Genomic DNA, 57,671 nt, shown 5'->3' on the forward strand with positions numbered 1-57,671 from the left:
AACTCGACCTTGAGCCCGAGCGGATCGCTGAGGAAGACCTGGTGCAGCGAGGTCCCGGTCAGCGGCGTTTCGCTGAAGGGCACCTTCGCCGCGCGCAGCGCCTGCCGCGTGGCTTCGAGGCCGCGCGCCTTCAGGGCCACGTGATCGAAGGGGCCGCACTCCCGCGGCGGCGACACCGTCCGCAGCGCGTTGAGATGCACGATCGCGTGCCCGTCGGCATACAGCCAGTAGCCCGGATGACGCAGCGCGGGACGATGCCCCTCCTTCAGCCCCAGCGTGCCCACGTAGAAGTCGAGCAGCGCGGGCAGGTCCTCGACCGCGCAGCCGACCGTGAAGTGATGGATGGCGCTGACTTCCATGCTCATGCGGCGCTCCAGCGCGCCGCCGCGCTTCGGCACAGGATGGCGTTCATCACCTCCCGCAGCGCGGCCTTCGGGTCGTCGGCGCCCGATGGCGAGCGCCAGGCCACATGGCCGTCGGGCCGCACGAGGACCGCGCCGTCTTCGCGCAGGCCATAGGCCGCGAGCCAGTCGCCACCGTCCTCCTCGCGAATCTCGTCGCCGATCACGGCGTTGGCGACGCGAGGCCCTTCGAGCCGATCCGCGGCGGCCCGCCAGGCCGAGCCCGCGGGCGCGGTGAGCAGCACGAAGCCGCGGCCCAGCAGGTCGGTGGTCGAGAGCTTTTGCGAACCCTTGCGCAGCGCGACATGGGGCGCGCGGCAGCCGGGCGCGGCGCTCGGCACATAGGCCTCGATCGCGTCCGCGACCGGCGCGGGCTCTTCCTGCGACACGACCGCGCGCGATGCGTAGCGCGCGCCGAACACCAGGCCGATCTCGTTGAGGAACTCCTTGCGCGGCAGCACGGCCTCGGTCTGCCGCGCCGTGCGCCCCATCGACAGCGCGTTCAGCAGGCTGGTGTGGGTGACGGCCTCGCCGACCGGGCGGCGCTCGGCATCGTAGCTGTCGAGCAGCGCGTCGCCGGCCTCGCCGCGCAGCACGGCGGCCAGCTTCCATGCGAGGTTCTGCGCATCCTGCACGCCGGTGTTGAGGCCGAAGCCGCCGGTCGGCGGCATCTCGTGCGCGGCATCGCCGGCCAGGAACACCGGCCCCGCGCGGTAGCGCTCGGCCACCATCGCCGAGGCCTTCCAGGCGCTGACGCCGAGGACCTCGACGGCGAGGTCGGCTACACCCACCGCGCGGCGCACGATCTCGGTGCTGAACGCGGGCGTGAACTGCTCGGGCGTGAAGCCGTAGTGCGACAGCGAGGTGACCAGGAAGCCCCAGCGGTCGCTGCCGTTGATCGTCAGGAAGGTGCCGCGCAATTCCGGCTGCTCGATCAGATACAGCGCCGCCGGGCGCTCCGCGATCCACGGTGTCAGGTCGGCACGCAGGTGGATGTTGATGCTGTCGTAGACATCGGCTTCGCCGCGCCGGCCGATCCCGAGCTGCTGCCGGATGCGGCTCTGCGAGCCGTCGGCGGCGATCAGGTAGCGCGCGCGCACCTGTTCGCCGCGGCCCTCGGCATCCTCGATGGTGGCGGTCACGCCGTCGGCGTCGCAATTCAGTTCGCGCAACGCGGTGCCGAAGCGAAGCCTGCCGGCGCCTGCCGTCTCGGCCCGCTGGCGCAGCACCGGCTCGAGGATGTCCTGCGAGCAGCCGCAGTTGCCGGCGATCGACAAGGCCTGGTTGGCCGCCGATCCGCGCCCGGGATGCAGCCGCTTGATCTCGCGGCCGGCCAGGCTTTCGGACCAGAGGATGGTGCCGCCGAAGCGATCGGGCATGGCGACGGCGCGGATCGCGTCCTCCAGATCGATCTGGCGGTACATCTCCATGGTGCGGGCATTGAGGGCCCGCGCCTTGGGAAGGATCGCGGTGCCCGGATGGCGCTCGACCAGCAGCGACTCGATGCCGAACAGCGACAGATACAGGGATGCGGTGAGGCCCACGGGACCACCACCGACGACGAGGACCGGTACATCAATCATCGAACGAAGACTCCATGCGCCCAGCGACGCGGAACAGGGGAACGGAAAAGGAAACGGGGTTCACGCCAGGAACTCGCGCAGATGCAATGCGAGCGCCTCGGGTGCCTGGGCCGTGCCCAGGTGGCCCACGCCGGGCAGCAGCACCGAGCGCGTGTCGCGGATGTGCTGCGCCAGCGAGAACGTGAGCGCTGCCGGCACCACGTGATCGAGCTCGCCCGCGACGAGCAGCGTGGGCCGATCGATGTCCGACAGTGCGAGTGCGGGCCTATCGCCGACCACGGCGGCCCGGCGATCGGACCGCGCGGAGCGCGCCGGTGCCGCGGCGAAATGCGCCCTGAAGGCTGGATGCTCGGCCAGGAAGGGCGCGGGAAAGAACAGCGCCGCGAGCTGCCCGGCGCTCGCGGGCAATTGCGCGCGCAGCACGGCGATTTCGCGCGCCACCTCGGCGTTGGCCTGCGCGAGCGAGACGGGCAGGGGCCAGGTGCTGGCCAGCACGAGCCGGCGCACGGCCTTTGCATGGCGCACCGCGAAGGCCTGCGCGACCCGGCCGCCGAACGAGGTGCCGAACACGAAGGCGCTCGCGTGCCCGAGGGCCTCGAGCAGTCGCATCGCATCGTCGGCGAGATCGATCAGCGTCGGTGCCCGCTCGGGGCCGACCGTGTCGCCGCAGTCGCGCTGGTCGTAACTGATCACGGTGTAGCGGTCGCTCAGCGCCGGCAGGATGCGCGCGAACTGCCGGCGGCTGCCTTCGGCGCCATGCAGCATCAGCAGCGGCGGTCCTTCCCCCGCCACCTCGAAGGCGGTGCGGACGTCGCCGAGGTCGATGAATTCGGGCATGGCTGCTCCTAGCCGATCTGGATGTCGAGCGGCGGCAGCAACCGGCGGTAGCGCCCGATCTCGGCCGTGACGTAGGCCCTGAACGGCTCGGGCGGCATCAGGTCGGGCTCGTCGCCGTTGTCGCGCATGTAGGCGATCAGCGCGGGCGTGCGTGCCGCCTTGACGACGGTGTCGTGCAGCGCATGCACCGCGTCGGGCGCCATCTTTCCGGGACCGAAGAGGCCCGACCAGGCCGGGATGTCCTCGACCGTGAAGCCCTGCTCGGCGAAGGTCGCGACCTCGGGCAGCAGCGCCGAGCGCCGGCCGCCCGAGATCCCCAGCGCGCGCAGGCGGCCCGCGCGGATCTGCGAGCCCGCGGTCGACGGCGCGAGGAAGGCGCAGTCGACCGTGCCCGCCAGCAGGTCGTTGGTCGGCGAGCCCTTGAACGGCACGTGCAGCAGGTCCACGCCCACGCCCTTGCCGAAGAACACGCCCATCACGTGCGTGGTGTTGCCCACGCCCGAGGAGCCGAAGCTCAGCTGGCCCGGCCTGGCCTTGGCGGCCGCCACGAATTCCGCGAGCGAGCGGTATGGCGACTTCTCGCCGACCAGCAGCGCGAAGCCCGAGGACAGCGCCAGCCGCGTGATGGGCAGCAGGTCCGCGACCGGGTCGAAGGGCAGCTTCTTGATCAGCACCGCGCTGGTGGTGTAGCCGCCCGTGGTGTAGAGCACGGTGTTGCCGTCGGGGCGCGAACGCGCCACGTCGACCGAGCCGAGCACCGTGCCCGCGCCGGGCTTGTTGTCGACGATGACGGTGCGCCCGCTGCTCTTGACGATCGCGTCGCCCAGCACGCGTGCCGTCACGTCCGTGCCGCTGCCCGCCGAGAAGGGAACCACGATGCGAAGCGGCTCTTGCGCCCGCACCAGCGCCGGCGCGAAGGTGGCGGCCGCGGCCGCCCCGAGGAATGTTCTTCGATCACATGCCATCTGCTTGTCTCCGTTCTTGTGAAGTCCGGCGCGCCACCCGGTGGGCGGTGGCGGCAGCGGACGGCGCAAGATTAGGGACGCGCGCGGCGCAGGTCCAAGTGAATTTTCTGACCGCCCCCATAACGAAGCGGCATGGCCCGGCGCGGCCTGCTCAGGACAGCTGCGCGTTCGGCCAGTGGCCTTCGCGCACGTGCCGCTCGATCACCGTGCGCAGCACGCCCATCACGCCTTCGGTGGCGCGCGACGCGGGACGGTCCGAGGCGCGCGCGAGCACGCGGTGCAGGAACAGGCCGTCGATGGGCACGGCGCGCAGCCGCGACGCCGCCAGGTCTTCCTGGACCGCCGCCGCGAAATGGGCCGTGAGCCCGACGCCGTCGAGCACGAGCCGGCGCGCCACCTCGGCGGTCTCGACCTCGACCACGCGATGCAGCTCGAGCTTGGCGCGCGCGGCGGCCGCCTCGAGCTCGAGCCGCACGCCCGACTTCACGAGCCCGGTCATGATCAGCGGCACGCCGGCCAGGTCGCGCATCCGGATCTTCGGCTTGCGCAGCCGGGGGTCGTCGGGCAGGCCGATCAGGCAGATCTGTTCCTTCAGCAGCGGCAGGGTGCTCAGGTTCGATCGCTCGATGGGCTCGATCAGCAGCGCGATGTCGACCTCGCCCTGCGCCAGCATGGTCTGCAGCGACGGCGCGAAGCCCTCGATGAAGCGCAGCCTGACTTCGGGCAGGTACTGGAGCACCGCCTTGGTCAGCAGCACCGTGAGCTGCTGCGCGAGACCGGGCGAGAGCCCGATGGCGACCGGCCCGCGAGGCTCCCGCTGCCGGGCCAGCAGGTCGGACTTGATCTGGTCGACGTAGCGCAGCAGGAACAGCGCCCGCTCGAGCAGCAGCCGCGCTTCGTCGGTCGGCGCCGCGCCGCGCGCGTGGCGCTCGAACAGCTGGACGCCCAGTTCCTCCTCGAGCAGACGGATCTGCCGGCTCAGCGCCGGCTGCGTCACGTGCAGGATGCCCGCCGCCTTGCCGTAATGCTGCTGGGTCGCGAGCGCGACGAAATAGCGGAGTTGCCTGAGGTCCATCGCGCTATCGTAGCCAGCGGGGGGCGTCCTCTCACGAGCGCGCGGCGGTGCTGGCGCTGTCGAGCGCGCCGCACGGCTGGGCGGCGAAGCGCCGAGCCCGCGGCCTCGAAGCGGACTCAATCGAACGCGACCACCTGCCGGTAGTGCAGCACCGGTCCGCCATTGCGCCGCGCGCCCAGCACGATCTCGAGGCCGGAAGCCGGCGAACGTGCCTGCACCGCCGCGGGCAGCGCTCGCCAACCCTGCTCGGGCTCCCAGGCCCGCAGCTCGAACGAGACCAGCCCCTGGAGCACCGCGACGCGGTCCGCGGCCTCGGGCACGGGAAGCGGGTACGCCGCGACGGCCGCGCCCACGGCGCGGTACAGCGTTCCCGCTTGAAGCCACCACTGCACACGCTGCCAGCGTCCGGGAGCCGCCGGAGCCGCGCGCACGAACTCGATCAGCAGCGATCCCGGGTCCGGGCGGCGCGCCTCCATGCCCGGCGGCAGCAGCCGGACCGCCGCCTGCTGCCTGCCGCCCCCCGTCGACGGGGCGCCGTCCTGTGCCTGCGCCTCCATGCCGGAAGCCGGCAGCTCGATCGTGGTGCGCCACGCGAGGTCGCGCTGGAGCTGCTGCAGCGTGCGCATCAGCTGCGCGGTGTCCTCGCTGCGCTCCTGCAGCTGCACGTTGGCGCGGCTCATGCTGTCGAGGCCGCGCCAGGCGATCAGGCTCAGCACCGCCATGATCACGATCGCGATCATGACTTCGATCAGGGTGAAGCCCGAGACGGCATCCCGCGGTGCGGGGTGCTTGCTTCTTTTCATCGCCGCCGCTCCGGCAGGCTGGACTGCAGGCTGGCCAGCCGTCGATCGCTGTCGATGCCGGGATAGACCTCGACCGAGACGGCGCGCGTGCCATCGCCGAGCGGCGGCCCGATCCGCACGCGGCAGACGAAAGGCTTGCCGGCCTGCGGGCATGCCACCTGCCGCAGCCCGGCCGAAGGAAGCGAGCTGATCTGCAGCTCGGCCAGGCTGTTCTGCGCCGAGAGCATCGCGAGCGATCGCCGCTCGACCTCGCCGAGGTTGGTGGCGGTCTGGCTCGTGAGCCGCACGAAGGCCGCGAGCGCGATGCTGATGATGGCGAGCGCGATCAGCACCTCGATCAGCGTGAAGCCGGGTTCATCGCGACGCATGGCCACGCCTCATTGCACCCGGAACGCGCCCGTTGCGTCGCGGACGATGGTCGCCGTATAGGCACCGCTGCGCAGCTTGAGCAAGAGCGGGGCGCCGACCCATTCGGAGGTCAGCAGCAACGGCGATGCGGGCGTGACCTCGACCGTGCCCGCGCGCCATCTGCGAGGACGCAGTGCTTCGTCGCGCGCGAAGCGATCGAGCTCGCCAGCGGTCGAGACCATGGGAACGACGCTGCCGGGCGCGTTCGTCCAGGTGCCGCGCACGAACTGATAGCCGTCGCCGCGCGCCTCCCAGGCCACCACCCGTCCGTCGGCGCGCACCTCGTGCTGCGCCGTGCTCAGGCGCAACGCGAGTTCGCGCGCGTCGATCTTCAGCGGTTCGGCCGGATCGGGCGCCGCACTGAGCGAAATCGCGGCCGTCGCGATGCCGATGATGACCATCACGATCATCACCTCGATCAGCGAGAGGCCGCGTTGGCGGAAGGAAGTACTCATGGGGCGATCCGCCGTGGTGGAAGACGGCAACTCCTCTGCGGTGAGCGCGCCATCCTAGGCATCGAATGTGGCGTTGACATGAATCTCCAACATGCCTCTGTTATCACTGGCTCTCTTTCCGGAGACGCGCGGCACGTGGTCTTCCGGCACACGAATTCGCAAGGGAGCAGCGGGATGCACACACGATGGAAATGGCCGAGCACGGTACCGCCGGCGCGCGCGATGCACGCCGCGGGACTGGCCGCGGTCGTCGCGATCGCCGGCTTCTGGGGCAACAGGCTGCAGCAGCTGCGTCCCGCCACCGCACCGGTCGAGAAAGCCGCCGCGGTGCTTCCGGCGGATCCCGCCGCCCAGGCCGTCGCGACCTGGCTCGGCCCCGGCCAGGTGCGCGTCAATGTCAGCGTGATCGGCCTCATGTACCGGCAGGACCGCGCGGTGGCCGTGCTCGCGGTCAACGGCGCGCCGCCCAAGGCTTTCGTCGCGGGAGAGACGCTGTTGCGAAACGTGGTGCTCTCGTCGATCGCATCCGACGCGGTCACCATCAGCCATGACGGCGTCCTGTCCCGCTTCGCCGCGCCGACGCTGCCCGAGCGCGGGCCACCGGGCATCGTTCGACGACCTTGAACAGGCAAGCGCGAACTTTCGCATTGCACCGCGATGCCTTGCCCGAGGACGCGGCATCGTTGCGACGCGTGTAACCCCCCCGCGACACGCGAACGCGACGGAACGAAAGTCATTCGGGACTTCGGCTGCGGGTTTGCCGGCTGAAACTCGTCTAGAAGGTTGTGGCCTGTGCCGTGGTCGGAGCGCGCGCGGCGCGTAGCGCATCCATGGGCGAGGCGGATGGAGGACATGAATGAAGAAAGACAAACCCAGATCCAACGACGCGCTTGACTCGGTCAAGAGCGTCTCGATGCAGACACTGGACAAGGAGCTTTCCAGACACGTGGAGATCGCCAGGAGGAATCCGGTTCCCATCGACCGCTATGGCGTGCCCTGGGTCTGGATCGTGTCGCACCCCCTGTGGATGGAAGTCGACTACCTGAAGTCCTTCGTTCCCGAGGACCATCCGCTCGTCGCGCTGAAGGAAGTGATCGACAGCATCCTGGCCTACGAAGGCGTGCTGATGAACGAGATCTCGCTGCAGTGCCGAAGCGGCATGGATGCACGCATGATCACGCGCGCGTGGCTGCTGCAGATCGCCTACTCGCTGGCCGATCCGAAGGGCGTGTGCGAAGGGCTGCGCTACAACATGCTGTGGCGCTGGTTCGTGGGCTACATGCTGCGTTCGGAGCCGCTGCCCGAGCTTCACGCCTTTGCCCACGACATCAACATCGCGAGCGCGCATCCACGCGTGATCGACATCGTGCACCGCTGCCTGACCAGCGACGCCTTGCTGAGCACGGACACGGAAGAATTCAAGATCAACCGCGGGCTGCTGCACGCCCTGATGGCCCATCGGGACGATATGCCGACGCTGCCGTCGGCGAGTCCGCGCGAGCGGGCAACGCGAGAACGCGACGAGCGAACCTTGAACGGCTGAGGCGGACCGCGCGGACGATCCGCGCGGCTTTCGGCAGATGACAGATTCGTGATCGATGCTCGGGAACATTGCGTGGGCGATCCCCGGGAACGCAGCCAGGCGGCGGCCACCGATGCAAATCCTCCCGAACTTGCACCATCAAGCTGACACGCAGGCTTGCGATCATTTCCAGCCTTACCCGGCACTGATTTTGGAGAGCGCAACATGGCTTCAGGGAACCTCGCACAGAAGCACCCGAGGCCGTGGCAGCAGCAGGCGTTCACGCTGATCGAGCTCATGGTGGTGCTGGTCATCATGGGCGTGCTGGCCGCGTTGATCGTGCCCAACCTGATGGCGCGCCCCGACCAGGCGCGAGCCACGGCGGCCCGGCAGGACGTCGGCTCGATCATGCAGGCGCTCAAGCTCTATCGGCTCGACAACGGCGAGTACCCGGCCGCCAGTCAGGGGCTGCGCGCGCTGGTGGAGAAGCCCACCGCCGGCAAGATCCCGTCGAACTGGCGCAACTACCTCGAGCGGCTTCCGAACGACCCCTGGGGCAAGCCGTACCAGTACCTCAACCCCGGTACCAACGGCGAGATCGACGTGTTCTCGCTCGGGGCGGACGGGGAACCCGGCGGAGAGAAGGCCAACGCGGACATCGGCTCCTGGCAGCTCTAGGCACGGTCATGCGGGCTCCCGTGATGCGCCCTTCGGGTGCGCGAAGACCTTTGCGCGCCGAGCGGCGCCATCCCGCGCAAGGAATGGCCGTCGTCAGCGTGCTGCTGGTGGTGGCCGTGATCGCGGTGCTCGCCGCGGCCTTGCTCGGAAGGCAGAGCTCGGTCATAAGGGCCGCGCAGACGGAACAGACCCGCGCGCAGGCGGCCTGGCTGCTTCGCAGCGAGATCTCCCGCGCGCAGCAGGTGCTGCGCAGGGAGGCCCAGCGCGATCCCGCCACGCGCCCCGACGGCCTCTGGAACCGCCCGGTGAAGGGGGAGGACCTCGGGGAACTCGAAGGCGCGCCGGCCCTGGTGCTCACCGAGATCGCCGACGAGCAGGCCAAGTTCAACCTGCGCAATCTCATGGATGCCGGCCGGATCGACATCGCCGAGAACACGGCGTTTCTGCGGCTGTGCGCGCTGGCTGGCGTGTCGCCGGACCAGGCGGGCCGCGTGGCCCGGCGCGTGATCTTCAGCCTGGTCGAAGCGGCGCCGCCCACAAGTCCGGCGCCGGAGGAGGCGGCCGCGGCGGAAAGCCTCGCGCAACGGCTCGGTATCGAGAGCCTGCCCGTGCGGGAGCAGGCGCCGCGCCTGCGCGTGCTCGAGGACCTGCTCGGCACGCCGGGGTTGAACGCCGACACCGTTGCCCGCCTGAAGCCCTACGTCACGGTGCTGCCGCAACGCACCTGGATCAACATCAACACGGCCTCGGCCGAGGTGCTGGCGGCCTGGGTTCCCGGCCTGACGCTCGATCGTGCCCGTGCCCTGGTGCGCACGCGCGACGAGGGCCAGTGGTTCATCAACCGCGCGGATTTCGCGAACAGGCTTCAGATGCCGGAGTTCGCCGGCCGCCGCCTGCGCGTGGGCATTTCGAGCTATTGGTTTCGTGTGTCGAGCGCGCTGCGGGTGCCGCGCACCACGCTGCTGATGCAGGCCCTGGTGCACGACGACAAGGAGACCCTCCCACGCGTGGTGTGGCTGAGGGAAGGGGCATGAAATGAGGCGCGTCGACACCCTTCGGCTGATGCTGCCGCGCGCGCGGGACCTCGAGTCCTCGCCCTTGCGATGCGCCTGGCGATCGGGCGCGGACGCCTGGGAGGTCGAGTTGCTCGACGGCCTGCCGGCGGTGGCCCGCCGCTTCCAGCCCAGGCAAGTCGAAGCCTGCCTGCATCCGGCCGATGTCTCGATGGCGCAGGTCGAGCTGCCGCCGCTCGCGATCAGGCGCCAGCGCATCGCGGTGCTCGGGGCCGTCGAGTTGCTGGCGCTGGGCCCGGCGAGCGATCTCGCGGTGGGCTTCGGTGCGCGCAACGACGAGGGGCGGGTGCCGGTGGCCTGGATGAGCGGGCGCGCCCTCTCGGCGCTCGTGCAGGTACTGAAGTCCCATGGCGTGGACGTGGATGCGGTGCTTCCTCCTCCAGCGTTCCTGCCAGGCCCCGAGGACGGCCCCGATGGCGCAGTGGCGGCAACGGTCGTCGGCGACTGGGCGATCGCGCGCACCGGCGCGGGGGAGGGCATCGCCTGCCCGATCCCGCAGGGCCGCATCGACGCTGCGCAGATCGAGGCGAGACTGAAGCCGCATCTTCCCGAAGCGCGGCCACTGCACCTGCTGGCGGCCGATACGCCCGTGGAAGCTGCGCAGTCGATGGGCGGCAGTGGATGGAGCTGGTCATTGCCCGTGGGCCATGCGGCGCAGGCTGGTCATCGACGCCCCTGGCTGCTTCCGCTCGCCGGCTGGACCGTGGCCGCCCTCGCTGTCTGGCTCGTCGGACTCAACCTCTACGCCTCGCGGATCGCCGCGCAGGGACAGATGCTGACGCGGCAGATGGCGGCCCAGGTCAAGGCGGCCTATCCCGAAGTGCCGGTGATCCTCAACCCGCTGCAGCAGGCACGCCAGCTGCGCGATGCGCGACGCGCTGGCGCGGCCACGGGCGGTACCGAGGCGGGAAGCTTCGCCGCGCTGATGCGGGCCTCGACCGGCCTGCTGACGCAGGCGCAGGGCCAGGTGCAGCGCCTGGAGTTTCGCGACGACCGGCTCGAACTTCGATGGCGCGACGGCGCCGCACCGAGCACGGACGAGCTGAAGTCGCTGCAGGACAGGGCGCTGCAGCATGGCCTCGCGGTATCGGCCGAACCGGGTGGCCTGCGCATCGAGGCGGGTGCGGTCGAGAAAGGCGCGGGCCCCACGCCGCGTGCCGCCAGCGCGGCAGGGGCCACGAGATGAGCGCGCGTTGGACCGCGGGACGGGCGATATGGCGTTCATGGTTCGAACGACCCCGGATCCTGGCGCAGCCGCTCTTGGCGCGTGTGCAGAGCATCTGGCATGGACTTTCGCCGCGCGAGCGCCTGCAGGTCGGCGCGATGGTGGCCGTCGTGCTGGCGGCGCTCTGCTGGCTCGCGTTCACGAAGCCCGCGCTCGACACGCTCGCGCATTGGGACGAGGCATTGCCCAAGCTGCGCTCCCAGGCCGTGGCGCTGAAGGAGGTGCTGGCCGACACGAACGCGAATGCGGTGCCTGGCGACTCGTCGCTGGGTCCGGCCGAACGCGTGCGCGCCAGCCTGGAGGCGGCCGGTCTGGCCGGTGCCTACGAATTGCGGGAGGCCGATGCGACCCTGCGGCTGGCGTTCACGGGCGGCAATTCGTCGCGCGCGATCGACTGGCTGCTCGGCGCGCCGGCGCCCCTGGGACTGAAGGTGCAGCAGGTCACGCTGCAGCGATCCGACGGCAAGGGGCCGGCGGACGATGGAAACGGGTTCGGCGTCCAGGCGACGCTGATCCCCCAACAGCAATCGGGGAAGGGATCATGATGCATGCCCACGCGTGGCGGATCGGGGGGCGCTGCACGCTGGTGTGCTGCCTGGCGTGTTCGGTGGCATTGACGGGATGCGCCACGACCGCGTCCGACGAATCGTTGTTCCGCGAGGGCACCTATGTTCCGAGTGCCGCAAGCACCGCTGCCGCCAGCGCGGTGCCGGCATCGCCCGCGCCGCCGCCGGTATCGGCCAGGCCTGTTGCGCCGGTCCCCTCCGCTGGTGCCGGACGCGCCGCGCGGCCTGCAGGTTCCGACCGGCGCGCACCCGTTCCCGTCATGCCCGCGCGCGGCGTCGCCGGCGGTAGCGACGACAAGGCGACGATGAACTTCGTGGACGCGGACATCCAGTCCGTGATCTCGGCCCTGTCGAAGTTCCTGGGCCGCAATTTCCTCATGGACCCGCGCGTCAAGGGCCAGATCACCCTGGTCTCCGATGGCGAGATCCCGGCCGCCACCGCCTACGACATGCTGAGCTCGGCCTTGCGCATGCGGGGCTTCACCATCGTGGACGTGGGCAAGGTGAGCCGTGTGGTGCCGGTCGCCGACGCCAAGCTGCAGGGCGGCGCCGTCAACGCGAGCGCGCCCGGCGGCGGCATCGCGACCCGCACCTTCAGGCTGGCCTACGAGAACGCCGAGGCGCTGATCCCGGTGCTCAAGCCGATGATCGCGCCCGAGAACAGCATCACCGCCTATGCGGCGAACAACACGCTGGTCATCACCGACTACGTCGACAACCTGGAGCGCATCGCGCGCATCGTCGAGAGCATCGACACGCCGACCTCGCTCGACACCGACGTGGTCAAGGTCCGAAACGGCGTGGCCGTGGACATCGCGGCGCTGGCCAACGAACTGCTGCAGGGCGGCAGCGGCGATGGCAAGCGCGACATCGTGGTGCTGGCCGACCCGCGCTCCAACAGCGTGATCATCCGCTCGAGCAGCCCCGCGCGCACCTCGCTCGCACGCGACCTGGTCGCCAAGCTCGACAACGCGCAGGACGACCCGGGCAACCTCCACGTGGTGTACCTGCGCAATGCGCGCGCGAGCTATCTCTCGGGCGTCCTGCGCGGGCTGCTCACCGGCGATTCGGGCGGCACGGCATTGGGCAGCGGCGGCGACAACGTGCGCGCCACGCTCGGCGCGGGCGGCATGGTGGGCGGTGCCGGGGGCGGCACGGACGCGGCGAACCGCACGGGCGCCAGCGGGTCCGGGACCAATGGCGGTACCGGCGGCACCGGCGGCAGTGGGAGCCGCAGCGGCGGCAGCACCCGCTTCGGCGCGGCCGGCGGTGGCGCCGCCGGCGGGTCGCAGCAGGGTGCCGCAGGCGGCGGCACCACGGGCACCGCCTTCTCGACCAACGGCGTAACCGTGCAGGCCGATGCCACCACCAACGCACTCATCATCGCCGCGCCCGAACCCATGTACCGCAGCATCCGGCGCGTCATCGATTCGCTGGACCAGCGGCGCGCCCAGGTGCTGGTCGAGAGCCTGATCGTGGAGGTGACCGAACAGGATGCGGCGCAACTCGGCATCCAGTGGATGCGCAACAACGGCCGCTTCCTCGGCGGCACCAACCTGGGTGGCGGCGCGGCGCTGAACAACAGCGCGACCAACACCATCGACCGGCTGCCACAGGGCATCAGCCTGGGCATCGTCGACGGCACCGTGAAGCTGCCCGGCGGGGCCGAGATCCTCAACCTCAACCTGCTCGCGCGCGCCTTGCAGACCAAGGGCGGCGTCAACATCCTCTCGACGCCGAACATCATGACGCTCGACAACGAGGCGGCCTCGATCATCGTCGGCAAGACCGTGCCCTTCGTCAGCGGCCAGTACATCACGCCCGGCGGCGGCGGCTCGGACAACCCGTTCCAGACCGTGACGCGCGAGGACATCGGGCTGCAGCTCAAGATCCGGCCGCAGATCTCCGAGGGCGGCACCGTCAAGCTCGACATCTACCAGGAAGTCTCGAGCATCGACGACCAGAACTCCGGCATCGCGGGCGTGGTCACCAACAAACGGGCGTTGGACACCAGCGTGCTGCTCGACGACGGCCAGATCATGGTGCTGGGCGGCCTGCTCGAGGACAGCGTCAACACCACGGTAGAGTCGGTGCCGGGCATCGGCGGCATTCCGGTCCTGGGCAACCTGTTCCGCTACGACAAGCGGCAGCGCGCGAAGACCAACCTGATGATCTTCCTGCGGCCCTATGTGATCCGCGACGCCAACGCCGGGCGCGGCCTGACCCAGGACCGCTACAACTTCATGCGCACCCAGCAGAGCCGGGTGCAGCCCGGCAAGCACCTGGTGCTGCCCGACATGGCGGCCTCGATCCTGCCGCCGAGCGACCTGCCGGTGGCCGGGCGGTCGCCCAAGCTGGACCTTCGCCCCGAGCAGTGGGACAAGACCCGGGAGCAGCCCCCACCCGCCACGCAGAGCAGCAGCGAAGTCCGCCAGCGCCCCGCGCAAGGCGAGTCGAACGAGCCCGAGATGCGCTCCCAGTTGCCGTCGAACGTCGGCGTGACCAGCGACCCGTCCGTGCTCTACGCCAACTCCGAGAGCAACAAGAGCGTGCTGCAGATCGCCGACATGCCGAGGCAGGACGACGCGGTGCAGATCGCCCGGCGGGTGCGCATCAGCGGCCTGCCGGCCTACATCGTCGTCGGCCCCGGCGGCATCGGCTACGCGGTGCGCGTGGACCTGCCGCGCGACGCGCGCTCGGTCGATACCGCCACCGGCGTGCTGCGCGAACTCGGCTACCGGCCGGAGATCGTGGTGGCGCCATGAGGAGATGTCGATGAGCGCCGTGCCGCAACCCATGCCGCTGCTGCCGCACACCTGGGCCCGGGCGCAGCGCATCGTCGCGTGCCGCCAGGGCGACCTGGCGGAGATCGTCTTCAGCGTTCGCACGCCGGGATGGGCGCTGGCCGAGGCGCAGCGGCAGACGGCCATCGAGGCGCGGCGCGAGGTCCCGGACGAGGAGATCGACGCCCTGCTGTCCGCGGGCTATGCCGAGACGGGCAGCGCCGCGGCCGTGGTGGGCGCGGCCGAGTCGGAAGTCGATCTCGAGCGACTCATGCAGTCCATGCCCGCCGTCACCGACCTGCTCGATGCGCAGGACGATGCGCCGGTGATCCGGATGATCAACGCGCTGCTGGCGCAGGCGGCGCGCGACGGCGCGAGCGACGTGCATTTCGAGGCCTTCGAGACGCATTCCGTGGTGCGCTACCGCGTCGACGGCACCTTGCGCGACGTGGTCTCGCCGCGCAAGGAGCTGCATGCCGCGCTGATCTCGCGCATCAAGATCATGTCGCAGCTCGACATCGCGGAGAAGCGCATCCCGCAGGACGGCCGCATCACCCTGCGCGTCGGCGGCCGGCCGATCGACGTGCGGGTCTCCACCGTGCCGACCGTGCACGGCGAACGCGCGGTCCTGCGGTTGCTGGAGAAGGATGCAGGCCGCTTGCAACTGCAGCGGCTGGGCCTCGCACAGGACACGCTCGAGACGCTGACGAAGCTGATCCGCCAGCCGCATGGCATCGTGCTCGTGACCGGCCCGACCGGCAGCGGCAAGACCACCACGCTCTACGCGGCACTGGGCCAGCTCGACAAGAGCGTGAGCAACATCCTCTCGGTGGAGGACCCGGTCGAATACGACCTGCCGGGCGTCAACCAGATCCCGGTGCACAGCAAGATCGGCATGACCTTCGGGGCGGCATTGCGTGCCGCGCTGCGTCAGGACCCCGACAACATCATGATTGGCGAGATCCGCGACCTGGAGACTGCGCAGATCGCCGTGCAGTCCTCCCTCACCGGGCACGGCGTGCTGGCCTCGCTGCATACCAACGATGCGATTTCCGCGGTCACGCGCCTGACCGACATGGGCATCGAGCCCTTCCTGCTGTCCTCGTCGCTGCTGGGCGTGCTGGCGCAGCGGCTCATCCGCTGCCTGTGCCCGCAGTGCAAGCGCGCCGAGGTGCAGCCCGACGGCAGCGTGCGCTGGGTTCCCGTGGGCTGCGCCCACTGCAATCAATCGGGCTTCAAGGGACGCACGGGCATCCACGAGCTGTTCGTCATCGACGACGAGGTGCGCCGGATCATCCACGACGGTGGCAACGAGCATGCGATGCGCGAGCTCGCGCGCCGCAGCGGCATGCGCACCATGCGCGAGGACGGCCAGCGCTGGGTGGCGGCGGGCGTCAGCACCGCCGACGAGATCCTGCGCGTCACGCGCGAAGACGGCTAGGGCAGGGCGATGCCGCGCTTCCAGTTCGAGGCCGCCAACCAGGCCGGCCAGGTTCAATCGGGCGCGATGGAGGCCGAGTCCGTGCGCGCGGTCCGGCTCCAGTTGCGCGACCGCGGCCTGACCGCGCTCGAGGTCCGGGAGACGAGGTCCGGCAGCGGCCAATCCTGGTTCAGCCCGAAACTCGGCGCGGCCGATCTCTGCTGGGCCACGCGCGAACTCGCGAGCCTGCTGAGCGCGCGCCTGCCGCTGGAATCGGCCTTGATGGCCACCATCGAGCAGGCGGAACACAAGGTGGTGGCCGAGTCACTGACCGTCGTCTGCAACCACGTGCGCGGCGGCATGCGGCTGGCCGATGCGCTGGGCGAGCGGCCGCGCGACTTTCCCGCGATCTACCGCGCGCTGGTGAGTGCCGGCGAGGATTCGGGCGACCTGGCGCGCGTGATGGAGCGGCTCGCGGACTATCTCGAGAGCCGCGACAACCTGCAGAGCAAGATGCTCACGGCCTTCATCTATCCGGCGGTGGTGGCTTTCGTGTCGGTGTGCATCGTGATCTTCCTGCTTGGCTACGTGGTGCCGCAGGTGGTCAGTGCCTTCTCGCAGGCGCGGCAGGAACTGCCCATGCTCACGCAGGTGATGCTGGGCGCCAGCGCCTTCGTGCGCGAATGGGGTGTGCTCACCGGCCTCGCGGTGGGGGGCGCGGTAGGATTCTTCCGCTGGAGCCTGCGCGACGATGCGTTCCGGCTGCGCTGGCATGACCTGCTGCTGCGCACCCCCATGCTCGGCAAGTATGTGCTGGGCGTGAACACGGCCCGCTTCGCTTCCACCTTGGCCATCCTGATGGATGCGGGCGTGCCGTTGCTGCGCTCGCTCGATGCCGCGCGCCAGACGATGGGCAACGAGCGGCTCAAGGCCTGCGCGGCCGACACCACCGCGCGCGTGCGGGAAGGGGCACCGCTCGCCGCCGCGCTCAAGGTGCAGAAGGTCTTCCCTTCGAACCTGATCCACCTGGTCGCCAGCGGCGAGAAGACCGGCGCGCTGGCGCCGATGCTCGATCGCGCCGCGGCCAATCTCTCGCGCGATCTCGAGCGCCGCGCCACGCGTCTGACCGCCTTGCTCGAGCCGCTGATGATCCTCGGCATGGGCGGCGTGGTGATGCTGATCGTGCTGGCGGTGCTGCTGCCGATCATGGAGATCAATCAGATGGTGCAGTGAGCTTCGATTCGAGGATTCCTTCGAATCGATCGGCGCTGCATTGCGAGGTCGAAATTGCTTCCGGCCCCTCCATTCATGCAAGCGCGATCGCCGATATCGCACCGCATCGGACCGAACTCGGGTGCGCTTCGCGGATGTTCGGGAGCACCGCTCTCGCGGCGATGGCGATGGGCCCATCGCGAGCCGCGCGTCAAGAAGATACGAAGGTGTTGTTCGGGACGGAATCGCACGGGAAATCAACGGCTTGCGCGTGCCCCGAGCGCTCGCATCGCCGGTCGGCGCGCCGATCTTTCGCGATCCGTGTCCGGTCCGGCCATCGCGGCACCGGGGTGCTTCCTCGCCCGTGTTCCGGACTTTCTTCAATGCCGCGTCACCGTCTCTTTTCAGAATTCATTTGTCGCCAAGAGACCAATGCGCGGATCCCCTGGATCGGTTGCCCTGGTCGTTGGCGAATGACGCGAGAAGTTTTATCCGTTCGATTTGGTTTTTCAATTTTTCTGTTTGCTTAGGAGCAACGACATGAAATCCGTGAACTTCAAACTTGTGGCGCTGACTGCGGTGGCCGCAGTGGCAATGGCGGCCGGTGCCGCTTCGGCACAGACCGTGACCGGTGGTGGCGCTTCGCTGCCGGCCGTGATGTACAACTCCATCATCAGCGGTGGTCCGGTCCTGGGTACCTGGACCTATACCTCGAGCAGCAGCGGCACCGGCAAGGTGGGCTTCCTGACCTCCACCGGTGGCTTCAACTACGCCGGCAGCGACTCCGCGCTCAGCGCAGCCGACCTCGCCACCTACACGACCGGCGCCACCTGGGGCCCGATCATCCAGGTTCCGGCCGTGGCCACCCCCGTGCTGCTTCCCTACAAGGAAAACAACGGCACGCCCGCCACCACCGTTTCGACCCTGAACCTGAGCACGGCCGAAGTCTGCCGCATCTTCTCGTTCAGCCCCGCCGCGCGTACCTGGAACCAGGTCACCACCGCCGCGGACGACGGTGCTGCCGGCACCACCAATCCGATCCAGGTGGTGTATCGCAACGAAGCCGCCGGCAGCGGCACGACCGAACTGCTCTCGCGCTTCCTGAACGCGGCTTGCGGTCCGTTCCTGCCGGCTGGCAAGTCGTTCACCGTTTCGAGCGTGTTCAAGAACGTGGTGGCGACGGCCCTGCCGACGCTGACCGCCGCACAAGACGCCAACGGCGACGGCATTCCCGACGCGTGGCTCGGCGTTGCTGGCAGCTCGGCCGTGGGAACCGCGCTGGGCACCAATCACCGCCTCGGCTACCTGAGCCCCGAGCCGCTTTACACGGGCAGCAGCAACAGCGTGGTGGCGCGCATCGACGGCTTCCTGCCGACGCCTGCCTCCATCGCCGCCGCTCTGCCGGCGCCTCCGTCGGGCGCGGCTCGTCAGACGGTGAGCAACTGGGTCCCCGCCTACTCGATCCCGTCCGGTGCCTATCCGATCTGGGGCACCACCCAACTGCTGCTCGGCCAGTGCTATGCCGGCGGTTTCGGCACGGGCACCCGTGGCGCTGCTGTGAAGAACTTCCTGCAGAACTTCAACGACGGCACCTACGACAGCTACATCACGAGCCACAACTTCACGAAGCTGCCCGCCGCGTGGAACACGGCCATCGCTGAAGCCTTCCTGACCGGTTCGGACGGCAACGGCCTGGCCTTCGGCAACGCCGCCGACTGCGCCGGCATCGCTGGTCGTCCGTAAGTTGGTCTGATCGACGAGATCGGATAAGTCGCCGATCTTTGATTGCTTGACTGGCGACGAATCCTCTTTCTGGAAGCAAGGCGAGGCGAATGCTGATGCAGTCGCCTCGCCTTTGGGCTTTTTTGTCGGGCGTCCGGGACCTGGATTCGCCGATCTGTTGCGGGTCGATGCCGGGATTCGGTTCTCTTCAACCAAGCGCAATGTCTTTTCTCTTGGCTGCATCGGCCCTGGCGACGTATTCGAGTTCTGGAATCGAGGGCTCCAGTTCTGATTCTTTCGGTCGCAACTGTGGTTGCGTTGCCTGGCAATGAGACTGGCATCTCAACCTTCAATCCGACGGAAGTTGCTCTGGTGGTTGGCAAACCGCACCAGAAGTTTTGTTCGTTCGGCTTTGGCTCTCAATTTTTCTGTTTGCTTAGGAGCAACGACATGAAATCCGTGAACTTCAAACTTGTGGCGCTGACTGCGGTGGCCGCGGTGGCAATGGCGGCCGGCGCCGCTTCGGCACAGACCGTGATCGGTGGTGGTGCTTCGCTGCCGGCGGTGGTGTACAACACCATCATCGGCGGTGGTCCGATCCTGGGTGCCTGGACCTATGCCTCGAGTAGCAGCGGCACCGGCAAGGCAAACTTTCTGACCGGTAGCACCTTCAACTACGCCGGCAGCGACTCGGCCCTGACCAGTGAGGACCTTGCTACTTACACAACCGGCGCGACCTGGGGCCCGATCATCCAGGTTCCCATCATGGCCACCGCATTGCTGCTGCCCTACAAAGAAAACAACGGCACGGCCGCCACTACCGTCTCTAAGCTGAATCTGACGACGGCCGAAGTCTGCCGAATCTTCTCGTTCAGTCCCGCCGCACGGACCTGGAACCAAATCACCACCGCAGCAGACGACGGTGCCGCGGGTACCACCAACATGATCCAGTTGGTGTTCGAAGACGGTGCGGGCAGCGGCCCGACCGAGATACTGTCGCGGTTTCTGAATGCGAGCTGTGGTCCGTTCCTGCCCGCTGGCAAGTCCTTCACCATGTCGAACAAGTTCCGCACCATGGTGGCCAGCGCCATCACGACACTGACCGCCGCGCAAGATGCCAACGGCGACGGCATCCCCGACGTGTGGGTTCCCGTGGCGAACAGCTCGGGCATGACGTCCGCCGTGGCCGCTAATCACCGCCTCGGCTATTCGAGCCCCGATCCAGTGTATACGGGCAACAGCGATGCCGAAGTGGCACGCATCAACGGGCTGCGGCCTACGGTCGCCTCCATCCAATCGGCTCTGCCCGCTCCTCCGTCGGGCGCTGCCCGCCAGACCCTGAGCAACTGGGTGCCTGCGTACTCGATCCCGATCGGTGCCTATCCGATCTGGGGCACCACCAACCTGCTGGTCGGCCAGTGCTACGCCGGTGGCTTCGGCTCTGGCACGCGTGGCGCAGCCGTCAAGAACTTTCTGCAGAACCTCAACAATGGCACATATGACAGCTACATCACGAGCCACAACTTCGTGAACCTGCCCGCCGCGTGGAACTCCGCCATCGCCGAAGCCTTCCTGACCGGTGTCGACGGCAACGGCCTGGCCTTCGGCAACGCCGCCGACTGCGCCAGCATCCCCGGCCGTCCGTAAGTGACTTTGATGGGCCGACGACACGGATTGATCGCAGCTCCTTGCGGAGCCACTGGCTGATCCGTCGCGACGGAGCAGGGCGAAACGATGGCTGATGCACTCGTTTCGCCCTCATTGCTTTTCGTCGTAAATCTGTCACATGAATGCCATTTCCGAAAGGGATGATCGACCGGTTTAATGGGGTGTTCGTTGCCGTGCTGACCCAGTCCAATGTTTTCTCGCTCCTCGATGAGCGTCTTGGAGCGGCTTGGCACCATCCCCTCAACCGGGCGTCGTCGGCGCACGAGCGGTCATGCAGCACGTCGTCCGGGGCCTGATCCATGGCGCCGCCATTTGCGCCCTTGCAGCCTGGATGTCGCCGCTACCTGCACTGGCAGCGGCCGCCGTCGACGGCGAGGACACGCGGGCCCGATCGCGCCTCCTCGATTTCGACATCCCTGCCCAGCCGCTTGCCGCGGCGCTGCAGCGCTATGCCGTGACGGCAGACCAGACCGTGCTGTTCAGCGACGCCCTGGTCTCGGGCCGCGCATCGGCGGCCATCAGGGGCCGTCTTCCAGCGCGCGTGGCGCTCGAGGCCTTGCTGGCAGGAACCGGTCTTGCCGCCGACGATTCCGATCCGCAACTCCATGGCGCTTTCGTGCTTCGCCGGATCCCGGCGAGCCCGGTCGAAGACATGCCGAAGGCCCCGGCGCTGGATCGCCGCTACGACGGCCTGGTCCAGGCGCGCGTCTTCGAGGCGCTGTGCGCCGATCCACGCACCGTTCCCGGCGACTACCGGGCCCTGCTGCGGCTGCAGCTCGATCGCGAGGGGCAGCTGTTTCCGCATCTGGTCCGTTCGACTGGCAATGTCGTGCGCGATGCGGCCTTGCTCGGCGCGCTGGGCGGACTGCGGATGGAGCACGCGCCGCCCGCGGACCTTCGCCAGCCGCTGGTGCTGGTGATCCTGCCCAGGGACCGCGTGGCTGGCATGCCCTGCGAAACGGAGGGCGCGCGTGACTGACAGCGTTCTTCCGATGCTCCGTGGCGCGCTGGTGCAGTGCTACAACCAGATCAAGAACAGCCTCTCCATCCACCTGGGCAGCCCCGAGCTGGCGGGCGACACGCTGCACGAGGTGTGGCTGCGGCTGCATCGCGACAGCGAGATCGCGGGACCGATCGCCAATCCGCAAGCCTACCTGGTGCGCATGGGCGTCAACCTCGCGATCGATATCCGGCGCAGCCAGAGCCGCATGCTGTCGGCCGAGGACGTGCAGGAACTCATGCTAGCGATTCCGGACCCTGCGCCGGGTCCGGCGCGCATCGCGGAAGGGCGCTCCGAGCTGGAACGCCTGAAGGCCGCGGTGGATGAAATGCCCGCGCGCCGGCGCGAGATCCTGATCCTGGTGCGCTGGGAACATTGGCCGCAGCGCGACGTGGCCAAGCGCCTCGGCATCTCGCTGCGGACCGTCGAAAGCGAGCTCAAGGCCGCCCAGGAGTACTGCGCCGAGCGTCTTCGGCGCGACCCATAACAGAGTTTCTTGACAGGGATGCGAGATTTTTTCGCGGGTTTGGTCTTCGCCAATCGTCTATAGGTTGGGAGCGAACATCGATGCCGCGTTCGACCGTCCCGGTGCCTCGAAAAGGCCGCGAGAACGAAACAATGACCACCACCGACGATTGCAGCAACCTGCCCGATGTGCTCAAGGACGCGCAGGCCTGGGTGCGCAAGCTCACGTCCGGGCGCGTCAGCGAATGGGAGGCCGAGGCGTTCAAGCGCTGGCGCGATGCCGATCCGCTGCACCAGTCGGCTTTTCAGGAGGCGGCGCACCAATGGCGCCTGCTGGAGTCGGCCGTCGGCGGTGTCCTGAACAGCAATCCCGCGGTGGCCCAATACCATCGCAAGGCGCTGCACCGGCCGCGCGTCGGCCGGCGCGCATTCCTCGGCACGGCGATCGGCGGTGCCACCGCCGCGGGGATCGCGGCCTACTCGCCGTTCGGCCTGTGGCCAGCGGCCCCGCAATGGGATGCCGACTACCGCACGGCGGTGGGCGAGCAACGCGAGGTCCGGATCGACGAGCGCGTGGCCGTCGCGATGAACACGCGCACGAGCCTGCGCCGCACCGGCGATTCGCAGCAGGCTGCGGGACTGGAGCTGCTGGAGGGCGAGGCACAGGTCGATGTCTCCAGCGCGCAGCAGTTCTTCCGCATGACCGCCGGGGTGGGGCGCGTGAGCGCGCAGGCTGCCGAGTTCGAGGTGCGATACCTCGATGGACGCACGCGCATCACCTGCCTGCAGGGACAGGTGCTCATCGAGCACCCCGCGGGCCAGCGGCAGCTCCAAGGACGCCAGCTCGCTGTGTACGACAGCCGCAGCATCAGCGAGATCGCCGCCGCCGATGTCGACGGCGCGCTGGCCTGGCGGCGCGGAGAGATGGTGTTCACGCAAGCGCCGCTGCCCGCCGTGCTCGACGAGATCAATCGATACCGGCCGGGGCGCGTGGTGCTGGTCGGCGATGCAGTGCGCGACAAGACCGTCACGGCCCGCATCCGGATCGTGGACATCGAGACCGCGCTGCTGCAGATCCAGCGCAGCTTCGACCTCAGCGCGAGGTCGCTGCCCGCGGGGCTCCTGCTGCTGAGTTGAGGCAGCGAGCGCGGGTCATGGCCGGGCGCGCAGGGCTCCGGCGTCAGAAGAAGATTTACATCGATTCGCTGCGGGTTCGCGAATTGGCACTCGTCTAGAAGAATCGGCCGGCGCTCTCCGTCTCGCGTGGAGTGCCTGTGCCGCAACGTTCACGGACGGCCGCGCGAGAGGAATCGGAGTCGCGCGGCCGGTCGATCTCGATCTTTTGGACCAGAACCCACATGAACACGCACGGGCGCGCAAGCAGGAATCGACATTCGACGGGAGAAGGCAGCCAGGGCTTTGCGCTGGTGCCGGTGGCGCGAGCGATCGCACTGGTGCTGGCCGCAGGCAGCGTCATCGGCAGCGCGCATGCACAGCGCGCCTTCAGCGCGGGCTGGATGGCACAGAAGAATCTGAACCAGGGCAATGCGATGCAGACAGGCCGCCTGCCCAATGGCCTGCCTGCCTCCACGCTCACCAGTCCGCAGGCCCAGCAGCAGCGCGCCAACGAGCAACTGAGCCGCTCGATCAACAACCTCAATCTCGCGGCACGCGGCATCGCCGCGCAGCAGGCGGCACAGGCGGCCGCCCGGCTGGCAGCGGGCAACGATCCCTCGGTGCCCGATGGTCTGGTCGATGGCGGCCTCAAGGTCGACACCAACAGCCTCACCGCAGGCTGGCTCAACGCCAATGCACCGGTGCAATCGCAGGTCGACGGCCGCACCAACGTCGCGATCCAGCAGACTGGCGACAAGGCGATCCTCAACTGGGAGACCTTCAACGTCGGGCGCAATACCACGGTCGACTTCAAGCAGGACCCGAGCTGGGCGGTGCTCAACAAGGTCAACGACCCGCAGGCGCGGCCTTCGCAGATCCAGGGCCAGATCAAGGCCGACGGCACGGTGCTGATCGCCAACCGCAATGGCGTGGTGTTCTCGGGCTCCAGCCAGGTCAACACACGCAACCTGGTGGCGGCAGCGGCCAAGATCACCGACGACCAGTTCCATACCAAAGGCATCTACGTCGATGCCAACGGCAGTGCCCCCACCTTCACCGACGCGGCTGGCAAGGTCGAGGTGCAGGCCGGCGCGCAGATCACCACGCACACGCCGCAGTCGGCCACCCAGGGCGGCGGCTACGTCATGCTGCTGGGCACCGAGGTGCGCAACGCCGGACAGATCCACACGCCCTCGGGCCAGACGGTGCTCGCCGCCGGCGACAGCTTCACCATCCGCAAGGGTGTGAGCACCGAAGGCAACCAGCGCTCGACCACCGCAGGCAACGAGGTCTCGGCTTCGCGCAATGCGGACAGCGCGTCTGGAACGGTCATCAACACTGGCTTGATTACCGCCCCTGCCGGCGACATCACCTTGACCGGCCACACGGTGACGCAGGCGGGCGTGCTGGTCGCCACCACGACGGTGGCCAAGCGCGGCACCATCCACCTGTCGACGCGCCTGAGCGACGAGACCGGCACGGTCACCCTGGCCGAGGGCAGCACCACATCCATCCTGCTGGACGTGAACAGCGCGAGCGCCCTGGACAGCCAGCGCGAGGCGGCACTCAAGCTCATCGATGGCCAGCCGGCCAACAACGCCACGGGCGTATTCGACAACCTCGGCACGATCGCGGACCGCCGCGATCTCTCGCGCATCGAGATCGTCAGCGGCAGCACGGTGGAGTTCCAGGGTTCGTCGCTGAGCCTCGCGACCGGCGGCGAGATCCTGGTGGCGGCCCCGAAGCGCACCCTCATTGCGAAGGATGCCCAGCTGGACGTCTCGGGCGCCGTCGGCGTCAAGGTCTCGATGGAAAGCAACAACATCCTGATCAACGCCCAGGGCAACGAGCAGCGCGATGCGCCGATCAACCGCGACAGCAAGAACCTCAACAACCTGAACCTGTGGGTGGACCGGCGCAAGCTGGTGTTCGTGCCGGCCGGCACCAACGGCTATCCGACCGATCGCTGGTACACCGAGGGCGGGCTGCTCGAGGTCAGCGGCTACCTCGCGACCGGCGGCCATTCGATTGGCGAATGGATGGCGCAGGGCGGCACGGTCACGGTGGCGGGCGGCGACCTGGTGACGCGCGCGGGCTCGAACATCAATCTGTCGGGCGGCACCCTGGATGTGGCGACCGGCTTCATCAACCAGAGCTGGCTCAAGGGCAGCGACGGACGGCTGTACGAGGTATCGAGGGCGCCCGGGGACCTGCTCTACAAGGGCCTGTACCGCGGCTTCGAGGACGAGCACGCGCGCTGGGGCAAGAACACCACCGACTACTTCTACAACCCGTTGATCGCGCCGCAGCGTCGCCTGGAGAACGGCTACACGGTCGGGCGCGATGCGGGCCGGCTGGTGGTGGCCACCCACAGCGCCGTGCTCGAAGGCTCGATCGTCGGAGAGACCTACCAGGGACCGAAACAGACCCAGGCGGCGCAGGCGGACCTGGATGGCTACAACCAGTCGCAGAACGCGGTGGCGCGGCGCGGCGAACTGGTCGTCGGCCAGTACCGTCCGATCTTCGATGTCGCCAGCGGCGTGATCCGCCGCGGGCTCGTGCCGGTGGTCGACAGCGTCAAGCTGGGCGAACCGGTGCCGGGCATCGCCGACGCGCTGGGGTTGTCCGATGCCGTGACCGCCGAGCGCCAGGGCATGGTGCTGCTCGATGCCGATTCCTTGACCGCGGCCTCGCTCGGCGCGGTGCGGATCGCGGCGAAGAAGAACATCGCCGTTGCAAGCCTGTTGCAGGTAAGCAATGGCGGAGAGATCGTTCTGTATGCACCCTCGGTGGACGTGGCCGCGAACCTCACGGCCCACAGCGGAGCGATACGCATCGGCAACGTGCTGAAGCAGGTGCGCGACGCTGCGACGCCGCTCGATATCGGCATCGAGGTGTCGCAGGGCGCGCAAGCCGGCGTGTGGGTGCGCGAGGGCGTCACGCTCGATGCGACGGGTGTGCTGGGCGATCTGCGATCGGGCAGCGGCGCGCCGGCGGACCTTGCGCACATCGATGGGGGCCTGGTCGGCATCCGCTCGACCGAGAGCGTGACGCTCGAGAAGGGCTCGCTGATCGACGTGTCCTCGGGGGCCGTGGTGCAGCCGGACGGGCGCATCCAGGGCGGCAAGGGTGGTTCGGTGCAATTGGGCTCCGGGCTCGCGAGCACCGGCGCGGGCAACCGGGCGGCGGTGCTGACGCTCGATGGAGACATTCGTGGCTATGGCGTAGACGGTGGAGGCACGCTGGAGATCGAGTCGGCGAGTGCCATTGCGATCGGTGGCAAGGTAATACCTGTCGATGGCGTGCTGCGTGCCGGAGAGGCAGCGCTGGCCGACTTGGTGTTGCTGAACGACCTCGAGATCAATGTGGTGGCCGGTGGCGTGCTGCCGACCGACTTCAGCTACGTCGTGTCGGTCGCAAAGCCTGGGGAGAAGGTGGGGCCGACAGGGTTCAGACCCAACACGAAGTTCACGGTCGAGGCCGATTGGCTACCCCCACTGAGCCCGCTAGGGTCGAGGAGATATGTCTTCAATCTGAACGGGATGTTTGTCGTCCGAACCGAGCAAGGCATTGAGGTAACGGCATCGGGCCAGATCCTGGACCATGTTCCGGCCGGGTCGATCATCGAGTTCATTTTTGGGAGCACCGAACTCACCGATACATTTACCAATTACATTGTTCCTGCAAATGTGTTCCCAACCGGGGTGCCGATTGGTGATCGCACTGTGCAACTCCATAGCGGCGATCGCGCGCCCTTCGACCTCACGGTGAAGTTGCAACCCGGTTCTCGCCTGGCGGCCGGGACGGTGCTGCCTGCGGACACCGCCGTGGCGGGCACGACAACGCTTTCCACCGATCTGTTCCGCAGCGGCTTTTCCCGCTACGACGTGCGCGCCTACAACGGACTGATCGTGCCGGACGGTGTCACGCTGGACGTCAAGATGCCGGTGCTGCGTGCGAGCGGACCAGTGCGCCCCGCGAGCGAAGGCCTGGGCGGCCTGCTCCAGCTCTGGCAGCCCGAGTTGTATCAGGACGATCCCACGGCACGGGAAGTACAGCAGCGCCGCGGCGCGAGCGTTTCGCTGTCCGCCGGTGTCGAGGGGGGGCGGATCGGTGGAGATGTTGGCAACGTGCAAGCGCAAGTCGGCGATCCTGGCAACCTATACGTGGGAAAGGATGCCGCTGTTCGCGTGGACCCGGGGCAGTCGATCGCCTTGTCGAGCCGAGGCGACCTGATCGTCGAGGGCCTGTTGCAGGCACGGGGAGGAAGCATCAGTTTGCTCGGGCCGGTGACCGAGCTCGCGGGATCGAAGATCGCGAATGGCGGCATCGTCGCCGACGGCAGGGCGAGCGCGCGCCGCATCCTCGTGGGCGAACAGGCCACCCTCGACGCATCGGCCGAAGTCCACACGGCGTACGACGTCCAGGGGCAACCCTTCGGCCTGGTGCCCCGCGGTGGCAGCATCGTCATCGGCGGCGAGTTGCTGGAATCGACGAGCCGCGCCACGGCGTCGGATGCCTTCGTGGTGATTCGCGAAGGCGCGCAGATCGATGCGTCCGGTGCACAGGCGCCATTGAACGTGAATGGCGCGGGCGTGAAGACCGTCGCGAGCGACGGGGGGCGCATCCAGATCGCCTCGAGCAGCGGCCTGTATCTGGACGGAAGCCTGCGCGCGCATGCCGGCGGTGCCGGTGCCGCCGGCGGCAGCCTCGTGGTGGCCCTTGAAGCGCCCAACTACCGGAACGCCAATGAGGTTGCTCCGGACGCCGCGCTGCTGGCGGTGCGCGACCTGACCCTGGTCCAGAACCGCCCGGCGGGCGCCTCGGATGCGCAGGGCCTGAAGCATGGCCACGCAGCGCTGGCCGTGAATCAGGTGCAGGACGGCGGCTTCTCATCGCTGAGCCTGTACAGCAACGGCCTGGTCAGCTTCGGCGGGGACCTGAACCTCGCCATGGACAAGGAACTGCGCATCTACGCGGGCGCGCTGGCGGTCGCGGCCGGCATGGATCCGATCCACAGCGTGTCGCTCTCGGCACCCTACGTCCTGCTGGCGGGCATCACCGACAACGGTGCATCCGGCGAGGGCTACCTGCGTCCGTCCTACCAGGGCGGCGTGAGCACGCTGAGTTCCTCGGCCGTGCTGAACGCCCAGGGCAAGCTGGTCGACGTCAAGGGTGTCGTGACCTTCGGTGCGAACGATGCGGTGGGCGCCACGCAGGTCGATCGCGCGGGTTTCGACCGGGTGAATCTGATCAGCGAGGGCGATCTGCGTTTCGTGGAGGGCACGCGCATGCTGAGCGATGGGGCCTACGGCGCCGAGATCAGCACCACCGGCGACCTCACGCTGCGCGCGGCGCAGGTCTACCCCGCCAGCGGTGTCTCGGCGCGCGTGCTCGCGGGCCGGGCCAGCGCCACGGCGTTCAAGCCGGACCGCCGCCTGGTCGTCGAGCGTTACGACACCAACGCGGCCGACCCGCAACTGCCCTCTTCGGTCTTCGGCTCCCTGTTGTTCAGCGCGGCCCACGTCGAACAAGACGGTGTCCTGCGCGCGCCCCTGGGCTCGATCACACTGGGAACGGATGGCTCGAGAACGCTAGGGTCGACCGCCTCGGTGCGCTTCGCGCCGGGCAGTCTCACGTCGATTTCCGCGGCGGGCCTCGTGATGCCCTATGGCGGTACGTCCGACGGGGTGAACTACGACCACCTCGGCAGCCATGTGAAGCTGTCCGGTGTGGGCGGCGCCGGCTCCATTCTGGTGTCGGGCCAGAGCATCGCGGCGGAGGAGGGCGCGGTGCTCGACCTGTCGGGCGGCGGCGACTTGCGCGGCGCGGGCTTCGTCTCGGGGCGCGGCGGTTCCACCGACGCGCGGATGAATCCGCTGATGCAGGTGGGCCGCAATGGTTTCGTGCTGCCCGGCCTCGACAGCAACCCGGTCTATGCGATCGTGCCCGGCTATGCCTCGGCCTATGCGCCGGCCGATCGCGGTGGCGCGGTCGATCCGCGCATCGGCCAGCAGGTCACGATCGGTGCCAACGACATTCCCGGCCTGCCGGCAGGAACCTACACCCTGCTGCCGTCGAACTATGCGCTGCTGCCCGGTGCCTTCCGCGTCGAGATCAACGGCCCCGCCACGGGACGCACGCCCAGCCGCGCCACGCCGATGCGCAACGGCTCCTACACCATGGCCGCCATCGTGGGCACCGCCAACACGGGTCTGGCGGACAGCCTGTCGAGCCAGCTCGTCCTGACATCGGCCGACGTGCTGCGCAGCTACTCGCAGTACAACGAGACCAGCTACGCCGACTTCGTGCTGCAGCAGGCGGCATTGGCGAACACCGCGCGCGCCGCGCTGCCATCGGATGCCAGGAACCTGGAGTTCCGGCTGCCCTCGTCGCCGGACAGCCGCTTCAGCTTCAACGCGAAGGCAAACTTCGATGCCGGCAAGAACGGCTACCGCGGTACGGCCAACCTGGTCGCGACTGGCGCGAACGTCGGGGACGGCGCCCTCGAGATCCTGGCCGACAGTGCGCGCGCCACGCCCGATTTCGACGGCCTGTCGCTCCATGCCCGCGATCTCAATGCCATCGGTGCGGCCCGGCTGACGATAGGCGGCAACCTGCAGTCGGTCTATGGCACGCAGAACAACGGCACGAACCTCAGCAACTACATCGACGTTGCGGGAGAGACCGGCCGCATCGTGCTGCGCGAGGGCGCGATCCTCAAGGCCCCCGAGGTGTTCCTGGTCGCGGCCAGCACCAGCGGCGGCATCACCATCGAAGCCGGCGCGGGCATCAACACCATCGGCATGGGCAAGGCGCCCTACGACTCGACCAACGGCTATGTCTACCGCCCTGGCGCGGTGTCCGTGGTGGCCGCCTCCAATGGATGGCTCAACATGCTGGCGCCGCTGCAGCAGGACGACCCCTCGCTTCCGATAGGCGCGGGACCGATCGCCATCGGCGCGTGCGGCAGCGTGGTCCTCTGCCAGGGCACGACCGAGCTCTATTCCGAAGGCACGCTGCTGGCCGCCACGCGCTCGAGCTTCGACATGAGCGACCGCGTGCGCTACGGCACGCGCAACCTGGTGCTGGCCGTCGGCACGGTCAATGCCGGCAGCAGCGAAGACCTCGCGGCCGCCGCGGCGCGTGGCGCGCTGACCGCCGGTCTCAGCCTGAACCAGGATCTGCTCGACCGACTGCTCCGCGGCGACACTGCCTACGGCGCGCCCGCGCTCGAGCGGCTGGTGCTGACTGCCGCCGAGTCGGTGAACTTCTTCGGCAACGTGAGCCTGGACACCACCAATGCAGGCACGGGCAGGTCCTCGCTGAGCAACCTGGTGCTCTCCACGCCGGCCATCTATGGCCAGGGCGGTGCCGGCGACATGGCCCGCATCACCACCGCCAAGCTCACCTGGGCCGGTCTCGCGGGCGCTGCCCCGGCGCCGGTCACCGGTGGCCGGGGCACGGGCAGCGGCAAGCTCGCGATCAACGCCGACACGATCGAGTTCGGCTACGACCCGACATCGCAACCCAATGGCGTCGACGACTTCGGCCGCACCATCCTGGGCTTTGCCGACGTGCAGCTGAACGCGACGCAGCGCATCGCCGCCAACCAGAAGGGCTCGTTGTCGGTGTACCAGTCGCAAGTCACTGGTGCCGGTGCAGGTACCGACGGACCGCGCTACGAAGGCGGCAACCTGACCCTCACGGCCCCGCTCATCACGGGTGCCGGAGGCTCGATCAACCGCATCGCAGCGGGCGGCTCGCTGCAGGTGCTCGCACCCGCGAGCGGCCGTGCCGATGCGTCGGCCACAAGCCTCGAAGCCGGCGTGCAGACCGGCGCGGAACTGAGCCTCACGGGCGCCACGGTCCGTGTCGACACCACGGTGGCGCTGCCCAGCGGCAAGCTCGGCATCACGGCCGAGGGCGACATCGTGCTGGGCGATGCGGCCTGGCTCGACCTGGCCGGGCGCGAAATCGCGTTGTTCGACGTTCGCCGCTACTCGTGGGGCGGCGATCTGACGCTGCGCAGCACCGCGGGCAACATCACGCAGGCGGCGGGTTCGACCATCGACCTCTCGGCGCGGAACAACAACGCGGGCCTGCTGAGCGCCATCGCGCTCGAAGAGCAGGCGGGCCGCGTGGACCTGCGCGGCACGCTGCGCGCCGGCGCGAGCGGCCACTACGACGCGGGCGGCACCCTGGTGCCCTACCGCGCGGGTGGCGTGGACATCCGCGCCCAGCACCTGGGCGGCGGCGGCGCGCTCAGCGACGAGTTCGCGGCCCTCAACACGCGGCTCAACGACGGCGGCTTCTTCGGCGAGCGCAGCTTCCAGCTCAAGCAGGGCGACCTGCGCATCGGCAACGAACTCAAGGCCCGCCAGATCAACGTGTCGGTGGACAACGGCCGGCTCGACGTGGTCGGCACGATCGACGCGAGCGGCGAGCAGGTCGGCAGCATCCGGCTCGCGGCCGCCAAGGGCCTCGCGCTGGCGGGCAGCGCCGTGCTCGACGCGCATGGCACGGTGCTGCGCGTGGACAGCCACGGCAAGATCATCGACAGCCCCAATCGCGCGATGGTGGAGCTCGATGCCGGCAGCGGCACGCTGGTGCTGGGCGAGGGCGCGCGCATCGACCTGCGCCATGGCACCGGCTCGAGCGGCGGCGACGGCAGGAACCGCGGCACGCTGGACCTGTACGCGCCGCGCATCGGCAGCACCGGCAGCACGACGGACGCCGACGCGGCCACCTTCGGCGACATCGCCATCGATGCGCGCGGCAACGTGAACATCCAGGGCGCGCGCTCGATCGCCGTGTACGGCAAGCAGCGCTACAGCGACGCGCCCTTCGGCACCGACGCGGCCGCGAGCGGTCGGCCCTACCAGGTGATCGATCAGGTGTATCTGAATGGCAAGGGCGACGAGGCCACGCTGTTCGTCGACGGTGCACTGCGCAACGGCAACCTGCTGAATTCGAAGCTGGCAGGCCTGAACAACGCGACCTATCGCGACGCCTTCCATCTGCGGCCAGCGATCGAGATCGTGAGCGCCACGCCCGACGGCGACCTGGTCGTGCGGGGCGACCTGGACCTCTCGGGCCTGCGCTACGCGAGCCTGAACCCGAACACGCAACGCACGAGCGTGTACGGCTCGGGCGAGGTCGGCATGCTGACCCTGCGCGCCGGTGGCGACCTGTCGATCTACGGCAGCATCAACGACGGCTTCGCGCCGCCGCCCGAGACGCCGGACGACGGCGGCTGGATCCTGACGCCGGGCGTGCAGGCCTTCGGCGGCGACGTGGTGGTGCCGGTGCCGGGCGTGACTCTGGCCGAGGGCACGGTCTACCCCGCGGGCAAGACGCTGAACTACGCGATCACGGTGAAGGACGTCACCCTGCCCGCGGGCACCGTGCTGCCGGGCGCGATCACGCTGGACCGCGAGCTGATGCTGCCCTTCGGCACGGTGCTCGCGGCCGATGTGCGCGCGGCCGACGGCAGCGTGCTGCTGCCCGCGGGCCGGATGGTGGGCACCGGCGGGTTGGCGTTGCCGGCAGGCGCCCAACTGCTGGCCGGCGCACGCCTGCCGGTGGCCGTGACGCTGGCGCGCCTGACCTGGCCCAAGGGCGCGAAGCTGCCGGTCGCGATGACGCAGTCGGGCAGCCTGATCCTGCCGGTGGGCGCGTTGATCGCCGCGGGCACCAACGTGGCGCTGCCCGACGGGGCGCTGTCGGTCAATCTGCGTCCCGCGGATTCGAGCGGACGTCAAGCCCAGAACTGGGCGCTGGCGCAGATGCTGCCGGAAGGTTCGCAGTCGTGGAGCCTGCGGCTCGTGGCGGGCGCCGACCTGCAGGCGGCGGACAACCGCCTGACGCGGCTCGACGCGGGCAGCATCCTGCTTGCCGACACGCACTACACCGTGTTCAAGCAGACCGAGTTGCGGCGCGGTGGCGTCTGGTACTGGGCGCCCGGCAACATCTACGGCGGCGAACCGGGCACGGCGGCACCCGATTGGGCCGATGACCCGAGCTACAGCATCTGCGGCGAGGAGGCGGGGCAGTGCGTGCGGGTCTCCTGGGTATGGCAAGAGGGCAACATGTACGGCGGCACGCCGGGCGTTCCGGTCGACGACTGGGCCGATGACCCGGGCTACAGCATTTGCGCGGAGGAACCCGGGCAGTGCGTGGCGGTCGGTGGCCCCGCCGGCGAAGTGGTGGTGGCCGTCACGCCCAAGGCGCCCGTCTTCAGCGTGCTGCGCACCGGCACGGGAGACCTGGACCTGGCCGCCGGCGGCAACTTCTCGATGCAGTCGCCCTACGGCGTGTACACAGCCGGCACGCAGAAGAGCCTGGGCAGCGCCGCGCTCGATGCCAACTACAACCTGGCGCGCGGCCTGCAGGCCAATGGCACCTCCGTGCTGTGGAATGCTGCAGGCGACAAGACGCCTGCGTACGAGAAGCTGGTCAGCGGCACGGACAGCCTCTACAAGGCCTGGTATCCGGACGGCGGGGGCAACCTGTGGGTCAATGTCGGCGGCGATCTGACCGGCGATTCATGGAGCGCCAGTGGGGAGTTGGCCTCGGCCAGCGCCAGCGTCGGCAACTGGCTGTGGCGCCAGGGCACGGGCAATACGGCGGGGGTGAGCGACGTGCCGACGGCCTGGTGGATCAACTTCGGCACCTACAGCAACAACGAACAGACCGGCGGCGACGGCAGGCTGCTGTACTGGCCCGCCGTCACCGGCTTCACCGGGCTGGGCACCCTGGGTGGCGGCGACGCCAACATCCGCGTCGGTGGCAACGCGGGGGTCATCACCATGCGCTCGACGAATGGCGCGAACGTGAACGCCATGGCACGCAGCCAGGGCGTGATGCTCGCCGTGGGCAGCACCGGTCGGGTGCTGGCGGACGGAAGCCTCGCCCTGACCGGCGGCGGAGACCTGGACCTTCGGGTCGGCGGCGGCTGGAACGGCAGCATCGACGGTCGGCTGAGCGGCACCAACGGTTCCGGCGTCGCGCAGACGCAGGAGTTGTATGGCGGCCTCGTCAACCTGCGCGGCAGCATTTCCATGTCGGCCGGCCGGATCGGCACCGTGGAGCTGTTCTATGGCGCTGTGCAGGATCCGAAGGAGGTTCGCGCATCGAGTCCCTATGAAGCGAGCATCGCGCGAGCCACGGGCGGATTGATGCTGATGCAGGGCGATGCCGGCGCCAGCATCTCGAGCCGGGGAGATCTGGTGCTGGGCGGCACGGGAAACCCCGGCCTGGTACCGACGCCCAACGGATTTGCCTTCACCCCTGAATCCAAGGACGGACCGAGCGGAAAGAGCTGGTTCAGCCTGTGGACCGACAGGACGGCTCTCGACCTGTCGACCGCAGGTGGCAATCTGGCGCTCGACACCCGCGCCAGCGAAACGGCCGCCAAATTTGCCGGGACCTCTTGGGACTACGCCAGCAATGGCGGCTGGTACCTGCTGCCGGGCACTGTACGTGCCGTCGCGAACATGGGAAGCATCTACTATGGACCTTCGGCTGCCAATGCCATCGTCATCGGTTCGGCCGACGCGGCGCGATGGAATACCGGCCTGCTGCTGGCCCCGCTGGGCGAGCGCCGCATCGAGCTGCTCGCGGGCGGCTCGCTGTATGGCGGCGGCTATGCCATCAGTTCGTCCGGTGCGGACGCCTCGGCCACGGCAACGATCGAACACCCGGGCTTTGCGGGTTTCAACGGCACAGGCTTGAGGCTGGTCACCAATGCCTCCGATCTCGCGCCGTCATTGGGCCTCAAGCTTTTTCCTCTGTTCGCATTCGACGTCAACAGCGTGAGCACCAACGTCAGCGTCTCGGACAGCCCCTTTGCGCCTTCGCGCTTCTATGCGGTCAGCGGCGACATCATCGGGCTGCGAACCGGCACGGTGGTGACCTTCCATGCCACCGATGGCCCCCGCGCGGGCCAGATCGACTACGTCGCCGCCGGGCCGGTCGCCGTGAAGGCCGGGCGGGACATCGTGTATGCAGGCATGCGCAGCAACGACGCGCCGCTCGAGATCGGCGAGGTGGCGAATTCCGCCTCCAGGGCCCAGGCGCACGGCAATCTGATCGTGCATACCCACCAGAACGACGTCTCGGTAATCCAGGCCGGCCGCGACATCCTCTATGCGAACTTCGAGGTCGCCGGCCCCGGCACCCTCGAGATCTCCGCGGGCCGCAACCTGATCCAGGACGACCTGTCCAACATCACGAGCATCGGCCCCGTGGTCGCGAGCGACACGCGCCCCGGCGCCGGCATCGTCGTGCAAGCCGGGCTCGGGGCCCAGGGCGCCAACTACACGGGTCTGCTGAAGAAGTACCTGGACCCCGCCAACCTCGCAACGGCGGGCACGCCGCTGGCGGACCAGGGCGACAAGGTCGTCAAGACCTACGGTGCCGAGCTGGCCGCCTGGCTGTCCGAGCGCTATGGCTTCAAGGGATCTTCGGAAGAAGCCCTCGCCTACTTCAATGCACTGGCACCCGAGCAGCAACGCATCTTCGCGCGCCAGATCTACTTCGCCGAACTGCGCGAGGGTGGGCGCGAGTACAACGAGACCGATGGTCCGCGCTTCGGCAGCTACCTGCGTGGGCGCAATGCCATCGCCGCCATGTTCCCGCATCGCAGTACAGACGGCCAGGACGTTGCCTACCAGGGCAACCTCCTGATGTACGGCGGCTCGGGCATCCACACCAACCTCGGCGGTGACATCCAGGTGCTGACCCCGGGCGGCGCCCAGACCTATGGCATCGAAGGCGCGGCACCGCCCTCGACCGCCGGCCTGATCACGCGCGGCCAGGGCAGCATCGAGCTCTATGCGCTCGGCAGCATCCTGCTGGGCCAGAGCCGCGTCATGACCACCTTCGGCGGCGACATCCTGGCCTGGTCGGCCGAGGGCGACATCAATGCCGGCCGCGGCTCGAAGACCACCGTGGTCTTCACGCCGCCGCGGCAGGTGTACGACAGCGTGGGCAACATGAAGATCTCGCCCGAGGTGCCCAGCACGGGCGCGGGCATCGCCACGCTCGCGCCGCTGCCCGAGGTGCCGCCCGGCGACATCGACCTGATCGCGCCGCTGGGCACCATCGACGCGGGCGAGGCCGGCATCCGCGTCTCGGGCAACGTCAACATCGCCGCGCTGCGCGTGGTGAACGCCGAGAACATCCAGGTGCAGGGCAAGTCGAGCGGGCTGCCGGTGGTGGCGGCGGTGAACGTGAGCGCGTTTTCCAACGCCAGCGCGGCCGCGAGCTCGGCGGCGGCCGCGGCGCAGGACGCGATGCAGCGCGACCGCGCCGAGGCGAGGAAGGCCTTGCCCTCGGTCTTCACGGTGCGCGTGCTGGGCTTCGGCAACGAGCCCGCGGAAGGCAGCGATCGAAGCGCGCCGGCGCCGGCGACGAACCGCGGCGAGGTGCAAGGTCGCAATGCCCAGGTTCCCTACCAGACCCGCAGCTTCGTGCAGATCGCCGCGCACGGCGATGCGGTCGACCCGGCCGTGATGTCGAAGCTGACCGAGGCCGAGCGGCGCGATCTGCGCCAGGGCAAGTAGCGGCCGCGGGCCATGTCCGCGCAGCGCCAACGCCTTCGGCGAGCGCTGCGCGGGCAGGGCCGTGCCCGAGTTTCATGAGCGCGATGCATCGCGGTTCCGCGCCTGCGCGAACCGCCACCAGAAGCACCCGCCTTCCGCGCGGTGCGGGTCGATACGGAGGTCTCCATGTTGGACATGAATGCCTGGTTCTGTTTCGAAGCCTCCGCGGTGGAGGATGTCGAGGCGACGGCCGCGGATGCGGATCGCGGGACGCCGGCGCTGCGCGACGTGCTGGTGGCGAACTACGGCCGGCTGCATCAGCGCCTGCTGCGGCATCTGGGCGACGCCGACCTGGCCAGCGACTGCCTGCACGATGCCTGGGTGCGCCTGGGCGACGCCACGCACGAAGCGGTGCGCAACCCCGAGGCCTATGTCTACCGCGTCGCCTGCAACCTCGCGATGGACCAGCTGCGCCGCAACCGGGCCGCGCAATACACCAGCGATGCCGAAGCCGGGATCGACGGCTTGCCCGATCCCGCGCCGGGGCCGGAGCTGATCGCCGAGGCACGCTCCGACGTGCTGGCGGTGGACCGCGCTATCCAGAGCCTGCCGCGCCGCCACCGCGCGGTGCTGGTCGCGCTGCGCATCGACGAGATGAGCCGGCAGGAGGTGGCGTCGCGCTACCGGCTGTCGCTGCGCGGCGTGGACACCGCGCTGCGCCACGCGCTCACATGCTGCAACAGCATGCACTGACGCCCGCCGCGCCGCGGGCGAAGCCCACGGTAGCATCCACCCCATGCTCCCCAGCCTGCTATCGACCTTCGCCGACCTGATCCTCTTCATGGGCCTGTCCTGGGCCATCTGGCGCGCCCTCGGCCGTTCGGTGCCGATCGCGGTGCTGCCGATCATCATCGGCCTGCTGCTCGCGGCCACTGGCGTGCTGCCCAAGGCCGCGGGCGTTCCGTCGGCGGGCGGTGACTTCATCGGCTGGATCGGCGTGCTGCTGCTGGCCTTCACCGCGGGACTCGAAACGCGGCAGACGGTGCATCTGCCGGGCGCGGCCGACCTGCCGCCGGCGCGGCCCGGCGAGACGCTGCGCTTCGTCGCCAGCGCGGTGATGGCGCTGCTGCTGCCGTTCGCGGTGGGCACGCTGGCCGCCAAGCTCTGGTTCAACCACCTGCCGGGCTGGAGCGCGCCGCATGGCGGGCAGTGGTGGGGCGCGCTGGCGATCGGCCTGTGCCTCGCGGTCAGCGCGCTGCCGGTGCTGATCGGCATCGTGCGCGAACTCGGGCCGTTGCACCGGCCACTGACGCGCATCGCGCTGCGCATCGCGGTGCTCGACGACGCGGTGCTCTGGATCGGTCTGGCGCTGCTGCTGCTGGCGGCCGAAGGGCAGGCGCTGCTCGCGGGCTCCTGGGTCAAGCCGGCCGCCGCGATCGCGCTGGCCGCGACGCTGGCGGGCATTGCCGCCGTCGCGCGCAAGGCGACGCGCGAGCCGCCGGCCTGGGCGATCTGGCTCGCGATGCCGCTGTTCCTCGCGGCCGGCGCGTGGTCGAGCTCGCAACTGGGCCTGCATGAACTGCTCGGCGCCTACTTCGCGGGCGCGATCGTGCCGGCGGCCTGGTCGCGGCGGCTGCCGGTGGAGCGGCTCGGCCAGTTCGCGCTGATCGGCCTGGCACCCGTGTTCTTCGGCCACAGCGGGCTCAAGATCGACGGCAGCGTGCTGGGCTGGGCCTCGCTGCAGGCCTCGGCCACGCTGCTGGTGCTGGCGGTGGCGGCCAAGCTGGTGGCGGTGCTGGCGTGCTCGCCCGCCAAGTGGCTGTCGCGGCGCGAGGCGCTCGCGGTGGGCACGCTGCTGCAATGCAAGGGGCTGATGGAGATCGTGGCCGCGACGATCCTGCGCGACAAGGGCCTGCTGTCGGAACATGCCTTCGCGGCGCTGGTCACGCTCGCCGTGCTGTCGACCCTGCTGACCGGGCCGGCCTTCCGCTGGATCGTGCGGCGGGTGGTGCCGATGGAGAACGCCAACGGCCGCTCGGCCTCCCACTGAGGTCCGGGGCTTCCCAAAAGACTTGCCTGCCAGAGCCGTGGGACTGCTACAGTAGCGCGGACGACGCCGCAAGGCCTCGACATTGACATGGAGCAGTGAAGCTCCCAGCGGCCTTGAAGGCTGCTGGGGGCTTTTTTCATTGGGAGTCCAGACGTGACCGGATCCAAATCACAAACCCCCTGGCGAGTCGGGGTGCTTTTCTCATCGACGGGCGTGACCGCGGCCGTCGAGCGCACGCAGCAGGCCGCGACCCTGCTCGCTATCGAAGAGGTCAACGCGAGTGGCGGGGTGCTCGGGCGGCCGATCGAACCGGTGGTGCTCGACCCAGCCTCGCGGCCGCCGCGCTACCGCGAGCTGGCCAAGCAGCTGTGCGACCAGGCGGGCGTGGCCGTGATCTTCGGCTGCTACATGTCGAGCACGCGCAAGGCGGTGCTGCCGGTGGTCGAGGCGCATCGCGCGCTGCTGTTCTATCCCACGCTCTACGAGGGCTTCGAGTACTCGCCGAACTGCGTCTACACGGGCGCGGCGCCGAACCAGAACTCGGTGCAGCTGGTGCGCTACCTCACGAGCCATTTCGGCAAGCGGCTGTTCCTGATCGGCTCGGACTACGTCTACCCTTACGAGTCCAACCGGATCATCGCGGACCTGTTCCGCCAGGCCGGCGGCGAGGTGCTCGACGAGATGTACGTGCCGCTGCGCGTGGCCGACATCGACATGCCGAAGGTGATCCGGCGCATCGAGGCCGCGCAGCCCGACGTCGTCTACTCGACCGTGGTCGGCGACGGCATCGCGCGCTTCTACGAGGCCTACGGCGAGGCGGGCTTCGACCAGCAGACGCATCCGATCGCGAGCCAGTCGACGCAGGAGGCCGAGATTGCGCAGATGTCGGCGCGCGCGGCCGCGGGCAGCATCACGGCGGCACCTTATTTCTCGACCCTGCAGACGCCGGCCAACCTCCGGTTCGTCGCGGCCTGGCGCAAGCGCTTCGGCACCGGCCTGCCGATCACGGCCTGCGCGGAGTCGGCCTACTTCCAGGTCATGCTCTATGCGCAGACGCTGGAGCGCGCGGGCAGCGACCGGCTCGAGGCGATGCTGCCGCACCTGCACGAGCACGAGTTCGACGCGCCGCAGGGCCGGGTGCGCATCGACCAGGAGAACCACCACACTTACCTCTGGCCGCGCGTGGCGCGCGTCGATGCGCAGGGGGTGTTCCAGGTGGTGGACGATCCGGGCCTGCGCGTGAAGCCCGATCCCTACATGTACGAGAACCGGTTCGATCCGCTCGCGGGACGGCCGGCCTGAGGGAAGCGGAGGCGCCATGACCATTTCGCTGCTGCGCGAACTGCCCGAGCTCAAGATCGTCGTCGTCCATCCGCCGGACGAGGAGGGCGACGCCCTCGTCAGCCACCTGCGCCGCGTGGGCTGCATGGTCAGCATGGCCTGGCCCATGCCGGCCACCGTGCCGCCCAATGTCGACGTGCTGTTCCTGCTGGTGGAGGGCGAGTCGCGCCAGGCCACCGAGGCCCTGCTCAAGTCGATGCCGCGGCCCGAGCCGACGGTGATCGCGATCGTCAACTACGAGGACCCGACCACCCTGCAACTGGTGCTCGAGAGCGCGGCCTTCGCGGTGGTGCAGAAGCCGATCAAGCCCTTCGGCCTGCTCGCGCACCTGGTGACCGCGCGCAGCCTGTGGGCCGAACGCCAGGCGATGCTCAAGGAGAACCGCAAGCTGCGCCGCAAGATCACGAGCGACCAGGCCATGAGCCGCGCGAAGACGATCCTCATGGCCTCCAAGGGCATCAGCGAGGGCGAGGCCTACCAGGCGATCCGCGCGCAGGCGATGGCCAAGCGGCTGTCGATGGAACAGATCGCGAGTTCGATCATCAACATGGAAACCCTGTTGCACCCGTCGCCTTAACTCGCTAGCATGACTGCATCGAGTCGGTCCTCCGGCTCGGTGGCTGCATCCCCTTGATTCGTCAGGCGCCGATGCAGCCGGCATCGGGAACCATGTGTGTTCTCCGGTCCACCTGGCAATGAAGCCCACGCCGCGGTCCCCACCGCGTTGTGGGTTTTTTTTCGCCTGCGCCCGACAGTGCTGTCGGCTGGTTCCACCCATCGAGCTCTTCAACCATTCGTCAGCGCATGGTCGCTGCGTCACGTCCTGAGGTCCCATCATGTTGACAACCAACCGTCGCCACTTCCTCGTTTCCTCGGCTGCTTCCGCGGCCGCCCTCGCGTCGCCCGCGCTGATGCGCAGCGCCTACGCGGCCGACACCATCAAGGTCGGCGCGCTCTATTCGCAGACCGGCGGTCTGTCGATCGTCGAGAAGATGCTCGCCAACGGCGTGCGCATGGCCGTGGCCGAGATCAACGCCGCGGGCGGCGTGATGGGCCGCCAGGTCGAGGTGGTGCTCGAGGACGGCGCCTCCGACCCGAAGACCTTCAACGAGAAGGCCTCGAAGCTGATCACGCGCGACCGCATCGAGACCGTGTTCGGCTGCCACACCTCGGCCAGCCGCAAGGCGGTGCTGCCGGTGTTCGAGCGCCGCAACGCGATGCTGTTCTATCAGACGCACTACGAAGGCTTCGAGTGCTCGAAGAACGTGGTCTACAGCGGCGCGGTCGCCAACCAGCAGCTGGCCAACTACGTGCCGTGGATCGTCGAGAAGCTCGGCAAGAAGAAGTTCTTCATCGTCGGCTCCAACTACGTCTATCCGCGCGAGATGTCGAAGGTCAGCAAGAAGCTGATCGAGCAGTCGGGCGCCAAGTGGGTGGCCGACGAATACCTCGAACTCGGCCATTCGGAATGGGCCTCGGTGGTGCGCAAGATCAAGGAGTCGGGCGCCGACGTGGTGCTCTCGCACGTGGTGGGCGACTCGCTCGTGGCCTTCTACCGCGAGTACAAGAACCAGGGCATGTCGCAGGCCGCGGTGCCGATCTGCGCCACAGTGATCAGCGAGATCGAGATCGCGGCCATGGGCGGCGAGTACGCGGCCGGCAGCTACACCTCGGTGCCGTACTTCATGTCGATCGACACGCCGGCCAACAAGTCCTTCATCGAGCGCTACCGCAAGTTCGTCAACGACCCCAAGGCCGTGACCTACCACTCGCTCGAAGCCGCGTACTTCCAGGTCTTCCTCTGGAAGCAGGCGGTGGAGGCCGGCAAGGCCACCACGGCCGATGCCATCCGCGCCCACATCGGCGGCCAGAGCTACGACGCGCCCGGCGGCAGGGTGCGCATCGATCCCGAGAGCCTGCATGCGTGGGTCACGCCGCGCATCGGCCAGTGGCAGGCCGACGGCCAGAGCAAGGTGGTCGACGCGAGTCCGCAGCCGGTGCGGCCGCTGCCGTACTTCGCCTACGGCGAGACCGACGCCAACCTGATCTGCAAGCGCAACGGCGCCGCGCCGGTCAAGGCCTGAAGAGCCGGCCGCGGGCGCGGCGGCATGTGCCGTGCCCGCATTCACCCTCGAGAGAAAGACTTCCGATGTTGGACGTACTCCTGATCGGGCTCAGCATGGGCTCGATTCTTCTGCTGGCCGCGCTCGGCCTGGTCATCATCTACGGCGCGATGGGCGTGGTGAACATGGCGCACGGCGAGATGATCATGGTCGGTGCCTATGCCGCGGTGCTGGCGCAGATCTGGCTCGGGCTCGGGCTGTTCGCCGCGATCCCGATCGCCTTCGTGGTCGCGGCCGCGCTGGGCCTCCTGATCGAACGCTGCGTGGTGCGGCGCCTCTACGGCCGCCTCGGCGACACGCTGCTCGCCACCTGGGGCGTGGCGATCCTGGTGCAGCAGGCGGTGCGGCTCGAAGGCGGCCTGGCCTTCTTCGGCATCCACATCGAAGGGCTGGGACCGGGGCTGCAGAACATGCCGATTCCTGCCGTGCTGCAGGGCGCGGTGATGGTCGGCGACACGCCGATCAATGCCTACCGCGCCTTCATCGTGGCCTGCACCGTGGTGCTGACCTTCGCGACCTGGCTGCTGCTCTACCGCACGCGCATCGGCATGCAGGTGCGCGCCATCATCCGCAACCCGCGCATGGCCGCGGCCTGCGGCATCGACGTGCAGCGCGTCAACGCCTGGACCTTCGCCTTCGGCGCCGGCCTGGCCGGCATCACCGGCGTGCTGGTGGCGGGCTTCAAGACCGTCTCGCCCGACATGGGCACGGCCCTGGTGGTCGACAGCTTCCTGGTGGTGGTGTCGGGCGGCGTCGGCAGCCTGCTCGGCGCGGTCGTCACCTCGATCGGCCTCGGCGAGGTCACGGGCGTGGTGGCGGCGGTCAGCAACGACATCCTCGCGCGCGCGGTGGTGTTCGGCCTGGTGATCCTGCTGATCGTGGTGCGGCCGCAGGGCCTCATCTCGTTCAAGGGGCGGTGAGCGGCATGAGCACTCCTCTGGACCGGCGCGCGACCGTCGCCGCCTACGCACTGTTCCTGGCCCTGGTCGCGCTGGCACCGCTGGTGCTCGACGGCTTCTGGCTCAACCGGCTCGCCAAGTACCTGGTGTTCGGCATGCTCGGCATCGCCGTCGCCATGAGCTGGGGCTATGCCGGCATCCTCAACCTGGGGCAGGGGCTGTTCTTCGGCCTCGGCGCCTACATGCTGGCCATGTCGCTGAAGATGGCCAGCCCCACCAGCCTGCAGCATGGCGGTGCCAACCCGGTGCCGGACTTCATGCTGTCGAACGCGCAGCCCGGCGCCACCGTCGACCTGTGCTGCATCAACCCGGGCGCCTTCCTGTGGCAGCCGTTCCAGTCGCAGGGGTTCGGCCTCGCCATGGGCCTCGTGCTGCCGGCGCTGGTGGCCTTCGTGCTCGGCGCGCTGCTGTTCCGCAAGCGCATCGCGGGCGTGTTCGTCTCGATCGTCACGCTGGCCCTGGTGCTGCTGGTGCGCCTGCTGCTGGTCGACGCGCAACCGATCACCAACGGCTTCAACGGGCTGTCGGACCTGGCCTGGCTGCGCATCGCGGGGCACGAGCTCGACCCCTACGGCGTGTCGACCTACTACCTGGTCGCGGGCGTGCTCGCCGTGGTGCTGGTCGGCGCGCGCGCGCTGCTCGCCACGCGCGCCGGCGTGATCCTGCGCGCCACCTCGGGCGATCCGCAGCGCGCGCGCTACCTGGGCTTCGACGTGGCGCACTACCAGACCTTCTTCTTCGCGCTGTCGGCGGGCATCGCCGCGGTGGCCGGGATGCTCTACGTGGTGGTGGCCGAGTTCGCCTCGCCCACCTTCATGGACCTGAGCTTCTCGATCACCATGGTGGTGTGGGCCGCGGTGGGCGGGCGCGCCTCGCTGCTGGGCGCGTGCATCGGCGCGATCCTGATCAACATGCTCGAGGCCACGGCGAGCGAGACCCAGTCGCTGGTCGAGGCCTGGCGCGTGATCGTGGGGCTGACCTTCGTGCTGGTGGTGCTGTACCTGCCCAAGGGCATGGCGGGCTGGGCGCACGACCTGCTCGAGCGCATCGGCCAGCGCCGTGCTGGCGGAGGTGCGCCATGAGCGACATCGCACTCGAACTGCATGCGCTGGGCGTGAGCTTCGGCGGCTTCAAGGCGGTGGACGGCGTGTCGCTGCGCGTGGCCGAGGGCGAGCTGCGCGTGCTGCTGGGCGCCAACGGCGCCGGCAAGACCACGCTGATGGACCTGATCTCGGGCAAGACGCGCAGCACCGAGGGCCGGGTCGCGCTGCACGGGCGCGACCTCACGAACTGGCCCGAATACCGGATCGCGCGCGCGGGCATCGGCCGCAAGTTCCAGATCCCGAGCGTGTTCCGCGAGCTCACGGTGCGCCACAACCTGTGCGTGGCGGCGAGCCGCGAGCCCTCGATCCTGCGCAACCTGCGCTGGGGCTTCGGGCGCGAGACCGACCGCCGCGTCGACGAGATCCTGGCGCTGGCCGGCCTCGAGGAGGTGCAGCAGCAACAGGCCGGCGACTTGAGCCACGGCCAGACGCAGTGGCTGGAGCTGGGCCTCTTGATCGCGCAGCAGCCGAAGGTGATCCTGCTCGACGAACCCACGGCCGGCATGACCGCCGGCGAGACGCGCAAGACCGCGCAGATCCTCAAGAGCCTGCGCGGGCGCCACACCATCCTGGTGGTGGAGCACGACATGGCCTTCGTGCGCGACATCGCCGAGCGCATCACCGTGCTGCACCTGGGCCGCGTGCTGGCCGAGGGCAGCGTCGCCGAGATCGAGCGCGATGCGCGCGTCCGGCAGGCCTACCTGGGCTCCCACGGAATCTCCCACGCGATCGGAACGCCATGCTGACACTCGCCAACGTCGACAGCTACTACGGCCGCAGCCACGCGCTGCAGGACGTGAGCCTCTCCATCCCGAAGGGGAAGATCACCGCCATCCTCGGTCGCAACGGCATGGGCAAGACCACGCTGCTGCGCACCCTGATGGGCAGCATGGTGCGCGCCACGGGCCGCATCGAACTCGACGGCCTGCGCATCGACGGGCTGCCCACGCACCTGCGCGCGCGCGGCGGCATCGCCTACGTGCCGCAGGGGCGCGAGATCATCCCGGACTTCAGCGTGCGCCAGAACATCCTGATGGGCGCCTTCTCGGGCCGGGGGCCGCGCGCGATCCCGCCGCTGGCGCTCGAGCTGTTCCCGTACCTGGCGGCCAACCTCGACCGCCCGGGCGGCGTGCTCTCGGGCGGCCAGCAGCAGCAGCTCGCACTGGCGCGCGCCCTCGCGGCGCAGCCCAGCGTGATGCTGCTCGACGAGCCCAACGAGGGCATCCAGCCCTCGGTGGTGCAGGAGATCGAGGCCGCGATCGCGCGCATGAACCGCGAGCTCGGACTGACGATGGTGCTGGTCGAGCAGAACATCGACTTCGTGCGCCGCGTGGCCAGCGGCTTCGCCATGTTCGAGAAGGGAAGCATCGTCGAGAGCGGTCCCATCGAGCAGCTGAGCGACGAGATCATCGATCGCCACATGACCTTCTGAATTCCCTTTGTCTCTCTCTTCATTCACCGCATTCACGAGGAGTTTCTTCGCCATGAGCCAGACCCCCCCCACCATCGACCTCGCCACGCTGACCGTCGACACCGTGCAGGAAGGCTTCCGCAACGGCAGTTTCACGGCCGAGTCGCTCGCACGCGCCTGCCTCGCGCAGATCGAGACCTGGAACGGGCGCTACAACGCCATCATCTTCCTCAACGACGAGGCCATCGACGACGCGCGCGCCATCGACCGCCGGCGCGCGGCCGGCGAGGCGCTCGGCCCGCTCGCGGGCGTGCCCGTGGTCGTCAAGGACCCGATGGACATGGTCGGCTTCCCGACCACGGCCGGCTGGTCGCTGCTGCATGGCAAGAGCGGCGGCGTCGACCTGATGCCCGCCACCGACGCGCCCGTGGTGGCGCGCATGCGCGCGGCCGGCGCCGTCATCCTCGGCAAGACCAACGTGCCCGTGCTGAGCCACACCGGCACGCATGCCGACGACAGCTGGGCCGGCCCCACGCTCAACGTGGTGCTGCCCGATCGCGTGCCCGGCGGCAGCAGCGCGGGCACGGCCACCGCGGTCGGCGCCAGCATGGCCGTGCTGGGCCTGGCCGAGGAGACCGGCGGCTCGATCCAGAACCCGGCCTCGGCGCAGGACCTGGTCGGCATCAAGCCCACCATCGGCCTGGTGCCCAATGCGGGCGTGATGCCGCTGTCGGGCAACCGCGACGTGGTGGGCCCGATCGCGCGCACCGTGAAGGACGCGGCGCTGTGCCTCGACGTGCTCGCGGGCTACTCGCCAGAGGATCCGAAGACGCTGGCCGGCGTCGGCAAGAAGCCGGTGGGCGGCTACACCTCGCAGTTCGGCAGCCGCAACCTGGCGGGCGCGCGCATCGGCCTGTACGGCCCGGGCTGGCGTACCCAGCCGCTTTCTGACGAGGCGAGCGAACTCTATGCGCGTGCCGCGGAGGAGCTCGTGCGGCGCGGCGCGGTGCTGGTCGACGATCCCTTCGCCGACACCGGCTTCGCGCAGCTGCGCCAGCCCACGCTGCCGCTCACGAACTTCGATGCGCGCGGCATGGAGTCGGTGCCCTACGACCTGCAGAAGTACCTCGAGCGGCTGGGTCCCGACGCGGCGCTCAAGTCCTTCGCCGATTTCGCGAAGGCGACCGAGAAGGAATCCGCCTTCGCGCCCGGCGGCGTGCTGAGCTACCTGCACAACCTGCCGCAGTTCGCGGCCGCGCTCAAGTCGCCGGGCACGCCGCCCGACCTGTCGGACTTCATCGCGCTCAAGGAAGCCTACCTGCGCATCGTCGACGCGGTGTTCGCGCGCGAGCAGCTCGATGCGCTGGTGTTCCCGCAGATGCGCGAGGAGCTGCCGGTCACGCGCGGCGGCACGATCCAGGAGACCACGGTGGGCGAGCTCAACATCGCGGGCCTGCCGGCCGTGACGGTGCCCGCGGGCTACTACGCCTCGGGCGCGCCCTTCGGGCTGCTGTTCGTCGGGCCGCTGTGGAGCGAGGCGACCCTGCTCGCGCTGGCGCACGACTACGAGACGGCGACGCGGCATCGCAAGGCGCCGCGGCTCGCGGCCGCCTGAGCGCAGCGTACGGAGCGGCGCCTCCGTACTTTCCCGGGCGATGTATAGCTCTGCTCAATACATTGCCCGAAAAACTTGAATTGGACGAATAGAAGCTTCGAGCGGACAGTGCACCCAACGCGAGACCACAAGGTCTCCGAGACAACGCACTGATTTCCAAAGGAGCTTCCCGATGACATTTCAAGCCGAGACCGTCCTGGCCAATGGACGGCATTACGCGAAACCGCGCGCGCCGGTGGTCGTGGTGTGCGTCGATGGCTGCGAGCCCGACTACATCACCCAGGCCATCCAGGCCGGCGCGGCGCCGTTCCTGCAGCGCATGCTCGAGCAGGGCAGCTCGCTGATCGGCGACTGCGTGGTGCCGAGCTTCACGAACCCGAACAACGTGTCGATCGTGACCGGCGTGCCGCCCTCGGTGCACGGCATCTGCGGCAACTTCTTCTACGACGTGGCGGCGGACAAGGAGGTCATGATGAACGACCCCGAGTACCTGCGCGCGCCCACGCTGCTGTCGGCCTTCTCCGATGCCGGCGCGCTGGTGGCGGCCGTGACCGCCAAGGACAAGCTGCGCACCATGCTCGGCCACGGCCTGCGCGGCATCTGCTTCTCGGCCGAGAAGGCCGACAAGGCGACCGTCGCCGAATGCGGCATCGACCGCGTGCTCGAGCTGGTCGGCAAGCCCGTGCCCTCGGTCTACAGCGCCGATCTCAGCGAGTTCGTCTTCGCCGCCGGCGTGCGCCTGCTCGAGACGCGCAAGCCCGACCTGATGTACCTCTCGACCACCGACTACGTGCAGCACAAGTGCGCGCCCGGCACGCCCGAGGCCAACGCCTTCTACGCCATGATGGACGGCTACCTCGCGCGGCTCGACGCACTGGGCGCGGTGATCGGCCTCACGGCCGACCACGGCATGAGCCCCAAGACCGACGCGGCCGGCAATCCGCGCGTGCTCTACCTGCAGCAGGAACTCGACGCGCGGCTCGGCGAGGCCAGCACGCGCGTGATCCTGCCGATCACCGATCCCTACGTGGTGCACCACGGCGCGCTCGGCTCGTTCGCGACGGTGTATGTCAACCGCGCGCCGCTGGAACAGGTGCACGATGCGCTGGCCGGCCTGCCCGGCGTCGAGCAGGTGCTCACGCGCGACCAGGCGGTGCGGCAGTTCGAACTCGCGGGCGACCGCATCGGCGACCTGGTGGTGGTCGGCGATCACCTGACGGTGCTGGGCACCAGCGCGGCGCGGCACGACCTCAGCGGCCTCACGGTGCCGCTGCGCTCGCACGGCGGCATCTCGGAGCAGAAGGTGCCGCTGCTGTTCAACCGCGCGCTTCAGGGCGTGGACCCGCGCCGCCGGCTGCGCAACTTCGACGTCTTCGACCTGGCCCTGAACCACGCGGGCGCCGCCCACTGAGGCGATCCAGATGTCCCAGGAATTCTTCAATCCCGTGCGCAGCGTGTACGGGGCAGGGGCCTTGTCGTCCCTGCCGAAGCTGCTGGCCGGCCGCAAGGCCGTGGTCGTGACCTTTCCGGAGGCACGCCGCTTCGGGCTCGTCGACCGGCTGCAGGCCCTGCTCGGCGACGGCCTGGCCGGCGTGATCGACGCGGTGCTGCCGAACCCCGACGTGGCCGAGCTGCGGGCGCTCTACGAAGCGTTCTGGCAGGAGTCGGCGCAGGCCGAGGTGCTGGTCGCGGTCGGCGGCGGCAGCGCGATCGACACCGCCAAGGCGCTGATGGTCGGCACGCAAAGCGGCCGCTTCGATGACTTGGTGGCGGCCCTGGCCGCGGGCGGGCCCTTCGTGCCGGCGCGCGTGAAGACGCTGATCGCGGTGCCGACGACCGCCGGCACCGGCAGCGAGGTCACGCCCTGGGCCACGATCTGGGACCGCGAGGCGCAGCGCAAGCATTCGCTGCACCTTCCCGAGACCTGGCCCAGCATCGCGATCGTCGATCCCGAGCTGATGCTCTCGCTGCCGGCCTCGGTGACGCTGCAGAGCGGGCTCGATGCGCTGTCGCATGCGCTCGAGGCGATCTGGAACGTGAATGCGAACGCGCTGTCCGACACCTTCGCGGTCGCGGCGGTGCAGCAGATCTTCGAGACCCTGCCGCTGCTGATGGACAAGCTCGGCGACCTCGAGCTGCGCGCCCGCATGGCGCTGGCCGCGCTGCAGGCCGGCATGGCGTTCTCGAACACCCGCACCGCGCTCGCGCACTCCATCTCCTACGAGATGACCCTGCGCTACGGCCTGCCGCACGGCATCGCCTGCTCGTTCCCGCTGCCGATGGTGCTGCGGCGCGCGATCGGGCAGGACGCCGGCCGCGACGCGGTGCTCGAGCGCGCGCTCGGCCCGCTGGACCGCGCGCCGCAGCGGCTCTCGGACTTCATCGAGCGCCTGGGCGTCAAGACGCGCTTCTCGGACTACGGCGTGTCGAGCGAGCAGGCGGACCGCATGGTCGCGCATGCGCTGACCGGCGCGCGCGGCAAGAACTTCATCGGCACCCCACAGAAGGAGGCGGCATGAACGCCATTCTCGACAGACAGGACATCCGCGTCGAAGCGCTGCGCATCGGCGGCGAGAAGGTCCACACGCCGCGCACGATCGCCGTGCGCAACCCCTACACCGGCGAGACGGTGGGCACCGTCGCGATGGCCACGCTGGAGGACGTGCGGCGTGCCTACGAGATCGCGCACGCCTACGTGCCGCGCCTGTCGCGCTACGAGCGCTCCGCGATCCTCAACCGCGCCGCGCTGCTGCTGCGCGAGCGCACCGACGAGGCCTCCACGCTGATCACCAGCGAGTCGGGCCTGTCGAAGAAGGACAGCATCTACGAGATCGGCCGCGTGGCCGACGTGCTGAACTTCGGCGCCAACGAGGCGCTGCGCGACGACGGCCAGGTGTTCTCTTGCGACCTCACGCCGCACGGCAAGCAGCGCAAGGTGATCACCACGCGCGAGCCGCTGCTGGGCGTGATCACCGCCATCACGCCCTTCAACCACCCGATGAACCAGGTGGCGCACAAGGTGGTGCCCTCGGTCGCGACCAACAACCGCATGGTGCTCAAGCCCTCGGAGAAGGTGCCGCTGTCGGCGCTGTACTTCGCGGACCTGCTGTACGAGGCCGGCCTGCCGCCCGAGATGCTGCAGGTGATCACGGGCGACCCGCGCGAGATCGCCGACGAGATGCTGACCCACCGGCACGTGGAACTGATCACCTTCACCGGCGGCGTCGAGATCGGCAAGTACATCGCGAACAAGGCCGGCTATCGGCGCATCGTGCTCGAGCTCGGCGGCAACGATCCGCTGATCGTGATGGACGACGCCGACCTCGACCGCGCCAGCGACCTCGCCGTGCAGGGTTCCTACAAGAACTCCGGCCAGCGCTGCACCGCCGTCAAGCGCATGCTGGTGCACGAGAAGGTGGCCGCGGAATTCACCGAGCGCGTGGTGGCCAAGACCCGCGCCTGGAAGTTCGGCGACCCGATGGACGCGGGCAACGACATGGGCACGGTGATCGACGAGGCCGCGGCGCGCCGCTTCCAGGCGGTGGTGGACGAGGCGGTCGCGCAGGGCGCGCGGCTGCTGGCCGGCAACGAGCGCGAGGGCGCGCTGTACGCGCCGACGGTACTCGACCAGGTGCGACCCGAGATGACCGTGGTGCGCGAGGAGACCTTCGGCCCGGTGTCGCCGATCCTGCGCTTCGCCAACATCGACGAGGCGATCGCGATGTCGAACGGCACCGCCTTCGGCCTCTCGTCGGGCATCTGCACGAACCGCATGGACGACGTGATGCGCTTCGCGAAGGAGCTCAAGGTCGGCACCGTCAACCTCTGGGAGGTGCCGGGCTACCGGATCGAGCTCACGCCCTTCGGCGGCATCAAGGACTCGGGCCTTGGCTACAAGGAAGGGGTGCAGGAGGCGATCAAGTCGTTCACCAACTGCAAGACGCTCTCGCTGCCATGGTGAGCCCACCGAAAATGGACTGAACGGCGCGCCGCCTCGCATCGACATGCGATGCGGGCGGCGCGAACCGAAGAGCGCCGACCAGGCGCCCGATGACTGCCAGGAGACACGATGAAACCCAACGACAACTGCCCGATCGACGCCATGCGCCGCCGATTGCTGACGGGCGCCGGCGCTACTGCCGCGCTCTCGCTCGGCGAGCTGCTCTTTCCGCGGGCGGCCCAGGCCGCCCCCAAGCGCGGCGGCACCTTCGTCTACACCAACACCTACCCGAACAACCGGATGGGCGATGCGCGCACCGGCCGTCATCCCCAGCACTGGCTCGACCTCAACAACCGCAGCGCCTACAACGCGCTGACCTGGGTCGACGAGAACCTCGAGGTGCAGCCCGAGCTCGCCACGGCCTGGGAGCCGAGCGCCGACCTCAAGGTCTGGGACATCACGCTGCGCGAGGGCGTGCTGTTCCACGACGGCCGCGAGATGACGGCCGACGACGTGGTGTCGTCCTACCGCTTCCACCAGACCGCGACCGGCTACGCCAAGCAGATCGTCAAGGTCGAGAAGGTGGGCAGGAAGGTGCGCATGACGCTGGACGCGCCGAACAGCGAGTTCCCCTACGTGCTCGCCGAGTACCACCTGATGATCATGCCGGCCGCCGAGAAAGAGGCGATCGGCCTCGCGGGCATCGGCACCGGGCCGTTCCGGATCGCGAGCCTCGATCCCAAGCGCCGCATCATCCTCGAGCGCAACGAGAAGTACTGGCGCGCCGGCTTCCCCTACCTCGACCGGCTCGAGGTCGTGAGCTCGCCCGGGCGCATGGAAGGCGCGCTGAACGGATTCCGCGGCGGCCTGTTCGATGCGGTGATCGGCGTCGACCCCGGCCTGCTGCCCGACCTCGAGCGCACGCCCGACCTCAAGTACAGCCTGTCGAGCAGCGGCGACCAGGCGCTGATGGTGATCCCCAAGGTGGCGGGATCGCCGCTCGACGACAAGCGCGTGCGGCAGGCCCTGGCGCTGGCGGCCGACCGCGAGAAGATCATCCGCATCGTCTACGGCAAGAAGGCCGGCTGGGTCGGCAACGACTCGCACCTGACGCCGGCCAATGCCGTGTTCCAGCCGCTGCAGCGCATGCACGACGTGGCGCGGGCGCGCGCGCTGCTGGCCGAGGCCGGCCATCCCAACGGCGTGAAGCTGCCGACCTTCTACTTCGCGCCCACCTGGCCCGAGGTGCCGCGCGTGTTCCAGGTGCTGGCCGAATCGGTGAAGGAGGCCGGCATCGTGCTGCCGATCGAGCAGCGGCCGAGCGACGGCTACCGCCAGTGGCGCGTCGAGGATGCCGAGAAGACGCGCAAGCACCGCTTCGCCTACACGCCGGCCGGGCCGCGCAATCCGGGCGTGAGCCTGTACCGGCTGCGGCCCGACAACAACGAGAGCGGCTACTGGCGCGGCGCGGGCTGCGACGAGTACATGGCGCTCTACCAGAAGTCGCTCGCCGAGCCTTCCAACGAGAAGCGACGCGCGAACTACGTGCGCATGCAGGAGATCCTGCGCGACGAGGTGCCGATCCTGTCCGCGGGCGGACGGCGCAACCTGCTGATCCACAAGCCCAACGTGCACGACCTGCGCAACCACTCGCAGTTCTGGTCGATGCGCTTCGACGAGGTCTGGAAATCGTGAGCCGGCCCCGCATCCCCTTCACCGAACCGCGCGCGAACGGCGACCCATCATGCTCATGACCTTCCTGCGGCGCGTGGGCCTCTACGCGCTGACCCTGCTGCTGGCCTCGATGCTGGTGTTCGTGGCGACCGAGGTGCTGCCCGGCGACGCGCTCGAAGTCAGCCTCACGGCCGACGAGATCGCGATGATGAATCCCGAGGACCTGGCGCGAAAGCGCCATGACCTCGGCCTCGACCGGCCGGCGCCGGTGCGCTACTTCGAGTGGCTCACGGGCGCCATGCGCGGCGATTTCGGCAAGACCATCCTCGGCGGCACGCCGGTGGTCGAGATCATCCGCGAGCCGGTGAAGAACTCGCTGCTGCTCGCGGCCGTGACGGCGCTGGTGGCCATTCCGGTGTCGCTGCTGCTGGGCATCGTCGCGGCCTTCTGGCGCGGCCGGCTGCCCGACACGCTGGCCTCGATGGGCGCGGTGATCGGCTACTCGATCCCCGAGTTCGCCTCGGGCAACCTGCTGGTGCTGGTGTTCGCGATCTGGATCCCGGTCTTCCCGGCCGTGATCCTGGCCTTCGCCGACGCGCCGCCGTCCGCGCTGCTGGCCGTGTCGGTGCTGCCGGTCGCGACCATCGTGTTCGGCTCTATCGCCCACCTGGTGCAGCTGATCCGCACCGGGCTGATCGAGTCGCTGGCCAGCGACTATGTCGAGCGCGCCCGCTTCACCGGCCTGGGCGAGCTGCGGCTGATCCTGCGCCATGCATTGCCGGCCTCGGTGATCCCCGCGCTCAACTCGGCCGCGCTCTACGTGGCCGGCCTGCTCAGCGGCATCGTGGTGGTCGAGAAGGTGTTCGGCTACCCCGGGCTCGGAATGATCCTGCTGCAGGCCGTCGACAAGCGCGAGGTGCCGATCGTGCAGGCCATCAGCCTGCTGGCGGCCCTGGCCGTCGTCTCGATGAACCTGCTGGCCGACCTCGCGGTGGCCGCCCTCGACCCCCGCGCCAGGAGCCGCTGAATCATGATGTTCAAGATCAACCACCACGCGCTGCTGCGGCCCGTGGCCCTGTTCGGCATCGGCATCGTCGTGCTGCACCTGGCCATCGCGCTGGCCGCGCCCTGGATCGCGCCCTACGACCCGATGTCGCTCAACGGCGGCCGCGCCGAGCCGCCGAGCGCCGAGTTCTGGCTCGGCACCGACGTGCTGGGCCGCGACTACCTGTCGCGCCTGCTGTGGGGCGGACGCACGGCGCTGCTGGCCGCCTTCACGGGCGTGGTCGTCGCGGTCAGCGTCGGCAGCATCCTCGGCGTGACGGCCGCCTACCTCGGCGGGCTGTTCGACGACGTGATGATGCGCATCGTCGACCTCAAGCTGGCGCTGCCGGGCATCCTGTTCGTCGCGCTGTTCGCGGTCGGCTTCGGCGAATCGCTGCCGGTGCTGATCGTGCTCATCGGGATGGTGTACTTCCCGGGCGTGATCCGCATCGTGCGGGCCCAGGCGCTGACGCAGGTGCAGCTGGGCTACGTGAAGGCCGCGCAGCTGCGCGGCGAGGGCACGGTGTCGATCATCCTGCGCGAGCTGCTGCCCAACACGCTCGACGTGGTCTACGTCGAGTTCGCGATCCGCATGTCGCACGCGATCCTGCTCTTGAGCTCGCTGTCCTTCCTGGGCATGGGCATCTCGCCGCCCACGCCCGACTGGGGGCTGATGGTGGCCGAGGGCGTGAGCCAGCTCGCGTTCGCACCCTGGCTGGTGCTGGCGCCGGCGGTCTTCATCTCCACGCTGGTGGTGGGACTCAACTTCGGCGCCGAGGCGCTGGCACGGGCCCTGGGACTGGACGCCACGCGCGGCCAGGACGCGGCATGAAGGAACAGGCAACGATGAAGCATCCCGAATCCAACGCGCTGGCACGGCGCCAGCAGGCGGCGCGCCGCATCGGCGGACGGCTCGAGGTCCAGGGCCTGGGCATCGGCTACCGGCGCGCCGACGGAGAGATCGTCGGCGCAGTGCGCGGCGTCGAATTCACGGTCGAGGCCGGCAGCAGCCTGGGCATCGTCGGCGAGAGCGGCTCGGGCAAGTCGACCGTGGCGCGCGCCCTGCTGGGCCACTGCCGGCCCGGCGGCGTGATCACCGCGGGGGCGGTGCGCATCGCGGGCGAGGACATCCTGCGCCTCGACGAACCGGCGCGGCGCCGGCTGCGCGGCCGGCACATCGCCTTCGTGCCGCAGAACCCGCTGAGCTCGCTGACGCCGCACATGCGCATCGGCGACCAGGTCGACGAGGCCGTGCGCCACCTGCGCGGCTGCGGCGCCGCCGAGGCGCGGGCGCGCACGCTCGAGCTGTTCGAGGCCACCAACCTGCCCGATCCGAAGGGCATCTGCGCGCGCTTTCCGCACGAGCTCTCGGGCGGCCAGCGCCAGCGCGTGGTGATCGCCGCGGCGCTGGCCGGCGACCCGGGCGTGCTGGTGCTCGACGAGCCGACCACCGCGCTCGACAAGACCACCGAGGTCCAGGTGCTCGAGCTGGTGCGCACCCTGCGCGAGCGCTTCGGCACCTCGCTGATCTACGTGAGCCACGACCTTGGCGTGATCTCGCGCATGTGCGACCAGGTGATCGTGATGCACCAGGGCCGCATCGTCGAACAGGGGCCGGCCGCGCGCATCTTCGGCGCGCCCGCGCATGTCTACACGCGGCAGCTGATCGCGGCCATTCCGCGCGTCGATGCCGAGCCGCCGGCGCGCGAACCGCAGCAACAACAGGCGCAGGACGCGCTGCTGGTGGCGAAGGACCTCGCGTTCTCGTACCCGGCGCGCCGCCGCGCCTGGTTCCAGCCGCCGCAGGCCACGGCGCGGCCCGCGCTGGCGGGCCTGTCGTTCGCGATCGGTCGCGGCGAGACGCTCGGCCTGGTCGGCGAATCGGGCAGCGGCAAGTCGACCGCGGCCTCGCTGGTCGCGGGGCTGATGGCGCCCTCGGGCGGCTCGCTGCACTTCGACGGCCAGCCGCTGGCCGCGAAGGCCACCGACCGCTCGCCGACGCTGCGGCGGCGGGTGCAGATCGTGTTCCAGGACCCGCTGTCCTCGCTCAATCCGCGCCAGCGCATCGCGGCCATCCTCGAGCGGCCGCTGACCCTGTTCACCGGGCTGAGAGGCCCGGCGCTGCGCGAACGCGCGCAGGCGCTGATGCGGGCGATGCACCTCGATCCGGCGCTGCTCGAGTGCTACCCGCGCCAGCTCTCGGGCGGGCAGCAGCAGCGCGTCGCCATCGCGCGCGCCTTCGCGGCCGAGCCCGACCTGATCGTCTGCGACGAGATCACCTCGGCGCTCGACGTGTCGGTGCAGGCCCAGATGCTGGAACTGCTGCTCGAGCTGCAGCGCAAGACAGGCACGGCCTACCTGTTCATCAGCCACGACCTCGGCGTGGTCCGGCGCATGGCCGACCGCGTCGTGGTGCTGCGCCATGGCGAGGTCCGCGAGGCCGGCGCCACGCGCCAGGTCTTCGATGCCCCGGCCGACGACTACACGCGCCTGCTGCTGCAGGCCACCGCCCTGCATTCCGTGACCGCCTCACCCGAAACCCTTGCCGCATGACCAAGTTCATCCACATCACCGATCCCCACCTCGTCGCGCCCGGCGAGATCCTGCACGGCCTGGACCCGTACGCGCGGCTCGCCGCCTGCATCGACGACATCCTCGAGCACCACCGCGACGCGGCCTGCTGCGTGATCACGGGCGACCTCGCGCACCGCGGCGAGAGCGCGGCCTACGCGGCGCTGCGCACCCAGCTCGCGCGGCTGCCCATGCCGTGCTTCCCGCTGGTGGGCAACCACGACATCCGCGCGCTGCTGGCGGCGCAATGCCCGGGCGGGCCGAGCGACGGCCACGGCTTCGTGCAGGGCCGCTTCGACCTGGCCGACGCGAGCTTTCTGCTGCTCGACACGCTCGACGAGGGCCGCAACGGCGGCCTGTACTGCGAGCAGCGGCTGGCCTGGCTCGCGGCCGAGCTCGACCGGCTCGGCGAGCGGCCGGTCTACCTGTTCATGCACCACCCGCCGTTCGACATCGGCATCCCGTGCCTCGACCGCATCGGCCTCGCGAACCCCGAGCCCTTCGCGCGGCTGGTGGCGGGCCGGCGCAACCTGCGCCACCTGTTCTTCGGCCACGTGCACCGGCCGGTCTGCGGCAGCTGGCGCGGCATTCCGTTCTCGACCATGCGCGGCCTCAACCACCAGGTGCCGTTCGACCTGCACACCATGTCGCCGGTGCCCAAGAGCCACGAGCCGCCGGCCTATGCGGTGGTGTTCCTCGCGGCGGACCAGGTCACGGTCCATTTCCACGACTACCTCGACAAGTCCACGCTCCCGGCGCCCCGGGACGCTTCGAAATGAGCAGCCGGCGGCGTGCCGTCGTGGTGGTCTGCGACAGCCTGTGCGCGGACCTGGTCACGCCCGACGTGGCCCCCGCGCTCGCGGCGTTGCGCGCGCAGGGCGCCGACTTCGTTTCGGCGCGCGGCGTCTTTCCCTCGACCACGCGCACCAGCTCGGCCTCGATGGCCACCGGCTGCCTGCCGGCCGCCCACGGCCTGCTGGGCAACACCATGGTGCTGCGCGAGCAGGGCGCGCTGGTGCGGCTGTCGGTGGGCAAGCCCGACTTCCTCGAACGCCTGCGCCGCGCCACGGGCCGCACCCTGCGGCGCCCGACCTGGGCCGAGCGGCTGGCGCGGCAGGGCGGTGCGATCGTCATGTCGAACGTGTCGCCGGGCGCGGCCTACCTGCAGGACCCCGACGGCTTCGGCCATGTCTACCACCGCGCCGGGTCGCGCGGGCCGGGCGGTGTCGCATTGACGGACGGCCTGGCCATCGAGGTGGGCGCCGCGGGCGACCGGGCGATGACCGATCGCTTCTGCCGCGAGGTGCTGCGCGAAC

At 69.4% G+C, this 57,671-nt stretch carries 43 protein-coding genes (2 of these 43 running past the window's edge); 35 read left to right on the forward strand and 8 right to left on the reverse strand.

What is annotated here, in order from left to right; genetic code table 11:
* From BM109_RS19985 to BM109_RS20020, 8 genes are all read right to left on the reverse strand, one after another.
* A protein-coding gene (locus BM109_RS19985) for a VOC family protein (protein WP_143129204.1) crosses the window boundary here: on the reverse strand, positions 1 to 365 show its 5' portion. It extends 31 nt beyond the left edge of the window; 365 of the gene's 396 nt are visible here — the first part of the coding sequence; its start codon is at positions 363 to 365; the stop codon falls past the left edge of the window.
* Positions 362 to 1,984, reverse strand: coding sequence for an FAD-dependent monooxygenase (locus BM109_RS19990; RefSeq protein ID WP_093345971.1), 1,623 nt, complete (start codon positions 1,982 to 1,984; stop codon positions 362 to 364). The genes BM109_RS19985 and BM109_RS19990 overlap by 4 nt, the downstream gene beginning before the upstream one ends.
* Before the next feature lie 60 nt (positions 1,985 to 2,044).
* Positions 2,045 to 2,821: an alpha/beta fold hydrolase gene (locus tag BM109_RS19995; protein WP_093345974.1), complete on the reverse strand. Its 777-nt coding sequence runs from the start codon at positions 2,819 to 2,821 to the stop codon at positions 2,045 to 2,047.
* 8 nt (positions 2,822 to 2,829) lie between these two features.
* On the reverse strand, positions 2,830 to 3,786 hold the full coding sequence (locus BM109_RS20000) for a Bug family tripartite tricarboxylate transporter substrate binding protein (RefSeq protein WP_093345976.1): 957 nt from the start codon (positions 3,784 to 3,786) through the stop codon (positions 2,830 to 2,832).
* Between the two features lie 151 nt (positions 3,787 to 3,937).
* A complete protein-coding gene (locus tag BM109_RS20005; RefSeq protein ID WP_093345979.1) occupies positions 3,938 to 4,861 on the reverse strand; it encodes a LysR family transcriptional regulator in 924 nt (307 codons plus the stop codon).
* A 116-nt stretch (positions 4,862 to 4,977) separates the two neighbouring features.
* Positions 4,978 to 5,664, reverse strand: coding sequence for a PulJ/GspJ family protein (locus BM109_RS20010; RefSeq protein ID WP_093345982.1), 687 nt, complete (start codon positions 5,662 to 5,664; stop codon positions 4,978 to 4,980).
* Complete coding sequence (gene gspI / locus BM109_RS20015) at positions 5,661 to 6,032, reverse strand: type II secretion system minor pseudopilin GspI (RefSeq protein WP_093345986.1); 372 nt, start codon at positions 6,030 to 6,032, stop codon at positions 5,661 to 5,663. The genes BM109_RS20010 and gspI overlap by 4 nt, the downstream gene beginning before the upstream one ends.
* 9 nt (positions 6,033 to 6,041) lie before the next feature.
* Complete coding sequence (locus BM109_RS20020) at positions 6,042 to 6,527, reverse strand: prepilin-type N-terminal cleavage/methylation domain-containing protein (protein ID WP_093345989.1); 486 nt, start codon at positions 6,525 to 6,527, stop codon at positions 6,042 to 6,044.
* Between the two features lie 174 nt (positions 6,528 to 6,701).
* On the opposite strand from BM109_RS20020, the gene BM109_RS20025 reads away from it, so the two are divergent.
* The 35 genes from BM109_RS20025 to BM109_RS20190 all read left to right on the forward strand — a co-directional run.
* Positions 6,702 to 7,151, forward strand: coding sequence for a hypothetical protein (locus tag BM109_RS20025; protein ID WP_143129205.1), 450 nt, complete (start codon positions 6,702 to 6,704; stop codon positions 7,149 to 7,151).
* Between the two features lie 232 nt (positions 7,152 to 7,383).
* A complete protein-coding gene (locus BM109_RS20030) occupies positions 7,384 to 8,070 on the forward strand; it encodes a transposase (protein ID WP_093345994.1) in 687 nt (228 codons plus the stop codon).
* A gap of 204 nt (positions 8,071 to 8,274) precedes the next feature.
* The gene (gene gspG / locus BM109_RS20035; RefSeq protein ID WP_093345998.1) at positions 8,275 to 8,727 is read left to right on the forward strand and encodes a type II secretion system major pseudopilin GspG; all 453 of its coding nucleotides are present in this window, start codon (positions 8,275 to 8,277) and stop codon (positions 8,725 to 8,727) included.
* Between the two features lie 83 nt (positions 8,728 to 8,810).
* Positions 8,811 to 9,761, forward strand: coding sequence for a type II secretion system minor pseudopilin GspK (gene gspK, locus BM109_RS20040; protein ID WP_177239397.1), 951 nt, complete (start codon positions 8,811 to 8,813; stop codon positions 9,759 to 9,761).
* Position 9,762: 1 nt separating this feature from the next.
* Entirely contained in the window at positions 9,763 to 10,986 is a 1,224-nt protein-coding gene (gene gspL, locus BM109_RS20045) for a type II secretion system protein GspL (RefSeq protein WP_093346004.1), read from the forward strand.
* Complete coding sequence (gspM, locus tag BM109_RS20050) at positions 10,983 to 11,570, forward strand: type II secretion system protein GspM (RefSeq protein WP_177239398.1); 588 nt, start codon at positions 10,983 to 10,985, stop codon at positions 11,568 to 11,570. The genes gspL and gspM overlap by 4 nt, the downstream gene beginning before the upstream one ends.
* A 326-nt stretch (positions 11,571 to 11,896) precedes the next feature.
* A complete protein-coding gene (gene gspD / locus BM109_RS20055; protein WP_218159390.1) occupies positions 11,897 to 14,356 on the forward strand; it encodes a type II secretion system secretin GspD in 2,460 nt (819 codons plus the stop codon).
* A gap of 10 nt (positions 14,357 to 14,366) precedes the next feature.
* Entirely contained in the window at positions 14,367 to 15,815 is a 1,449-nt protein-coding gene (gspE, locus tag BM109_RS20060; protein WP_218159391.1) for a type II secretion system ATPase GspE, read from the forward strand.
* A 9-nt stretch (positions 15,816 to 15,824) separates the two neighbouring features.
* Positions 15,825 to 17,027, forward strand: a complete 1,203-nt coding sequence (gene gspF, locus BM109_RS20065; RefSeq protein ID WP_093346012.1) for a type II secretion system inner membrane protein GspF — start codon at positions 15,825 to 15,827, stop codon at positions 17,025 to 17,027.
* 528 nt (positions 17,028 to 17,555) lie between these two features.
* Positions 17,556 to 18,749, forward strand: a complete 1,194-nt coding sequence (locus BM109_RS20070) for a type 2 periplasmic-binding domain-containing protein (protein WP_177239399.1) — start codon at positions 17,556 to 17,558, stop codon at positions 18,747 to 18,749.
* Positions 18,750 to 18,795: 46 nt separating this feature from the next.
* Complete coding sequence (locus BM109_RS40795) at positions 18,796 to 19,020, forward strand: hypothetical protein (protein WP_143129206.1); 225 nt, start codon at positions 18,796 to 18,798, stop codon at positions 19,018 to 19,020.
* Positions 19,021 to 19,178: 158 nt separating this feature from the next.
* On the forward strand, positions 19,179 to 20,375 hold the full coding sequence (locus tag BM109_RS20075) for a type 2 periplasmic-binding domain-containing protein (protein ID WP_093346018.1): 1,197 nt from the start codon (positions 19,179 to 19,181) through the stop codon (positions 20,373 to 20,375).
* Between the two features lie 292 nt (positions 20,376 to 20,667).
* Positions 20,668 to 21,375, forward strand: a complete 708-nt coding sequence (locus BM109_RS20080) for an STN domain-containing protein (protein WP_093346021.1) — start codon at positions 20,668 to 20,670, stop codon at positions 21,373 to 21,375.
* Positions 21,376 to 21,388: 13 nt separating this feature from the next.
* The gene (locus BM109_RS20085) at positions 21,389 to 21,883 is read left to right on the forward strand and encodes an RNA polymerase sigma factor (protein WP_256222668.1); all 495 of its coding nucleotides are present in this window, start codon (positions 21,389 to 21,391) and stop codon (positions 21,881 to 21,883) included.
* 131 nt (positions 21,884 to 22,014) lie between these two features.
* A complete protein-coding gene (locus BM109_RS20090) occupies positions 22,015 to 22,998 on the forward strand; it encodes a FecR family protein (RefSeq protein WP_177239400.1) in 984 nt (327 codons plus the stop codon).
* 221 nt (positions 22,999 to 23,219) lie between these two features.
* Positions 23,220 to 36,545: a filamentous hemagglutinin family protein gene (locus BM109_RS20095; RefSeq protein WP_093346029.1), complete on the forward strand. Its 13,326-nt coding sequence runs from the start codon at positions 23,220 to 23,222 to the stop codon at positions 36,543 to 36,545.
* Positions 36,546 to 36,710: 165 nt separating this feature from the next.
* Complete coding sequence (locus tag BM109_RS20100) at positions 36,711 to 37,277, forward strand: RNA polymerase sigma factor (RefSeq protein ID WP_093346032.1); 567 nt, start codon at positions 36,711 to 36,713, stop codon at positions 37,275 to 37,277.
* A gap of 43 nt (positions 37,278 to 37,320) precedes the next feature.
* Positions 37,321 to 38,574, forward strand: coding sequence for a cation:proton antiporter (locus tag BM109_RS20105; RefSeq protein ID WP_093346034.1), 1,254 nt, complete (start codon positions 37,321 to 37,323; stop codon positions 38,572 to 38,574).
* A 153-nt stretch (positions 38,575 to 38,727) separates the two neighbouring features.
* Positions 38,728 to 39,876 (forward strand): transporter substrate-binding domain-containing protein, encoded by a 1,149-nt coding sequence (locus BM109_RS20110; RefSeq protein ID WP_093346037.1) that lies wholly within the window; start codon positions 38,728 to 38,730, stop codon positions 39,874 to 39,876.
* 16 nt (positions 39,877 to 39,892) lie between these two features.
* Positions 39,893 to 40,492 carry an ANTAR domain-containing response regulator gene (locus BM109_RS20115; protein ID WP_093346041.1) on the forward strand — a complete coding sequence of 200 codons (600 nt, stop codon included), beginning with the start codon at positions 39,893 to 39,895 and terminating at the stop codon, positions 40,490 to 40,492.
* A gap of 259 nt (positions 40,493 to 40,751) precedes the next feature.
* Positions 40,752 to 41,999 carry a transporter substrate-binding domain-containing protein gene (locus tag BM109_RS20120; RefSeq protein WP_218159392.1) on the forward strand — a complete coding sequence of 416 codons (1,248 nt, stop codon included), beginning with the start codon at positions 40,752 to 40,754 and terminating at the stop codon, positions 41,997 to 41,999.
* A gap of 65 nt (positions 42,000 to 42,064) precedes the next feature.
* A complete protein-coding gene (urtB, locus tag BM109_RS20125; RefSeq protein WP_093346045.1) occupies positions 42,065 to 42,958 on the forward strand; it encodes an urea ABC transporter permease subunit UrtB in 894 nt (297 codons plus the stop codon).
* A gap of 5 nt (positions 42,959 to 42,963) precedes the next feature.
* Positions 42,964 to 44,079, forward strand: a complete 1,116-nt coding sequence (urtC, locus tag BM109_RS20130; RefSeq protein ID WP_093346047.1) for an urea ABC transporter permease subunit UrtC — start codon at positions 42,964 to 42,966, stop codon at positions 44,077 to 44,079.
* On the forward strand, positions 44,076 to 44,846 hold the full coding sequence (gene urtD / locus BM109_RS20135; RefSeq protein ID WP_093346050.1) for an urea ABC transporter ATP-binding protein UrtD: 771 nt from the start codon (positions 44,076 to 44,078) through the stop codon (positions 44,844 to 44,846). The genes urtC and urtD overlap by 4 nt, the downstream gene beginning before the upstream one ends.
* Positions 44,840 to 45,532 carry an ATP-binding cassette domain-containing protein gene (locus tag BM109_RS20140; protein WP_093346052.1) on the forward strand — a complete coding sequence of 231 codons (693 nt, stop codon included), beginning with the start codon at positions 44,840 to 44,842 and terminating at the stop codon, positions 45,530 to 45,532. Before urtD ends, BM109_RS20140 begins: the two co-directional genes overlap by 7 nt.
* 52 nt (positions 45,533 to 45,584) lie before the next feature.
* Complete coding sequence (locus BM109_RS20145; RefSeq protein ID WP_093346055.1) at positions 45,585 to 47,126, forward strand: amidase; 1,542 nt, start codon at positions 45,585 to 45,587, stop codon at positions 47,124 to 47,126.
* Between the two features lie 172 nt (positions 47,127 to 47,298).
* Positions 47,299 to 48,537 (forward strand): phosphonoacetate hydrolase, encoded by a 1,239-nt coding sequence (gene phnA, locus BM109_RS20150; protein WP_093346059.1) that lies wholly within the window; start codon positions 47,299 to 47,301, stop codon positions 48,535 to 48,537.
* 10 nt (positions 48,538 to 48,547) lie between these two features.
* The gene (gene psrA / locus BM109_RS20155; RefSeq protein WP_093346061.1) at positions 48,548 to 49,645 is read left to right on the forward strand and encodes an iron-containing alcohol dehydrogenase PsrA; all 1,098 of its coding nucleotides are present in this window, start codon (positions 48,548 to 48,550) and stop codon (positions 49,643 to 49,645) included.
* Complete coding sequence (gene phnY / locus BM109_RS20160; RefSeq protein ID WP_093346064.1) at positions 49,642 to 51,087, forward strand: phosphonoacetaldehyde dehydrogenase; 1,446 nt, start codon at positions 49,642 to 49,644, stop codon at positions 51,085 to 51,087. The genes psrA and phnY overlap by 4 nt, the downstream gene beginning before the upstream one ends.
* A 108-nt stretch (positions 51,088 to 51,195) precedes the next feature.
* Positions 51,196 to 52,761, forward strand: a complete 1,566-nt coding sequence (locus BM109_RS20165) for an ABC transporter substrate-binding protein (RefSeq protein WP_093346066.1) — start codon at positions 51,196 to 51,198, stop codon at positions 52,759 to 52,761.
* A 49-nt stretch (positions 52,762 to 52,810) separates the two neighbouring features.
* Positions 52,811 to 53,767: an ABC transporter permease gene (locus BM109_RS20170; protein WP_093346069.1), complete on the forward strand. Its 957-nt coding sequence runs from the start codon at positions 52,811 to 52,813 to the stop codon at positions 53,765 to 53,767.
* 3 nt (positions 53,768 to 53,770) lie between these two features.
* Positions 53,771 to 54,616: an ABC transporter permease gene (locus tag BM109_RS20175; RefSeq protein ID WP_093346071.1), complete on the forward strand. Its 846-nt coding sequence runs from the start codon at positions 53,771 to 53,773 to the stop codon at positions 54,614 to 54,616.
* A gap of 14 nt (positions 54,617 to 54,630) precedes the next feature.
* Positions 54,631 to 56,337 carry a dipeptide ABC transporter ATP-binding protein gene (locus BM109_RS20180; protein WP_177239402.1) on the forward strand — a complete coding sequence of 569 codons (1,707 nt, stop codon included), beginning with the start codon at positions 54,631 to 54,633 and terminating at the stop codon, positions 56,335 to 56,337.
* Complete coding sequence (locus tag BM109_RS20185; RefSeq protein WP_093346077.1) at positions 56,334 to 57,134, forward strand: phosphodiesterase; 801 nt, start codon at positions 56,334 to 56,336, stop codon at positions 57,132 to 57,134. Before BM109_RS20180 ends, BM109_RS20185 begins: the two co-directional genes overlap by 4 nt.
* On the forward strand, positions 57,131 to 57,671 hold the 5' end (the start) of the coding sequence (locus BM109_RS20190; protein WP_093346079.1) for an alkaline phosphatase family protein. The gene runs 719 nt beyond the window's last position; 541 of the gene's 1,260 nt are visible here — the first part of the coding sequence; it begins with the start codon at positions 57,131 to 57,133; the stop codon falls past the right edge of the window. The genes BM109_RS20185 and BM109_RS20190 overlap by 4 nt, the downstream gene beginning before the upstream one ends.

The sequence above is a fragment of the Variovorax sp. PDC80 genome, from assembly GCF_900115375.1.
In the GTDB taxonomy this organism is placed as follows: domain Bacteria; phylum Pseudomonadota; class Gammaproteobacteria; order Burkholderiales; family Burkholderiaceae_C; genus Variovorax.

Bases quoted from the DNA above. Each gene is read 5' to 3' on its own strand.
- BM109_RS19990 (WP_093345971.1), bottom strand. From the start codon at position 1,984: ATGATTGATGTACCGGTCCTCGTCGTCGGTGGTGGTCCCGTGGGCCTC.
- BM109_RS19995 (WP_093345974.1), bottom strand. From the start codon at position 2,821: ATGCCCGAATTCATCGACCTCGGCGACGTCCGCACCGCCTTCGAGGTG.
- BM109_RS20000 (WP_093345976.1), bottom strand. From the start codon at position 3,786: ATGGCATGTGATCGAAGAACATTCCTCGGGGCGGCCGCGGCCGCCACC.
- BM109_RS20005 (WP_093345979.1), bottom strand. From the start codon at position 4,861: ATGGACCTCAGGCAACTCCGCTATTTCGTCGCGCTCGCGACCCAGCAG.
- BM109_RS20010 (WP_093345982.1), bottom strand. From the start codon at position 5,664: ATGAAAAGAAGCAAGCACCCCGCACCGCGGGATGCCGTCTCGGGCTTC.
- gspI (WP_093345986.1), bottom strand. From the start codon at position 6,032: ATGCGTCGCGATGAACCCGGCTTCACGCTGATCGAGGTGCTGATCGCG.
- BM109_RS20020 (WP_093345989.1), bottom strand. From the start codon at position 6,527: ATGAGTACTTCCTTCCGCCAACGCGGCCTCTCGCTGATCGAGGTGATG.
- BM109_RS20025 (WP_143129205.1), top strand. From the start codon at position 6,702: ATGCACACACGATGGAAATGGCCGAGCACGGTACCGCCGGCGCGCGCG.
- BM109_RS20030 (WP_093345994.1), top strand. From the start codon at position 7,384: ATGAAGAAAGACAAACCCAGATCCAACGACGCGCTTGACTCGGTCAAG.
- gspG (WP_093345998.1), top strand. From the start codon at position 8,275: ATGGCTTCAGGGAACCTCGCACAGAAGCACCCGAGGCCGTGGCAGCAG.
- gspK (WP_177239397.1), top strand. From the start codon at position 8,811: ATGGCCGTCGTCAGCGTGCTGCTGGTGGTGGCCGTGATCGCGGTGCTC.
- gspL (WP_093346004.1), top strand. From the start codon at position 9,763: ATGAGGCGCGTCGACACCCTTCGGCTGATGCTGCCGCGCGCGCGGGAC.
- gspM (WP_177239398.1), top strand. From the start codon at position 10,983: ATGAGCGCGCGTTGGACCGCGGGACGGGCGATATGGCGTTCATGGTTC.
- gspD (WP_218159390.1), top strand. From the start codon at position 11,897: ATGAACTTCGTGGACGCGGACATCCAGTCCGTGATCTCGGCCCTGTCG.
- gspE (WP_218159391.1), top strand. From the start codon at position 14,367: ATGAGCGCCGTGCCGCAACCCATGCCGCTGCTGCCGCACACCTGGGCC.
- gspF (WP_093346012.1), top strand. From the start codon at position 15,825: ATGCCGCGCTTCCAGTTCGAGGCCGCCAACCAGGCCGGCCAGGTTCAA.
- BM109_RS20075 (WP_093346018.1), top strand. From the start codon at position 19,179: ATGAAATCCGTGAACTTCAAACTTGTGGCGCTGACTGCGGTGGCCGCG.
- BM109_RS20080 (WP_093346021.1), top strand. From the start codon at position 20,668: ATGCAGCACGTCGTCCGGGGCCTGATCCATGGCGCCGCCATTTGCGCC.
- BM109_RS20085 (WP_256222668.1), top strand. From the start codon at position 21,389: ATGCTCCGTGGCGCGCTGGTGCAGTGCTACAACCAGATCAAGAACAGC.
- BM109_RS20090 (WP_177239400.1), top strand. From the start codon at position 22,015: ATGACCACCACCGACGATTGCAGCAACCTGCCCGATGTGCTCAAGGAC.
- BM109_RS20095 (WP_093346029.1), top strand. From the start codon at position 23,220: ATGAACACGCACGGGCGCGCAAGCAGGAATCGACATTCGACGGGAGAA.
- BM109_RS20100 (WP_093346032.1), top strand. From the start codon at position 36,711: ATGTTGGACATGAATGCCTGGTTCTGTTTCGAAGCCTCCGCGGTGGAG.
- BM109_RS20105 (WP_093346034.1), top strand. From the start codon at position 37,321: ATGCTCCCCAGCCTGCTATCGACCTTCGCCGACCTGATCCTCTTCATG.
- BM109_RS20115 (WP_093346041.1), top strand. From the start codon at position 39,893: ATGACCATTTCGCTGCTGCGCGAACTGCCCGAGCTCAAGATCGTCGTC.
- BM109_RS20120 (WP_218159392.1), top strand. From the start codon at position 40,752: ATGTTGACAACCAACCGTCGCCACTTCCTCGTTTCCTCGGCTGCTTCC.
- urtB (WP_093346045.1), top strand. From the start codon at position 42,065: ATGTTGGACGTACTCCTGATCGGGCTCAGCATGGGCTCGATTCTTCTG.
- urtC (WP_093346047.1), top strand. From the start codon at position 42,964: ATGAGCACTCCTCTGGACCGGCGCGCGACCGTCGCCGCCTACGCACTG.
- urtD (WP_093346050.1), top strand. From the start codon at position 44,076: ATGAGCGACATCGCACTCGAACTGCATGCGCTGGGCGTGAGCTTCGGC.
- BM109_RS20140 (WP_093346052.1), top strand. From the start codon at position 44,840: ATGCTGACACTCGCCAACGTCGACAGCTACTACGGCCGCAGCCACGCG.
- BM109_RS20145 (WP_093346055.1), top strand. From the start codon at position 45,585: ATGAGCCAGACCCCCCCCACCATCGACCTCGCCACGCTGACCGTCGAC.
- phnA (WP_093346059.1), top strand. From the start codon at position 47,299: ATGACATTTCAAGCCGAGACCGTCCTGGCCAATGGACGGCATTACGCG.
- psrA (WP_093346061.1), top strand. From the start codon at position 48,548: ATGTCCCAGGAATTCTTCAATCCCGTGCGCAGCGTGTACGGGGCAGGG.
- phnY (WP_093346064.1), top strand. From the start codon at position 49,642: ATGAACGCCATTCTCGACAGACAGGACATCCGCGTCGAAGCGCTGCGC.
- BM109_RS20165 (WP_093346066.1), top strand. From the start codon at position 51,196: ATGAAACCCAACGACAACTGCCCGATCGACGCCATGCGCCGCCGATTG.
- BM109_RS20170 (WP_093346069.1), top strand. From the start codon at position 52,811: ATGCTCATGACCTTCCTGCGGCGCGTGGGCCTCTACGCGCTGACCCTG.
- BM109_RS20175 (WP_093346071.1), top strand. From the start codon at position 53,771: ATGATGTTCAAGATCAACCACCACGCGCTGCTGCGGCCCGTGGCCCTG.
- BM109_RS20180 (WP_177239402.1), top strand. From the start codon at position 54,631: ATGAAGCATCCCGAATCCAACGCGCTGGCACGGCGCCAGCAGGCGGCG.
- BM109_RS20185 (WP_093346077.1), top strand. From the start codon at position 56,334: ATGACCAAGTTCATCCACATCACCGATCCCCACCTCGTCGCGCCCGGC.